At 68.5% G+C, this 56,214-nt stretch carries 49 protein-coding genes and 2 pseudogenes (1 of these 51 only partly in view); 18 read left to right on the top strand and 33 right to left on the bottom strand.

Annotated features, from left to right (window positions below):
• The 3 genes in view from FHP25_RS32555 to FHP25_RS32545 are tightly spaced (at most 29 nt apart) and all read left to right on the top strand, a layout consistent with a single transcriptional unit that may run on beyond the window.
• Positions 1-1,333, top strand: partial view of an ABC transporter permease gene (locus FHP25_RS32555; protein WP_147851165.1) — the 3' portion only. Its footprint begins 365 nt before the window's first position; the window shows 1,333 of its 1,698 coding nt (coding positions 366-1,698); its start codon lies beyond the left edge, outside the window; it ends in the stop codon at positions 1,331-1,333.
• Positions 1,330-2,424, top strand: a complete 1,095-nt coding sequence (locus FHP25_RS32550; protein WP_178133955.1) for an ABC transporter ATP-binding protein — start codon at positions 1,330-1,332, stop codon at positions 2,422-2,424. The genes FHP25_RS32555 and FHP25_RS32550 overlap by 4 nt, the downstream gene beginning before the upstream one ends.
• A 29-nt stretch (positions 2,425-2,453) precedes the next feature.
• Positions 2,454-3,524: an amidohydrolase family protein gene (locus FHP25_RS32545; protein ID WP_147851163.1), complete on the top strand. Its 1,071-nt coding sequence runs from the start codon at positions 2,454-2,456 to the stop codon at positions 3,522-3,524.
• A 60-nt stretch (positions 3,525-3,584) separates the two neighbouring features.
• Here the strand turns inward: FHP25_RS32545 and FHP25_RS32540 are convergent, their stop codons facing one another.
• The 4 genes from FHP25_RS32540 to FHP25_RS32525 all read right to left on the bottom strand — a co-directional run bounded on the left by FHP25_RS32540 (position 3,585) and on the right by FHP25_RS32525 (position 7,162).
• Entirely contained in the window at positions 3,585-3,806 is a 222-nt protein-coding gene (locus tag FHP25_RS32540; RefSeq protein ID WP_147851162.1) for a hypothetical protein, read from the bottom strand.
• Between the two features lie 91 nt (positions 3,807-3,897).
• Positions 3,898-5,436 carry an MFS transporter gene (locus tag FHP25_RS32535; protein ID WP_147851161.1) on the bottom strand — a complete coding sequence of 513 codons (1,539 nt, stop codon included), beginning with the start codon at positions 5,434-5,436 and terminating at the stop codon, positions 3,898-3,900.
• Positions 5,436-6,374 carry an alpha/beta fold hydrolase gene (locus FHP25_RS32530; RefSeq protein ID WP_218578760.1) on the bottom strand — a complete coding sequence of 313 codons (939 nt, stop codon included), beginning with the start codon at positions 6,372-6,374 and terminating at the stop codon, positions 5,436-5,438. Before FHP25_RS32530 ends, FHP25_RS32535 begins: the two co-directional genes overlap by 1 nt.
• A gap of 77 nt (positions 6,375-6,451) precedes the next feature.
• Positions 6,452-7,162: a TetR/AcrR family transcriptional regulator gene (locus FHP25_RS32525; RefSeq protein WP_147851160.1), complete on the bottom strand. Its 711-nt coding sequence runs from the start codon at positions 7,160-7,162 to the stop codon at positions 6,452-6,454.
• Between the two features lie 122 nt (positions 7,163-7,284).
• On the opposite strand from FHP25_RS32525, the gene FHP25_RS42750 reads away from it, so the two are divergent.
• Complete coding sequence (locus FHP25_RS42750) at positions 7,285-7,530, top strand: fumarylacetoacetate hydrolase family protein (protein ID WP_408068561.1); 246 nt, start codon at positions 7,285-7,287, stop codon at positions 7,528-7,530.
• Positions 7,531-7,646: 116 nt separating this feature from the next.
• Here the strand turns inward: FHP25_RS42750 and FHP25_RS41055 are convergent, their stop codons facing one another.
• The 3 genes and pseudogenes from FHP25_RS41055 to FHP25_RS42050 form a co-directional block, all read right to left on the bottom strand.
• Positions 7,647-8,483, bottom strand: coding sequence for a hypothetical protein (locus FHP25_RS41055; protein WP_178133954.1), 837 nt, complete (start codon positions 8,481-8,483; stop codon positions 7,647-7,649).
• Positions 8,484-8,888: 405 nt separating this feature from the next.
• Complete coding sequence (locus FHP25_RS32510) at positions 8,889-9,155, bottom strand: conjugal transfer protein TraD (protein WP_147851158.1); 267 nt, start codon at positions 9,153-9,155, stop codon at positions 8,889-8,891.
• 1 nt (position 9,156) lies between these two features.
• Positions 9,157-9,336, bottom strand: a pseudogene (locus tag FHP25_RS42050) (conjugal transfer protein TraD); the annotation flags it as partial.
• Between FHP25_RS42050 and FHP25_RS41050 the strand changes: the two are divergent.
• Positions 9,262-9,897, top strand: coding sequence for a hypothetical protein (locus FHP25_RS41050; RefSeq protein WP_178133953.1), 636 nt, complete (start codon positions 9,262-9,264; stop codon positions 9,895-9,897). The pseudogene FHP25_RS42050 and the gene FHP25_RS41050 overlap by 75 nt on opposite strands.
• Here the strand turns inward: FHP25_RS41050 and FHP25_RS32495 are convergent.
• The 3 genes and pseudogenes from FHP25_RS32495 to FHP25_RS32485 all read right to left on the bottom strand — a co-directional run.
• Positions 9,894-10,051 (bottom strand): annotated as a pseudogene (locus tag FHP25_RS32495) (transposase); the annotation flags it as partial. The gene FHP25_RS41050 and the pseudogene FHP25_RS32495 overlap by 4 nt on opposite strands.
• A 70-nt stretch (positions 10,052-10,121) precedes the next feature.
• A complete protein-coding gene (gene argC / locus FHP25_RS32490) occupies positions 10,122-11,099 on the bottom strand; it encodes an N-acetyl-gamma-glutamyl-phosphate reductase (RefSeq protein ID WP_147851156.1) in 978 nt (325 codons plus the stop codon).
• 337 nt (positions 11,100-11,436) lie between these two features.
• Positions 11,437-12,414, bottom strand: coding sequence for an AraC family transcriptional regulator (locus FHP25_RS32485; protein WP_147851155.1), 978 nt, complete (start codon positions 12,412-12,414; stop codon positions 11,437-11,439).
• A gap of 362 nt (positions 12,415-12,776) precedes the next feature.
• Between FHP25_RS32485 and FHP25_RS32480 the strand changes: the two genes are divergently transcribed.
• Positions 12,777-13,865, top strand: coding sequence for a hypothetical protein (locus tag FHP25_RS32480; protein ID WP_147851154.1), 1,089 nt, complete (start codon positions 12,777-12,779; stop codon positions 13,863-13,865).
• Positions 13,866-14,116: 251 nt separating this feature from the next.
• On the opposite strand, the gene FHP25_RS32475 is transcribed toward FHP25_RS32480, so the two are convergent.
• The 9 genes from FHP25_RS32475 to FHP25_RS32435 form a co-directional block, all read right to left on the bottom strand.
• Positions 14,117-15,238 (bottom strand): CaiB/BaiF CoA transferase family protein, encoded by a 1,122-nt coding sequence (locus tag FHP25_RS32475; protein ID WP_147851153.1) that lies wholly within the window; start codon positions 15,236-15,238, stop codon positions 14,117-14,119.
• A 357-nt stretch (positions 15,239-15,595) separates the two neighbouring features.
• Entirely contained in the window at positions 15,596-16,762 is a 1,167-nt protein-coding gene (locus tag FHP25_RS32470; RefSeq protein WP_147851152.1) for an acyl-CoA dehydrogenase family protein, read from the bottom strand.
• Positions 16,763-16,777: 15 nt separating this feature from the next.
• A complete protein-coding gene (locus FHP25_RS32465) occupies positions 16,778-17,113 on the bottom strand; it encodes a DUF7508 domain-containing protein (protein ID WP_147851151.1) in 336 nt (111 codons plus the stop codon).
• A 156-nt stretch (positions 17,114-17,269) separates the two neighbouring features.
• Entirely contained in the window at positions 17,270-18,034 is a 765-nt protein-coding gene (locus FHP25_RS32460; RefSeq protein ID WP_178133952.1) for an enoyl-CoA hydratase/isomerase family protein, read from the bottom strand.
• 644 nt (positions 18,035-18,678) lie between these two features.
• On the bottom strand, positions 18,679-19,650 hold the full coding sequence (locus tag FHP25_RS32455; RefSeq protein ID WP_147851149.1) for a Bug family tripartite tricarboxylate transporter substrate binding protein: 972 nt from the start codon (positions 19,648-19,650) through the stop codon (positions 18,679-18,681).
• Between the two features lie 204 nt (positions 19,651-19,854).
• Complete coding sequence (gene msrP / locus FHP25_RS32450; protein ID WP_147851148.1) at positions 19,855-20,817, bottom strand: protein-methionine-sulfoxide reductase catalytic subunit MsrP; 963 nt, start codon at positions 20,815-20,817, stop codon at positions 19,855-19,857.
• A 72-nt stretch (positions 20,818-20,889) separates the two neighbouring features.
• Positions 20,890-21,396, bottom strand: a complete 507-nt coding sequence (locus FHP25_RS32445; RefSeq protein WP_147851147.1) for an Mpo1 family 2-hydroxy fatty acid dioxygenase — start codon at positions 21,394-21,396, stop codon at positions 20,890-20,892.
• A gap of 178 nt (positions 21,397-21,574) precedes the next feature.
• Complete coding sequence (locus FHP25_RS32440) at positions 21,575-21,808, bottom strand: hypothetical protein (RefSeq protein ID WP_147851146.1); 234 nt, start codon at positions 21,806-21,808, stop codon at positions 21,575-21,577.
• A 561-nt stretch (positions 21,809-22,369) separates the two neighbouring features.
• Positions 22,370-24,448, bottom strand: a complete 2,079-nt coding sequence (locus FHP25_RS32435) for an elongation factor G (RefSeq protein ID WP_147851145.1) — start codon at positions 24,446-24,448, stop codon at positions 22,370-22,372.
• Positions 24,449-24,705: 257 nt separating this feature from the next.
• On the opposite strand from FHP25_RS32435, the gene FHP25_RS32430 reads away from it, so the two are divergent.
• Positions 24,706-25,641 (top strand): formylglycine-generating enzyme family protein, encoded by a 936-nt coding sequence (locus FHP25_RS32430; protein ID WP_147851144.1) that lies wholly within the window; start codon positions 24,706-24,708, stop codon positions 25,639-25,641.
• A gap of 160 nt (positions 25,642-25,801) precedes the next feature.
• Here the strand turns inward: FHP25_RS32430 and FHP25_RS32425 are convergent, their stop codons facing one another.
• Positions 25,802-27,004 (bottom strand): pyridoxal phosphate-dependent aminotransferase, encoded by a 1,203-nt coding sequence (locus FHP25_RS32425; protein WP_147851171.1) that lies wholly within the window; start codon positions 27,002-27,004, stop codon positions 25,802-25,804.
• A gap of 220 nt (positions 27,005-27,224) precedes the next feature.
• Here FHP25_RS32425 and FHP25_RS32420 point away from each other — a divergent pair, with 220 nt between their 5' ends.
• Positions 27,225-27,635, top strand: coding sequence for a hypothetical protein (locus FHP25_RS32420; protein ID WP_147851143.1), 411 nt, complete (start codon positions 27,225-27,227; stop codon positions 27,633-27,635).
• A 20-nt stretch (positions 27,636-27,655) separates the two neighbouring features.
• On the opposite strand, the gene FHP25_RS32415 is transcribed toward FHP25_RS32420, so the two are convergent.
• The 3 genes from FHP25_RS32415 to FHP25_RS32405 are packed head-to-tail and all read right to left on the bottom strand — an operon-like array spanning position 27,656 to position 30,903.
• Positions 27,656-28,474, bottom strand: a complete 819-nt coding sequence (locus FHP25_RS32415; protein ID WP_147851142.1) for a transglutaminase family protein — start codon at positions 28,472-28,474, stop codon at positions 27,656-27,658.
• Between the two features lie 17 nt (positions 28,475-28,491).
• Positions 28,492-29,421, bottom strand: a complete 930-nt coding sequence (locus FHP25_RS32410; RefSeq protein WP_147851141.1) for an alpha-E domain-containing protein — start codon at positions 29,419-29,421, stop codon at positions 28,492-28,494.
• Between the two features lie 21 nt (positions 29,422-29,442).
• Positions 29,443-30,903, bottom strand: coding sequence for a circularly permuted type 2 ATP-grasp protein (locus tag FHP25_RS32405; RefSeq protein ID WP_408068560.1), 1,461 nt, complete (start codon positions 30,901-30,903; stop codon positions 29,443-29,445).
• Positions 30,904-31,144: 241 nt separating this feature from the next.
• On the opposite strand from FHP25_RS32405, the gene FHP25_RS32400 reads away from it, so the two are divergent.
• Positions 31,145-32,140, top strand: coding sequence for a Bug family tripartite tricarboxylate transporter substrate binding protein (locus tag FHP25_RS32400; RefSeq protein ID WP_147851140.1), 996 nt, complete (start codon positions 31,145-31,147; stop codon positions 32,138-32,140).
• A 107-nt stretch (positions 32,141-32,247) separates the two neighbouring features.
• Here FHP25_RS32400 and FHP25_RS32395 read toward each other — a convergent pair whose 3' ends face one another.
• On the bottom strand, positions 32,248-33,096 hold the full coding sequence (locus FHP25_RS32395; RefSeq protein ID WP_178133951.1) for a metallophosphoesterase family protein: 849 nt from the start codon (positions 33,094-33,096) through the stop codon (positions 32,248-32,250).
• Positions 33,097-33,318: 222 nt separating this feature from the next.
• On the opposite strand from FHP25_RS32395, the gene FHP25_RS32390 reads away from it, so the two are divergent.
• The 7 genes from FHP25_RS32390 to FHP25_RS32360 all read left to right on the top strand — a co-directional run bounded on the left by FHP25_RS32390 (position 33,319) and on the right by FHP25_RS32360 (position 41,541).
• Positions 33,319-34,308: a zinc-dependent alcohol dehydrogenase family protein gene (locus FHP25_RS32390; RefSeq protein ID WP_147851138.1), complete on the top strand. Its 990-nt coding sequence runs from the start codon at positions 33,319-33,321 to the stop codon at positions 34,306-34,308.
• A 200-nt stretch (positions 34,309-34,508) separates the two neighbouring features.
• Positions 34,509-35,894, top strand: coding sequence for an extracellular solute-binding protein (locus tag FHP25_RS32385; protein ID WP_178133950.1), 1,386 nt, complete (start codon positions 34,509-34,511; stop codon positions 35,892-35,894).
• Positions 35,891-36,799: a carbohydrate ABC transporter permease gene (locus FHP25_RS32380; RefSeq protein ID WP_147851136.1), complete on the top strand. Its 909-nt coding sequence runs from the start codon at positions 35,891-35,893 to the stop codon at positions 36,797-36,799. Before FHP25_RS32385 ends, FHP25_RS32380 begins: the two co-directional genes overlap by 4 nt.
• Positions 36,796-37,641 (top strand): carbohydrate ABC transporter permease, encoded by an 846-nt coding sequence (locus tag FHP25_RS32375; protein WP_147851135.1) that lies wholly within the window; start codon positions 36,796-36,798, stop codon positions 37,639-37,641. Before FHP25_RS32380 ends, FHP25_RS32375 begins: the two co-directional genes overlap by 4 nt.
• A gap of 27 nt (positions 37,642-37,668) precedes the next feature.
• On the top strand, positions 37,669-38,748 hold the full coding sequence (locus FHP25_RS32370) for a Gfo/Idh/MocA family protein (RefSeq protein WP_147851134.1): 1,080 nt from the start codon (positions 37,669-37,671) through the stop codon (positions 38,746-38,748).
• A gap of 4 nt (positions 38,749-38,752) precedes the next feature.
• The gene (locus FHP25_RS32365) at positions 38,753-40,642 is read left to right on the top strand and encodes a thiamine pyrophosphate-dependent enzyme (protein ID WP_147851133.1); all 1,890 of its coding nucleotides are present in this window, start codon (positions 38,753-38,755) and stop codon (positions 40,640-40,642) included.
• A 2-nt stretch (positions 40,643-40,644) separates the two neighbouring features.
• A complete protein-coding gene (locus FHP25_RS32360) occupies positions 40,645-41,541 on the top strand; it encodes an IclR family transcriptional regulator (RefSeq protein ID WP_147851132.1) in 897 nt (298 codons plus the stop codon).
• 32 nt (positions 41,542-41,573) lie between these two features.
• Here FHP25_RS32360 and FHP25_RS32355 read toward each other — a convergent pair whose 3' ends face one another.
• The 5 genes from FHP25_RS32355 to FHP25_RS32335 all read right to left on the bottom strand — a co-directional run bounded on the left by FHP25_RS32355 (position 41,574) and on the right by FHP25_RS32335 (position 49,381).
• Positions 41,574-42,176 carry a uracil-DNA glycosylase family protein gene (locus FHP25_RS32355; RefSeq protein WP_231712563.1) on the bottom strand — a complete coding sequence of 201 codons (603 nt, stop codon included), beginning with the start codon at positions 42,174-42,176 and terminating at the stop codon, positions 41,574-41,576.
• The gene (locus FHP25_RS32350; protein WP_147851131.1) at positions 42,173-42,559 is read right to left on the bottom strand and encodes a DUF488 domain-containing protein; all 387 of its coding nucleotides are present in this window, start codon (positions 42,557-42,559) and stop codon (positions 42,173-42,175) included. The genes FHP25_RS32355 and FHP25_RS32350 overlap by 4 nt, the downstream gene beginning before the upstream one ends.
• A gap of 13 nt (positions 42,560-42,572) precedes the next feature.
• On the bottom strand, positions 42,573-43,448 hold the full coding sequence (locus FHP25_RS32345) for a transglutaminase family protein (RefSeq protein ID WP_147851130.1): 876 nt from the start codon (positions 43,446-43,448) through the stop codon (positions 42,573-42,575).
• A gap of 7 nt (positions 43,449-43,455) precedes the next feature.
• Positions 43,456-45,960 carry a circularly permuted type 2 ATP-grasp protein gene (locus FHP25_RS32340; protein WP_147851129.1) on the bottom strand — a complete coding sequence of 835 codons (2,505 nt, stop codon included), beginning with the start codon at positions 45,958-45,960 and terminating at the stop codon, positions 43,456-43,458.
• A 97-nt stretch (positions 45,961-46,057) separates the two neighbouring features.
• The gene (locus FHP25_RS32335) at positions 46,058-49,381 is read right to left on the bottom strand and encodes a transglutaminase family protein (protein ID WP_147851128.1); all 3,324 of its coding nucleotides are present in this window, start codon (positions 49,379-49,381) and stop codon (positions 46,058-46,060) included.
• 109 nt (positions 49,382-49,490) lie between these two features.
• Between FHP25_RS32335 and FHP25_RS32330 the strand changes: the two genes are divergently transcribed.
• Positions 49,491-49,865: a nuclear transport factor 2 family protein gene (locus FHP25_RS32330; protein ID WP_147851127.1), complete on the top strand. Its 375-nt coding sequence runs from the start codon at positions 49,491-49,493 to the stop codon at positions 49,863-49,865.
• A gap of 8 nt (positions 49,866-49,873) precedes the next feature.
• On the opposite strand, the gene FHP25_RS32325 is transcribed toward FHP25_RS32330, so the two are convergent.
• The 3 genes from FHP25_RS32325 to FHP25_RS32315 form a co-directional block, all read right to left on the bottom strand.
• The gene (locus tag FHP25_RS32325; protein ID WP_178133949.1) at positions 49,874-50,293 is read right to left on the bottom strand and encodes a DUF3429 domain-containing protein; all 420 of its coding nucleotides are present in this window, start codon (positions 50,291-50,293) and stop codon (positions 49,874-49,876) included.
• Between the two features lie 37 nt (positions 50,294-50,330).
• Positions 50,331-50,795 (bottom strand): peptidylprolyl isomerase, encoded by a 465-nt coding sequence (locus FHP25_RS32320; RefSeq protein ID WP_218578761.1) that lies wholly within the window; start codon positions 50,793-50,795, stop codon positions 50,331-50,333.
• A gap of 212 nt (positions 50,796-51,007) precedes the next feature.
• On the bottom strand, positions 51,008-51,895 hold the full coding sequence (locus FHP25_RS32315; RefSeq protein ID WP_147851124.1) for an energy transducer TonB: 888 nt from the start codon (positions 51,893-51,895) through the stop codon (positions 51,008-51,010).
• Between the two features lie 327 nt (positions 51,896-52,222).
• Between FHP25_RS32315 and FHP25_RS32310 the strand changes: the two genes are divergently transcribed.
• On the top strand, positions 52,223-54,064 hold the full coding sequence (locus tag FHP25_RS32310) for a CpaF family protein (RefSeq protein WP_147851123.1): 1,842 nt from the start codon (positions 52,223-52,225) through the stop codon (positions 54,062-54,064).
• A 10-nt stretch (positions 54,065-54,074) separates the two neighbouring features.
• On the opposite strand, the gene FHP25_RS32305 is transcribed toward FHP25_RS32310, so the two are convergent.
• Positions 54,075-55,682, bottom strand: coding sequence for a M23 family metallopeptidase (locus FHP25_RS32305; RefSeq protein ID WP_147851122.1), 1,608 nt, complete (start codon positions 55,680-55,682; stop codon positions 54,075-54,077).
• Positions 55,683-56,214: the final 532 nt, after the last annotated feature.

Genomic DNA, 56,214 nt, shown 5'->3' with positions numbered 1-56,214 from the left:
GGCGTGGAGCGTGCTGGCCGGCCCCAAGAGCGGCTTCTTCAATCAGCTCTGGCAATGGGCAGGCGGGCGCGGCGATCCGTTCAACATCTACTCGATGTTCGGCATCGCCTGGGTGATGGCGCTGTTCGAGGGCACGGTGGCGTTCGTGATGATCGCCGCTTCGATGAAGTCGATGGATCCGGCGCTCGAGGAGTCGGCACGCGTGATCGGTGCCAGCAAGCTGCGCACGACACTGACGGTGACGTTGCCCCTGGTCCTGCCGGGCGTGCTCGGCGCGACGCTGTTCGTGTTCGCCGAGATGCTGGGATCCTTCGCCGCCGCCCTGGTGATCGGCATCCCCGGCCGCATCTACGTGATCACCACCTCGATCTGGGAGGCCACGCTCAGCTATCCGCCGGACTATGGCCGGGCGGCGGCCATGGGCCTGTCGCTGTTCGCCGTCATGTTCGCCATGGTGAGTGTCTATCGCTGGATCGTGCAACGCGGCAGCTACGCCACGATCACGGGCAAGGCGTACCGGCCGCGGCCGATGGACATGGGGCGGCTGGCATGGCTGCTGTTCGGCGTCTGCGCCACCTACATCTTCCTGGCCGTCGTGCTGCCGCTGGCGGCCCTGATCCTGACCTCCCTGCAGCGCTTCGCCACCGTGCTGCTGGACCAGGCGCAGTTCACCCTGGCCAACTACGCCACCGCACTGTCGCTGGGGCCGGTGCGCACGGCGCTGTTCAACAGCCTGCTGCTGGGCCTGGGCGTGGCCTCGGTGGGCGTGCTGGTGATGGCCGTGCTGGTCTGGATCATCTACCGCTCGCAGCTCGTCGGGCGCGGCGCCGTCGAATACCTGGTGATGTTCCCGCAGGCGGTGCCGCGCATGGTGTTCGGACTCGCGCTGTTGTGGGCGTGGCTGAACATGCCGGTGCCGCTCTATGGCACGCTATGGCTGCTGGCGCTGGCCTACTTCACGGTGATGCTGCCGCTGGGCGTGCGCTCGCTCGCCGGTGTCGTGCTGCAGATCGACAAGAGCCTGGAGGAATGCGCCCGGGTCTGCGGCGCCGGCTGGGGCTATCAGATGCGCACGGTGACGCTGCCGCTGCTGAAGCCCGGCATCCTTGCCGCGTGGCTGCTGATCTTCATGGCCTGCGTGCGCGAGCTGGGCGCGTCGGTGTTCCTCATGGGACCGAACGCCAAGGTGATCGCGCCGTCGATCGTCAGCGCCTGGGCCAGCAGCGGCACGGAGCTCACGGCCGCGATGGCCCTGATCCAGACTTTCACGGTGGTCGTGGCGCTGGTCATCCTGTTCCGGCTCACGCGCGGCGTAACCCGGGAGCTGACGTGAACGCGAGCAGGAGCGACGCGCGCATCGAGGTGAGCGACCTCGTGGTGAGCTACGGCGAGGCGGTGGCGGTCAACGGCGTGAGCTTCACCGTCGGCCGCGGCGAGCACGTGACCTTGCTGGGACCGTCGGGCTGCGGCAAGACCACGACCCTGCGCGCCATCGCCGGGCTGGAGCAGCCCATGGCCGGCAGCATCCGCATCGATGGCCAGGCCATGTATGCGGCCGGCGAGCGGCGCAACGTGCCGACCGAGCAGCGCGGCGTCTCCATGGTGTTCCAGTCGTACGCCGTGTGGCCGCACATGAGCGTGTTCGACAACGTCGCCTACGGGCTGCGGGTGCGCAAGCAGAGCCGCGAGGAGATCGCGCGCGCGGTGGAGCGCGCGCTCGATCTGGTGCAGATGCGCCATCTCGGCGGGCGGCCGGCCTCGAAGCTTTCAGGCGGCCAGCAGCAGCGTGTGGCGCTGGCGCGCGCCATCGCCTTCTCGCCGACCGTGGTGCTGTTCGACGAGCCGCTATCCAATCTCGACGCCAAGCTGCGGGCCGAGATGCGGGTCGAGCTGCGCGAGCTGCAGCGGCGGCTGGACATCACGTCGGTCTACGTCACCCATGATCAGGAGGAGGCGCTGGCGATCTCCGACAGGGTGATCGTGATGAACCAGGGCGTGATCGAGCAGATCGGCTCGCCGGAGCAGATCTACAACAGCCCGCGCAGCCGCTTCGTGGCCGACTTCGTGGGCTCGGCCAACATCATCAAGGGCCGCCTGGATCCGGCGTCGTCGGACGGCGGCCTGCTTGCCTTCGAGGTCGAGGGCGGCCTCACGCTGCGCGTGAGCGCGCCGCATGCTGTGCGCGGCGACGAAACCGAGGTGGCGGTGCGCACCGCCTATATCGACATGCAGGCCCGCCCCGGCGACAATCATGTCAGGGGTACGGTGCGCCAGCGGATGTTCCACGGCGATTTCGTGCAGTACATTGTCGATTGTCCCTGCGGCAGCCTGATCGTGCGGCGGCCGCCCACCAATCTGCTGGATGAGGGGGCCGAGGCCACGTTGTCGTTCTCGCCCGAGCATTGCGTGCTGCTGGCCGCCTGAGCGCGGCGCGGCCGTCATGGGAGATCGCCATGCATGTCGGCACAGAGGCTGGCGGCGGCCAACCCGCCGGGATCGCGTTTGTCGGATGCAGCTTGCAGGCCGATGTCCCCGCGGCGCCGGCCGGGCGGCCATCGGCGCGCCGCCGGGCGGTGGTGGTCGGCGGCCGGCGGGTGAGGACGGTGGACATACATGCCCATTGCGCCGTGCCCGAGGCGATGGCGCTGATGGGCCTGCAGGTCGCGCCCCGGGCGCTGCTGATGTCCGACACCGCCAGCCGCCTGCAGGCGATGGACGAGCAGGGCATCGATGTCGAGGCGCTGAGCATCAATCCCTACTGGTACGGGGTCGATCACGACGTCGCCGCCCGCATCATCGCCATCCAGAACGAGAAGCTGGCCGAGATCTGCGCCGCCGAGCCCGACCGGTTCGTCGCCTTCGCCAGCGTGGCGCTGCAGCATCCGGCGCTTGCCGTCGAGCAGCTCGAAGCCGCCGTCAGGAAGCTGGGCCTGCGTGGCGTGGCGATCGGCGGCAGCGTCAACGGCGAAGAGCTGGCGGCGGAGAGGTTCCATCCCTTCTGGGCCAAGGCGGAGGCGCTGGGCGCGCTGGTCTTCATCCATCCGCAGGGCACCAGGGAGCTCGAGCCCAGCGGCCGGCTGAGGGGCAGCGGCCTGCTGGAGAACACCATCGGCAATCCGCTCGAGACCACCATCGCCCTGTCGCATCTGATCTTCGAGGGCACGCTGGACCGTTTTCCCGGCCTCAAGATCTGCGCCGCCCATGGCGGCGGCTACCTGCCGTCCTACGCCGCGCGCTCCGATGCGGTCTGCCGGACATTCCCCGACCGCTGCGGGCCGTTGCCCCGCAAGGCGCCCACTGAGTACCTGAAGCAGCTCTACTTCGATTCCATCGTCTTCACGCCCGAGGCCTTGCGGCACCTCATCGCCGAGACCGGGCCGGGGCAGGTGGTGATGGGCACCGACTACCCCTATCCCTGGACCAGCACGTCGGTGGACCACATCCTGGCGACGCCGGGGTTGAGCGACGCCGAACGCGCCGCGATCCTGGGTGGCACGGCGGCACGCCTGCTGGGGATAGCCTGAAAGAAGAAGGGCGCCGAAGCGCCCGTGGAGTTTTGCCGGAAATGATGGCTGCTGTGCGTCTCAGGCCGCCGCGTGCATGAGGTTGGCGCGCAAGCCGCGCGGCGGTGATGTTGCGTCAAGCTGCATGTAGGTGTAGCTGCCGATGCAGGCGCCACGCCGGCCATTGGCCGCCGCGAAAACCTCGACGCCCTCGCCGTCCTCCAGGATCACCAGAATGCCGGGACCGTACCACACGCCACGGTGTCGGGCCTCGTGGCCCGCCTCCACGTAAAAGGTCTTCAATCCATCCTCCGCCACACGTCAGAGTAGCGCGATCGGGGCAAACTGTACGGCTTTGCCTGGAACGTCAAAGGTCCAAGTACCCGTTTTGGGCTCAAAGCCCTTGACCGGGCACGGCGGATGGGCGGGGGTGCAGCGCCAGCATGGCGACGACCGCCGTTGCGATCATCACGGCGGCGCTGATGAGCGATGCCGTCTGCAGCGCGTGCGTGAAAGCGTCGCGCGCCGTTGCCAGCAGGTCGGCGCCGGCGGGGAGCGGCAGGCGGCTCGCCGCGGCGAGAGCGCCACCGAGCGTGGCGCGTGCGGTCTCCGTCACCTCTGGCGGGATGCCGCCGGTCGCGACGGCCTGGCTCATTGCGCTGCGATAGGCTGCGGTCGCGATGCTGCCGAGCAGAGCGATGCCCAGCGCACCACCCAGCTCCGTGCCGGTTTCGGAGATTGCCGACGCCGCGCCGGCCCGCTCCGCCGGCGCGGTGGCCACGATCATGTCGGTCGTCAGGATGTAGACCGGTGCCAGCCCGACGGCGAAGACGACCGACCCGGCCACGACCAGCGCCAGCCCCGGGCTGTGGCCGAGCCCGGCCAGCGCGCCGAAGCCGACAGCGGCGACCAGCAGGCCGCCGCCGACCACGGTGGCGGCGCTGAACCGGCGGGCCAGCCAGGGCGTCAGCATGGAGCCCAGGGTGTATCCGACCGACGAAGGCACCGACCACAAGCCGGCCTGGAGTGGCGTCAGGCCGATGACAAGCTGCAGGTATTGCGCCAGGAGGAAGGAGATTCCGAACATTGCGAGGAAGCCGGCCATGTTCGTCCCCAGCGCTGCGCTGAAGGCCGGTATCCGGAACAGGCGAAGGTCGATCAGCGGCTCGGGCAGGCGCGCCTGCCGGCGCACGAAGAGGATGCCGATCGATGCGCCGACGGCGATCGACAGGGCCGCGATCCAGTCGGGACCGTCTTCGGCGATGCGCTTGATCCCGTAGACCACGGCCAGCACGGCGGCCAGCGACAGCAGGGCGCTCGCGATGTCGTAGCGATGGTGGCCGGGATCGCTGAATTCCGGCAGCAGCCATGGCCCCAGCGCCAGCAGCAGCACCATCGGCGGCACGGCCACCAGAAGCACGGAGCCCCACCAGAAATGCTCCAGCAGCATGCCGCCGATCAGGGGGCCGAGCGCGCCTCCGACCGAGAAGCTGGTGGTCCAGATCCCGATCGCCAGTGTGCGCTGCGCCGGGTCATGGAACATGTTGCGGATCAGCGACAGGGTCGACGGCATCAGCGTCGCGCCGGCGATCCCGAGCACGGCGCGCGTGACGACCAGCATGTCGGCGCTGGTCGAGAAAGCCGCCAGCACCGAGGCCGCCCCGAACGCAGCCGCGCCGACCAGCAGCAGGCGGCGCCGGCCGATACGGTCGCCCAGCGTGCCCATGGTGATGAGGCACCCGGCGATCAGGAAGCCGTAGATGTCGACGATCCACAGCAGCTGGGCACTGCTGGGCTTGAGGTCGGCGCTGAGGTGCGGCACCGCGAGGTTCAGCACCGTGAGGTCCATGGAGACGAGCAGGCAGGGCAGCATCAGCACCGCAAGCCCGACCCAGTCCCGGCGCGATGCGCGTGCGGCTGTCGTCTGCGCCATCACTTCGCCGGCAGGGGAGAATCGAGGAACGGCGAGACGGTGGCCGCCAGCAGGGGCGACATGAAGACGTTGTAGTGCGTCTGCCCGGGCAGGATGGCGAGCCGTGCCTTCGACATCCCGGCGCCGTCCCAGCCGGCGTCCTTCTTGCCGCCGCCCAGCAGCTCGAAGAACGCCACGGCATGGCTGGAGAAGACGGCGTCGGCATCGCCATAGGCCAGCAGCGTCGGCGCCTTGATCGCCGTGACGTCCCTGGACCAGTCGTAATCCTGTCGCGCCATGTCGCCGATCTTGTCGAGCAGCATGCCGAAGCGTTCCGGCCGTGGCGCGACGGCGGCGTAGGCCTGGTACATCGGCGTCGGCTTCAACTGCTCGGCCGCGGCGCTGCTCAGCTGCTGCATGCTGGCCACGATCTCCGGGTACCAGCCGTCGCGCCGGAATGGTGCCGAGACGACCACCAGCCGGCGTATGATGTCGGGGTGCTGGATCGCCGTCCGCAGGGCCACGCCGCCGCCCATCGAATAGCCCATGATGTCGACCGCCGCGAAGCCCAGCTCCTTGACCAGGGCGGCGATGTCGTCGGCCATCAGCTCGTAGCGCAGCGGCCGGTCGATGTCGGCCGTGCGGCCATGGCCCTGCAGGTCCACGACGATCACCTGTCGCGTCCTGGCCAGCGCCGGCAGCAGCTCGCCGAACATGCTGCCCAGCCCCAGCCCGCCATGCAGCAGCACGAGCGGCTCGCCGGCGCCGTGGATCTCATAGTAGAGCTTGAGCTTGTTGACCTGAGCGTAGCCCGCTTTGCTGACGCTCGTCATGGCGCGCGCCTTCCAGCTCGGCGCTGCGCCGTCGGTGCCGGACTGCGCCAGGGACGGCAGCGCCAGGCTCGATGCAAGGGCGAGCCCGACCGCCACGGCGCGCGCCATTGCAAACCTTCTCGACATGTCGGATCTCCTGCGTTCGTCAGAAGGACGAACGGGGCGGCCAAGGTCCGACATAGGTTGGCGATTTTTCCGAAAGTTCAAGCCGGGATCGTGATGCTGCCGCGGCGCGCCGTGCCGTTGCCCGCGGCGGCCGCACGCGCGGCGGTGGTCGCCTTGCCTGTGGCCTCGCGCAGGGCGGCGTCGATCAGCGCGTCGAGCATCCAGCGTGCGATGTCCTCGACCTCGCGGTCGCCGGCGCCCCAGATGTCCTTGAGCACGACATAGGGCTCGATGCCGTAGACGATCGACAATGCCTTCACCAGCTGGTCGAAGCGACGCCGGCCCAGCAGCGGGCGCAGCGGCGCTGCCGCGCGGCGCAGCAGGTCCCGCCGGAAGCCGCGGCGGTAGCGCGGCTCCTCCAGCAGGCCCACGCGCTCCAGCGACTCGTGCTCAAGCGACAGCTGCAGGGCGGCGCGCATGTGCGGCTCGAATTCCTTGAAGCGCGGGAACGTCTGCCGGAACAGCTCGCGCAGGCGCTGCCGTCCGTCGCTGGCGCGCGGCTCGTAGCTGCGCACCGGCCCGAGGCTTTCGGCGACCACCGCGGCGATGACCGTGCTGCGGTTGGGAAAGTAGCGATAAGCGGTGGCGCGCGACACGCCGGCGCTGAGCGCGACCTCGGCCACGGACGGCGTGCGGCCGCGCCGGACCAGCTGCATCGCCGCCGCCAGCAGCCGGCGATGCGTGCGCGCGCGCGGGCCGTCATCGCCGGCGGGTGGCAACGTGAGCGTGCGGCGCGAGCGTGTCGGCATGGCGTTCCTTGACAGGGTCGGCACCGGGCCCTTGCTTTCCGGCAATCCGTGAGACGCGTGTCTCACCAAATAACAGCATGACGCGACCTTGGCCATCGCCAAGGCCTGGCACGGGTGGAAACGTGAAGATCGCCACCTACTGGTGGGCGGGGCGGCGGCACGTCGGGCAGCTGAGCGCCGATGGACGCAACGTGATTCCGCTTGCGCTTGGTGAGAGCGCCCACGCCGTGGGCGCGCTGGCGCTTGTCGAGGCGATGGCGCCGTCGGGTGTCGGCATCGGCTTCGATCCGCCGCGGTTCCTGCACCGCGGCGATCGCGTGCGCATCGAGATCGACGGCATCGGCACCCTCGTCAACCCGGTCCAGTAGGTGCAGGCATGGCCAACGTCCTGTTCACCAACGTCCGCATCCTCGACGGCTCGGGCAGCATGCCCTATGCCGGCGAGGTCCTGGTGCAAGGCAACCGCATCGCGCGGCTGGCGGGCTCATCGGCGCCCCGAGAAGCGGACCTTCGCGGCGACCAGCAGCGTGCCGAGGGTCGTCATGATGCCGGTGATCCCGAGCCAGGCCGGAAGTTCGCCAGGATAGTCGTTCACCTCAAGTGTGACGCCTGTAATGGCCGCAACGACCGCAGGGATCAGGATCGCCCAGAATAGGATTCGAGTCCGGCGGGGATAGGCGCGCGCGAGATCGCCGATGTCGCGCACACTGTCCACCGCCGCGGCATAATGGCGGATTGCCTTGTTTGCTTCGTTCCGCGCCCCGGGCGGGATCGGCAGGAGCAGCAGCCAGCGCGTCGTCCGCGGTGATCCATGGGCGCCGGCGAGCAGGCCGATAATGATCGCCACGCAGGGCGGATCAGTCAGCACCATCCCCGCCTGCTCCATCCCCACCCCGCGTCCGGGCGCGAGCGAGAAATAACGACCGTCGATCAGCGCACCCCGCGCCCCACAGATGATCTCGACCGTCTCGCCCTCGGCGACGGCGCGTGGAGCGAACAAAAGGCCCTTGAGCATCGGCACCCTGACTCCGGTCCCTTCGAGTCGGATGTTGCGAAAGCGTTGCCAGATCGCGGTCGGCACCCGCCAGCTTGCGATCACGTCGGTTCCGGCCTCAAGCTGCGCGGCCGCGCGCGCGGTCATTCCTCCGGTGACCACGAAATAGCCGGCGACGCCGAGGATCAGCAGGCCGACCACGCTGGCCACCATCGCGGGCGTGCCGTCATCCGGGCCGAGCACGCCCGAAAACGTTGCCCAGAGGAGGAAGATCGCGAGGCCGAACCCAACGACGGCAAGCACAAGTTTGCGTCGCGGATGGCGCATGCTCTCGTCTTCCCCTCTGGCGTCCGCACGATGTTGCACCGCGTCCCCAGCGAGGCACATCGACCTTTGTCGCGATTGCAGGAGTCGACAATGCAGGAAATACCGACCATCGACAAGCCGATCGGCGAGTTGCTGATGGCGATGCGAACACGCCCTCCAACGTTGCGTCCAAGTTGCTTTCGTGATCGGTGGGCAGGCTTTGATGGTCAACCTCGCCGACGGAGATGCCGCCGCATTCTGGCGGCGACGCGGCTTTGAGCCGCTCTGGGATGCCCCCTTGAACCTGCTTAGCGCTACTTTGACAGAATTGATTTTGGGTTGATTTGGAACCTGATTCGGCAATGGGGAACTGTAGCTGGCGGGCAGCGTTGCAATAGCTGAAATCTCCGCGCCGCCCGCTATCGGTCACGCCTGATCCTGCGGCGCCTGCGCGGTGTTGCCGATTTTTCGGGTGCGATCCGCTTCGAATGCTATCTGCCCGAGCTTTGTCCAGACGTCACGTGCGTGTTCGCGACCCTCGCTCTTAAGCTTTTCGGCTATCCAGATCATCGCGCCGTACATCATCGTCCGATCATCGCCGGTCAGGTCCACGACGCCCGCCTTGACGACGAGGCCGCCGAGCTCGATGAGGTGGCGGGTGCGGTTGCGGCGCTCGACCTGCCACGAGCGCATGTCATGCCGCGCCCGTGCCGCCTGATGCCGGTTGCGCGCCGCCCGGTTGCGTTTGAGCGCTGCCAGTGTCGCGTTCAGGCGCTGATGCAGATCGCCGCGACCGACCTTGAAAGAACGCGGCCCCGCGCTTGGCCCATGCCTCCCTCTTTCCGGCATCGGTCGTTTCCGCCAGCACGACAACCCCGAGCGCCGGCAGAGCGAGGACGCCACGCGCCGCGAGCTTGCCGACACGGCCAAAGCTATTGCCGAGATCGTGCGCGTCAGGGCGGCCATCACCCGCGCCCTGTCCACGCGCCTGACCGAATTGGAGACGAAACAGGACGGCCTCACCGCCCGCCTGTCGGACGTGCCGGACGACACGCCGGATATTCATCCGAACATCGCGGAAACCTATCGTCGCAGGATCGAGCGCCTGACCGCCGCGCTCGACCATCCCGACGACGCCATTGAAGCCGCCGACTCGCTGCGCGAGGTCATTGACCGCGTTGTCGTCACGCCCGGCAAGAGCCGGGGCGACTACACCATCACCCTGCAAGGCGAACTCGGCACTGTCCTCGACTGGATCGACCGAACCGGAAAACCCGGCTACAAGCCCAATCCCGACCTGCCAACGTCCCGTTTGTCGGTCTCGGTTAAAACTCGGCAGGTCCCGGCCGCGTCGCGGGCGCTGCTCGATATGATCCGCAGCAGCGGATCGCCGCCAGCGAGGCGGTCACTGCAGAGACCCTTTGCTGGGAACTAGGTCGTAGACTCGTAATTGCGGAGCCACAGACGCATTGAGGCGAGTTGGACCATAGCCAGGAAGTTGGCGGCGAGCTTGTCGTAGCGCGTGGCAACGCGATGGAAGTGCTTCAGCTGGAGAAGAAGCGCTCAATCAGATTGCGCTCGCGGTAGAGCCGCTTACGGCTCCCGACCCTTCGCGGTCCTACGAAGCGGATTGATTAGCTGCCTGGAAGCCCGCCTTCATCATGGCCAGACAGGTACGCCGTCGAGCCCCGCGGTTTCTGGCAGGCCGCAGATCAGGTTCGCATTCTGCACCGCCTGGCCGGCGGCGCCCTTGCCGAGATTGTCGACGACGCCCATCGCGATCACCACGTTGCGTTCCGGATCGGCCGCATAGCTGACAAACGCGAGGTTCGAGCCGGTCGCCCACTTGGTCTGCGGCGGCTTGTCGGTCACGCGGACGAACGCCCGTCCGGCGTAGAAGCGCCGGGCCGCTTCCAGGCACTGCTCCGTGGTGGCGCGGCCGCGGCAGTACATGGTGGCGAGCACGCCGCGGGTCATCGGCACCAAGTGTGGCGTGAACACCAGCCCGGCCGCGCTGCCGCCGCTCAGCCGCTCGATTGTCTTGGCCATCTCGGGCATGTGGACGTGTTTGAGCAGACCGTAGGGCACCAGGTTCTCGTTGCTCTCGGCGTAGCCGAACTTGCTATCGGCGCCGCCCCGGCCGGCACCGGAGATGCCGGTCTTGGCGTCGATCACGATGTTGCCAGGCTCGATCAGCTTGTTGGCCAGCAGCGGTGCCAGCGCGTTCAGCGTCGCCGCGGGGAAGCAGCCGGGGTTGGCAACGCGGATCTGACCCTCGATCTGGTCTGGCCAGACGTCGGCCAGGCCGTACGCCCAACCCTCGACGTAGCGGTGGTCGCCGCCGATGTCGACGATCTTCACGTTCTTGGGGATGCGCGCCAGCGCCTCGGCCGAGGCGCCCGTGGGCAGCGACGCGAACAGCACGTCGAGCTTGGGCAGGGTCGCAGGGTCCCACTTCTCGATCACCAGTTCGGCCAGCTTGGCCGGCACACCGGGGAAGCGGTCCACCAAACGGCTGCCGGCGCTGCCCTCGCCTGCGGCGTAGATGAGCTCGAAAGAAGGGTGGCTCGCGACCAGGCGCATCGCCTCGCCGCCGCCAAAGCCGCTGATCCCGACAATGCCGACACGAATGCTCATGGTGGTGTCCTTCTGGGTTCGGGCAAAAAGAAAAACCCCCGGAGCCGAGGGCTGCGGGGGTTCAGGAACGCGGGCCGGGGCCGTTCCGGCGGGTGGGACCTACGGTGAGGCAGTCACCACCCGGACGGACGCTGATCGACGCGCAGCCCGAAGAGCCGCCGCTTGGGTGCAGCGGCGTCGGCGTCGATCACAAAGGTTCTGGTTCCTGAGCATGTCCTTCGACACTGTCGCTACCCACATTGATCGTCAAGGGGGAATGTCTGCTGACCGCCCATCGCGGACGTTTCCGGTTTATGGGTTCACGACCTCGATGAGGCGCGCCGCGGCCCGGGATCTCTTACCGCCGCCGCAGTGTTTGCGATGGGCGCTCGCCGAACAGCGCGCGGTAGCCTGAAGCGAAGCGGCCCATGTGCTCGAAGCCCCAGCGGGCCGCGATGACGGTGAGGTGCTCGTCTGTGCCGGCGAGCAGCTCCCGGCGCACCCGTTCGTAGCGCGCCTTGCGCACATAGGCGAGCGGCGCCAGCCCGGTCGCCTGCCGGAAGTGGGCATAGAGCGTGCGTCCCGGCACGGCGGCGGCCGCCGCGAGCTGCTCGGCCGTGATCGGCAAATGCAGGTTGGCGTGAATATAGTCGATGGCGCGCCGCACGCTGCGCGGCGATATCGCGATGCGCCGGTGCAGCTGGTCGCTGTAGTTGTGCGACTGGCCGCAGACCAGCCCGGTCAGCAGCAGCTGCTCGAGCTGTGTCACCGCCAGCGGATTGGCCAGCAGGGCGTTGCTGTCATCGAGCTCCTCGACGGCGAGCATCACCCAGCGCTGCAGGCTGCGCCCGGCGCCGCGGGTGAGATCCAATGCCGGATCGAACCGCACCTTCTCGACAATCGCCTCATCCATCATCGCGTTGAGATGCCGGATGAGCGCGTCGCCGGCGAAGTACATCATCAGGCGCCGTGAGTTGGCCGCCGAACGGATCGTCTGGTCGCAAACCGGCGAGCCGATGACGCCTTGCATGTCGGCGCAGACGACCTCGGTCCGGCCCATCACCGAGACCGACCGGCCCGCCAGGGGGAACTGGACGCGGTAGTCGGTGCGCGCCGGCGTTGTCGTGGCGATCGCTTCGGTGCCATAGCTGACGTAGCAAAGGTGGATGCTGGGCAGGTCGGTCGCATTGATCTGCATGCCGCCATCGCCTTCACGGCGGCGCGGCAAGGTCAGGTTGAAGCCCTTGCTGGCCAGCAGATCGGCGACACCAGCGGCATCGCTGCAGCACAACTCTGGATGACGGTGCAGCGGGCTGCGGTCGACAGGCGCGTGCATCGGTTGCTCCGGCCTGGAATGCGGCAATTGCCGGCGAGCAGTGGATCAGCCGGATGCCCGCCCAATGTTCCGGCATCCGGACACCACGGCGTCACAGTACCAGAAAAATGTGAGTGATCCTATCAGAAAGCTGCGGACGGCGGATAGAGCCTGCCGGCATCGGATAGACGCTGGGATCACCACGTGTAGCCTCTGCGGTGCGCCCCGCACGCAGAGCGTGCCCGACCAATGTCGACGCGCCCGGCACCTGTCGTTTCTGCTTGCGCGCGGAAGGCGTGCTTCTGACGCGGAAAGCCACGGTGGTTCTCCTGTGAGCTCATCCCGCGATCGACCCTGCGGGTCACGCCTCTGGAGAGGGGGCCATGGCAACGATTGCACATTCGGTAGGCAAATGGGGCAAGAACCACCACGCCGACGTCATGCTCGTGCAGACGCTGCTCAACCTTCACATCGGAGGTGACATTCGGCTCCACAAATGGCTCAAGCCCTTCTCCTTCAGCGGGAGGATCAACGGCTCGAGCGACGCGGATCCGACGGTGACGGCCATCATCATCATTCAGCGCGAGATTCTGGGGATCACGAAGCCTGATGGGCGGGTCGATCCAGGTGGCAGGACACTCAAGTACCTTGAAGGCACGAGCGGCGCGTGGGGCCCGGGACGTCCCACACCGACGGCGAGCGCGCCTGTGATTGATCCGGCGCAACAGATCGTCAACGACTTTGCCGTCAAGACCGACGCCGGCGCATTCAAATGGCTGGACCGATCCACCATCGCGAGCGGGCTCCGGGCCCGGCTCAACAATCCCTATCTCATCAATCAAGGACAGTCAGGCTTGTGTCCCAGCGCCGCAGTGGTCTTTCAGATCGCGCGCACCAAGCCGGAGGCGTACGCCCAGGCCGTCACGGATCTCTTCGACACCGGCAAGGCGAAGATCGGGAAGTGGAGCCTGGCCCCTTGCCAGGACCTGAAGGACCACCGCGTTCCGGCCAGCATAGCGGAGGCTGACTGGATCATCATGGCGAGCATCCGGGACTCTGAAAACTGGTTCATCGACTACGAGAGCGAGACCGACCGCGGCGGCGCCTGGGGAAACGAGGTCGCTGCATGGATGAAGAAGGCCGGCTTCACGGACATCAAGGAGGATTGGAACTACTTCTTCAGCAAGGATGTGGGCAACCTCGTCATGGCCAGGCACTGGTGCGCGGCCAACTATCAGGTCGCCTTGCTGATCGATGCCGACATGATCGACGGAAAGCTGAAGACCCTCATAAGCAAGCCCAATCATTGGGTTGTCCTGGACTCGAAGAGCTTTGTGATCTTGAGCAAGCAAGATCCAGTTTCATTTCCAGTTTTCACTTGGGGGAAAAGGATCACGATTCCTCGAAATGGAACCCTGAATCTCGGTGATTTTCTGGATATGTACTACGGCTATATCGCATGCAAGTACTGAAGCGTGTCTCGGCGGGGAGCATCGGTGCTATCTCCTCGCCCCGCGGCAGCGGGGAGAGGAAGGGGCCCATGCCGAAAGCATGGGAAGGTGAGGGGTAGGAACGATCAAGCCATGCGGCAAAAATAGGGACTGACCGCTCGTACCCCTCACCTTCCCATCGCTTCGCGATGGGCCCCTCCCTCTCCCCGCTGCCGCAGGGCGAGGGGGAACGGTGTCATATGCGATCGCCCTGCGCCGGGACGCAGGCGGGATCACGCAGCGCCGTCGTGCTCGCCGATCCTGGGCGCGCGTGAATCGTCACCGGCGCGCTGGCCGTCGAACGAGACGGGCAGGCCGTGGAACAGGGCCGGCGAGTCGGCGAAGGGCTTGCTGAACATCGCCAGCGCCGCCACCTGCGCCAGCGCCATCACGTCTGGCACTGAATTGAGCGGGCCGTTGGGCACGCCGAGCTTGTCCAGCCGCGCGCTCCACGCGGCTCGCGCCTCGCGTTTCATGATGTCGCCGATCATGCCCAGCAGCGTCTCGCGGTGCTGCATGCGCACCGGGTTGGTGAGGAACCGCGGATCGTCGGGCCACTCGGGATGGCCCAGCGCCTCGGCGAACTTGCGCCACAGCCGGTCGTTGCCGGGGCACACCATCAGCGGCCCGTCGCTGCACTCGAACGCCTGGTAGGGCGTCAGCGACGGATGGCCGGTGCCCTGGCGCGGCGCCACCTTGCCGGTCGTGGTGTAGCCGGCGATGTGGTTGGAGGCCCACATCAGCCCGGTCTCGAACAGCGAGGTGTTGACGACGCAGCCCTGTCCGGTCTGCGCCTTGCGCCACAGCGCCGCCAGGATGCCGATCGCCGTCCACATGCCGGTGCTGAGGTCGATGATCGACACGCCGACGCGCGCCGGCGGCCCGCCGGGATCGCCGTTCAGCGAGATCAGGCCGGCGACGGCCTGGATGATCGGCTCGTAGCCCGGCCGCTGCGCCCACGGCCCGGCATGGCCGAAGGCGCCGAGATCGGCGTAGATCAGGTGCGGGAAGCGCTGCGCCAGCGTCGCGCCGTCGATGCCGAACTTGGCCGGCACGTCGGCCCGCAGATTGTGCACGAAGACGTCGGCCTGCCCGATGCGCTCGACCAGCGCCTTGCGCTGTGCCGGATCGGCGAGATCGACGGTGATGGACCGCTTGGCGCGGTTCAGCGCGATGAAGCCGGTGGAGTCGCCTTCGATGAACGGCGGTCCCCATTTGCGTGCGTCATCGCCTTCGGGCCGCTCGACCTTCACCACGTCGGCGCCCAGGAAGGCCAGGATCTGCCCGCAATAGGGCCCGGCCAGGTTCTGCCCGAACTCGACCGCCTTCACGCCGCTCAGAATGCCGGGGATCATGGTCACTTTTCCTTTGGTGCTTGGGGCGACAGGAAGACTTCACCACAGAGGCACAGAGAGCACAGAGGTCACAGAGAGGAAAGTGTCGCGCGCCGTCGGCGCGCAAAATCATTCTCTGTGATCCTCTGTGTTCTCTGTGCCTCTGTGGTGAACTCTTCCTGCGATGCGGTGGTCAGTTACGATTGAATAGATTCCCCCACAGTTGGGGGAGCGAGAAGGTCAATTCCTCCCCAACGAAGTTGGGGAGGTGCCCCGAAGGGGCGGAGGGGAGCCGACGTGGTCTCAGTAACGAACACCCCGTGGGCTCCCCCTCCGGCCTTCGGCCACCTCCCCCAACTGCGTTGGGGGAGAGAAAAGCTACCGCACGCTCGTGCCCAGGACCTCGCGCGCGATCAGCATGCGCTGCACCTCGCTGGGGCCTTCGCCGACGCGGCGGATGCGCATCTCGCGGTACCAGCGCTCCAGCGGCAGGTCCTTGGTCATGCCCATGCCGCCGTGGATCTGCATCGAGCGGTCGACCACGCGCCAGCCGCCTTCCGACGCGGTGAGCTTGGCGATCGCCGCCTCGGTGCGGAAGGGAACGCCGCGGCGCGCCTTCTCGGCGGCCTGCAGGGTGAACAGGCGCGCCGTGCGGATGTCGAGCTCGTTGTCGACCAGCATCCACTGGATCGCCTGGCGGTCCGACAGCCGGGCGCCGAAGGTCTCGCGCATCTTGGACCATTCGATCGCCATCTCGTGCGCGGCGATGGCGACGCCGATGCAGCCGGCGGCGTAGGGGATACGCTGGCGCGTGAGGCGGTCGTTGGCCACCGCGAAGCCCTTGTTGACCTCGCCCAGCACCTGATGGTCCGACACCCAGCAGTCCTTGAACTCCAGCTCCGTGGCGTAGCTCGACGAGCGCAGGGTGTGCACCACGCGCCGCACATGGAAGCCGGGCGTGTCGTGATCGACGATGAAGCAGGTGATGCCGCCGCGGCCCTTGCTGGCGTCGGTGCGCGCGAACACGATGCCGTATTGCGCCCGGTCGGCGCCGGAGATGAAGATCTTGCTGCCGTTGATCACCCAGCCATTGTCCTTGCGCTCGGCCCGGGTGCGGATGGCGCGCGCCGGGTCGCTGCCGCCGGACGGCTCGGTGAGCCCGAAGAACGCCTTCTTCTCGCCGCGCAGGGTGGGGAAGAGGTAGCGTTCCTTCTGGTCCTCGTTGGCCTCGAACAGCTGCGCCAGGCCGGCGCCGCCGAACGTGCCGTAGCAGGGCGCGTAGAGGCCGGCGCGGTGCTGCGCCATCTCGATCGCCAGCAAGGTGCGGGTCACGATGTCGATGTCGGGGCCGCCGAACTCGTGCGGGATGTCGATGCCGTAGAGCCCCATCGCCTTGGTCTTCTCGACCAGGCGCGCGTGGTCCTTGGGATCGAGCTCGGAGGCGTCGGGATCGAGCTTGGCCTCCAGCGGCAGGATCTCCTCGCGCACGAAGCGGCGCACATTGTCGATCAGCATCTGCTGTTCGTCGGAGGGGTCGAAATCCATGGTGTCCTCCGATCTTCAGCGCGGGCTCAGGCGGCCCAGCCGCGGCGGCGGGTTGGCGGCGTTGTCGCGCGGCAGGCTGCCGGTGTCGGCCTGGTGCAGCATCAGCAGCTCCTGGTAGCGGGTCATGTACTGCATGTTGATCTCGACCCGGAACCTGTGTCCGGCCGGTCGTGCCGCGAGCTCGTCCTCGAGCGCGCTGCGCAGCCCGAACCGCGAGCGGCCGCCGGCGTAGTTGATATGCACGACAGCGCCGTCGGCGTCGGCGATCTGGTAGACGCCGAGCTGCCCCGGCAGGCGCGCCACGGCCTCGGCCGTCAACGGGGTCCACGGTTTGTCAGGACGCAGCTGCATGGGGTTTCCTGTGGGATAAAACCCTCCCCCAGCTTCGCTGGGGGAGGTGGCCGAAGGCCGGAGGGGGAGCCCACGTGGTTTTCGTTACTGAGACCACGTCGCCTCCCCTCCGGCCCTTCGGGCCACCTCCCCACTGCGTGGGGAGGAGACAATGGTTCACCGCCCCTTGAACGCGGCGGTGCGCTTCTCCAGGCGGGCCTTCATGCCCTCCTGCGCGTCCTGGCTCTGCATCGCGGCGCGCACCAGCGCGTCGACGTCGTCATGCCCGATGCCGTCGCGGAACTGCAGCTGGCGCACGGTCAGCCCCTTCATGGCACGCAGCGACAGCGGCGCGTTGGCAGCCAGCCGGTCGACGACCTTCTGCGCCGCCGCCTCGAGCTCGGCGGCCGGCACGCAGCGCGCGATCAGCCCCAGCGCGTGCAGGCGGGGCGCCGGCAGCGGATCGCCCAGCAGCAGCATCTCGCGCGTCGTCACGGGACCCAGCACTTCCATCAGCTTCTTGGCCAGGAACCAGTTGGGCGCCAGCCCGACCTGGGCCAGGGACATGCCGAAGCGCGCCTCTGCGCTGGCGACCACCAGGTCACAGTGCAGCGCCAGCTCGTTGCCGCCGGCGATGGCGTCGCCCTGCACGACGGCAACCACCGGCAGCGGGTTGGTCTCGATCGCATGCAGCATGGCCTCGATGCCGCTGGCCTCGCCGCTGCCGATGGTCTCGCGGCGCTCGGACATGTCGAGGCCGGCGCAGAACACGCGGCCCTTGGCGCGGATGACGATGACGCGGTCGTCGGCGGCGACCGGTGCCGTGAACGCCGCCTTCAGGTCGCCCAGCAGCTCGCTGTCGAGCGCGTTGCGCTTGTCCGGCCGGTTCAGCCACACGGTCGTGACCGGGCCGCTCTTCTCGATGATGACCTTGCCGCTCACCGGCGTCCTCCGAGCTTCATGGTGAGCCTGTCGAACCATGAAGCTTGACGCACCGCGGATCGTGCGGAGCCTTCATGGTTCGACAGGCTCACCATGAAGGCACACCCCATACCAAGCGTCGAGCCGGCTTCGCGCAACGCCGACATGAAGAGACGCGGCTGCTTGCGCTCGTCTGGTTTCGTACCGGTTGAAGGATGATCGCCGCGGACATATATTGGTTGAGATCAGTAGGCATACCCGCCGCCGGGGTTGACGGGCGCTACGCTGCCCAGCAGTCAAAGGGCAAGCCGCCGCCGGGCTTCATACGGGCGCGTGCCGCCATCGCTTCGACGGTGACGGCAGGAACGCCGGTCGCTGACGTCAAGCGACGCCCCATCCACCACCATCGCGTGGCGCCCATGAGAATGCGTGATGTCACGAGCCTGACCCGTGTCCCCGCCGCGAGGCCTTTGTGCTGCCGCGGCGAGCCGTGCGCATCCCGGCGCTTGCCGCGGATTCAGGGTGTTTCTGGCACTTTCGAATTAACCGCGCCGCCACGCCAAGGCATTGAAACGGCGAGCAAAAGGAGATGTTGGTATTTTTGGCGCACAACATCGAACCGATTGTTGACAATCGGTTCGGCGTTGCGCCGCAGCTGTCCGCCGCTACTCCGGCTGAATGCCGGCGGCCTGGACCATCTTGCGCCAGTGCTCGAGCTCGCGCTGGGTGAAGGCGGCGAATTCTTCGGGCGACATCAGCACCACGTCGGCGGCCCCGGCCGTCATCAGGTCGCGTGTCGCGGCGTCGGCGGCGATCTCGCGCAGCTTGGCGTTGATCGCGGCGATCACCGGCGCGGGCGTCTTGGCCGGCGCATAGATCGCCTGCCACCAGGTGAGCTCGTAGTCGGCCACGCCGGCCTCGATCATGGTCGGCAGGTCGGGCGCGGCCTTGCTGCGCTGGCGGCTGGTCACCGCCAGTGGCCGCACCTTGCCGGCCCGCATCTGCGGCAGCGCATTCTGCGGGTCGGAGAACATCAGCTGCACGCGCCCGCCGATCAGGTCCTGCATGGCGGGCGGGCTGCTCTTGTAGGGCACATGCACGATGTCGACGCCGGTCAGCTGCCTGTAGAGCTCGGCCGACATGCGCTGCGAGGAGCTGCCCTCGCCGAAGTTCAGCTTGCCCGGATTGGCCTTGGCGTAGGCCGTCAGCTCCGCGATCGACTTCACCGGCAGGTCGGGATGCACCAGCACGATGTTGGGCCCGACCACCACGGTGGTGACCGGCGCGAAATCCTTGACCGGGTCGTAGCTGAGATTCTTGATCAGCCACGGGTTGGCGGCGTGCGTGGTGTTGGTGGCCACCAGCAGGGTGTGGCCGTCGGGCGCGGCGCGGGCGGCGTCGCCGGCCGCCAGCATGCCGCCGGCGCCGGGCTTGTTGTCGACCATCACCGGCTGGTTCCACGCTTCCTGCAGCTTGGCGGCAAGCGCACGGGCCAGGATGTCAGTGGCGCTGCCGGCCGCGAACGGCACCACCAGGCGCATCGGCTTGCTCGGCGCCCACGCCGCCTGCGCGCGCAGCGATGTGGGCAGGGCAGGCACGGCAAGGCTGCCGAGCAAAGCGGCGCGGCGTGTGATCATGATGCAACGTCTCCCCTTCGTTCATTTCCTCTCCCGCGAGCGGGAGAGGAAGGGGCCCGTTGCGCGAAGCGCAATGGGAAGGTGAGGGCCCAAGGACGTGGTCCTGCACGTGAAGCCCTGACCTCGGCATATCGGCCGATGGCCGATATGCCTGTCCGCGCGCGGCGCGCGCGTCGACCTCTCCCGCATGCGGGAGAGGTGATACTACATGAACAGCTTCTCGCCTTTCATGTCCTTGTAGAGGTCGGCGACGAATTCGCCGTAGCCGTTGTAGAGCAGGGTGGGGATGCGCTCGTCGGAGCCCAGCAGCTTTTCCGTCGCCTGGCTCCAGCGCGGATGCGGCACCTGCGGGTTGATGTTGGCCCAGAAACCGTATTCGTCGGCGATCAGCTTCTCCCAGAACGAGACCGGCCGCTTGTCGGAGAAGGTGAAGCTCACGATCGACTTCACGTGCTTGAAGCCGTACTTCCACGGCGCCGCCAGCCGCAGCGGCGCGCCGTTCTGGGGCACGATCGGCTTGCCGTACAGCCCGGTGGCGATGAACGCCAGCTCGTTGGTCGCCTCGGCCATGGTGAGGCCGTCGGTGTAGGGCCAGGGATAGTAGAACTCGCGCTGCCCGGGGAACACCGACGGGTTCGACAGGGTCTGCATCACCAGGTACTTGGCGCCCGCCTTGGGCTGCGCCAGGTCGACCAGCGCCTTGAGCGGGAAGCCGCTGTAGGGCACCGCCATCGACCAGGCCTCGACGCAGCGGTGGCGGTAGAGCCGTTCCTCGAGCGGCATCTTGGCCAGCAGGTCGTCGAAGCCGAGCTCCATCGGCTTGTCGACCAGCCCGTCGATCTTCACCATCCAGGGCCGCAGCTTCATGCGCTTCTGGGCGTCGCGCCAGATCGTCTTGTGCGAGCCGAACTCGTAGAAATTGTTGTAGGTGGTGGCCAGCTTCTCCGCCGTCACGGGCCGGTCGAGCGTGTATTTCGGGCTCCGGGCCACGGGGTACAGCTTGGCCGACGGGTCGGCTTCCTGGCCGAACGCGGCTGCCAGCGGCAATGCGGCGCCGATGGCGCCAAGGCCCATGCCCTGCAGCACGGTGCGACGGTTCATGTAAAGCGCTTCCGGCGTCGCGGCGCTCTCCGGCAGCTCCCAGCCGCGTTTGCGCTTGATCAGCATGGCCCAAAACCTCGTCTTGCCTGGCGGCGTTCCCGCTGCTCCTACCTGCGGGGGAAACGTGCTCTCTTCAACTCACCTCGGCGTGACGGCCGTGTGCGTCATGGCGGCCTGCAGGTCGCGGCGCCAGCCCAGCACGACCATGGCCTCGGCGACCAGGAACATCGGTCCTATGAAGGCCTGGAACAGGTTGTCGAGCAGCGCCGGGCGGCGCCCCTCGTAGTGGTGGCCGAGGAATTGCAGTATCCAGCCGCCGACGAACAGCGCCCCGGAGGCGATCCACGTCCCGGCCGGCCCCAGCGCCGCCGCCAGTCCTTCCGCCGCCAGCCACAATACCGCCATGACGATGGCCATGGCCAGGCCGACACCAAGGTCGAGCGCCATCCAGCCCAGCACCGCCAGCGCACCCACCAGGAGCGCGCCGGTAATCACCATGCCGCCGGCCGGGATGTGCCACAGCGCCAGCACCAGCAGCAGGGAGAACACGATGGTGGGGATGCCGATGAAATGCGTCAGCTTGTTGCGCGGGTCGCGATGGACCGCGGCATAGCTCGCCAGCTGGCGCACGAAGAACGAACCCATGCCCCACGGTAGCGCGTTCGGGGGGACCCCGCCATACCTCCCCTTCTTTCCTTCCCCACGCGTAGCGTGGGGAAGGTGGCCGAAGGCCGGATGGGGAGCCGACGTGGTCTTGTTGCGGAGACCACGATGGCTCCCCTCCGCCCCTTCGGGGCACCTCCCCAACTTCGTTGGGGAGGACTCATGCCGCCGTGCCGGTCAGTGTCTGGATCCGGGGCCAGACCTGCTCCTTCCAGCCGCTGTTGCCGGTGGCGGTGAGCAGGATCTTCTGGTCCTGGGCGATGATGAACCGCGGCGTGACATTGCCGCGCTGCGCCCCTTCATCACTCATCAGGAACTCGGTGAGGATCCACATCGCCTCCTGGGGCCAGGACTCCTCCTTGAGGATCAGCGACCCGTTGGCCGGGTGGACCACGACGTAGTCGAGCTTCTTGAACGCCTCAGAGGCCTTGAACGCCGGTTCGGACTGGGCACGCCAGATCTTGCAACCGCCTCAAAGCTCGTGGCCGACAAAGACGACGGTGATCCTGGATGCCTGGGCCCGGGCCAGGGCCGGCGCCATGGCCAACCCCAGGCCGCCGGCCATGAGCGAACGTCTGCGCAGCATGCGACCTCCTCACGCGATGCACGATCTCACCCCGCTGATGTCGCACAGGCAGCCGCGGATCAGAAGTCACGCGCGCGCGATTTTGCTGCACTATTTCCTCTTCGCGGACAGCCCTGCCGCGTGCGGGTAGGGCTATCGCACATGGGTCATCGCGTCGGCCTTTTGATTACCTTCCCCCGCTCGCGGGGGAAGGTGGCGCGAAGCGCCGGATGGGGGATGCTTCAACGCAAATGGTACATCCCATCGAGCCCCCGCGCCGTTGCGGCACCCCCCATCCGCCCTTCGGGCACCTTCCCCCGCAAGCGGGGGAAGGTAGTCGAAAGCCCAGATGCGATCGGCCTGCGCTCTCGCGGGGCGAGGGGTGAAGGGCTACCGTCCCGCGGCGGCGCGGCGCTTGCCTTCCTCGGCCACCTTCTCGGCGGCGCGGCCGGCCATCTCCTGCAGGTGGTCAAACTCGGCATTGTACGTGCCCACGCCCTGGGTCGCCGAGCGGATCTCGATGATCAGGTCGCCGATCTCCGATTCGGGCATCAGGGCCGTGACCTCGTCCCAGCCCGGCCAGCCCGGCCGCCCGTCGAAGCCCAGCAGCTGGCCGCGGCGGCCCGACACCAGGCGCTGGATGCGCGACGTGGCATCGCTGGGCGCCGCGATGGTCACCTTCAGGATCGGCTCCAGCAGCACCGGGTCGCATTTCGGCATGGCCTCGGTCATGGCCACGCGCGCCGCCTGCTTGAACGACATCTCCGAGCTGTCGACGGTGTGATACTGCCCGTCGAACAGCATGACCGAGATGTCGACCACCGGCTGGCCCAGCGGCCCCTGCTTGAGGTAGTCGACCACACCCATCTCGACAGCCGGGATGAAGTTGCGCGGCACCACGCCGCCCACGATCTTGTCGATGAACCTGAAGCCCTCACCGCGGCCCAGCGGCTGGATCTCGATCTTGACGTCGCCGAACTGGCCATGGCCGCCGGTCTGGCGCTTGTAGCGGCCATGCTGCTGCGTGCCCTTGCGGATGGTCTCCTTGTAGGCGACGCGCGGCGGGCTGCTGTCGACCGGCACGTTATAGCGCGACGCCAGCTTCTCGAGCGCCACGCGCAGGTGCATCTCGCCCTGGCCGCGGATCAGAAACTCGCCGGTATCGTCGCGATGCCCGGCCGACAGCGACGAATCCTCCTCGATGATCTTGTGCAGGGCCGAGGACAGTTTCACCTCGTCACTGCGGTTCTTGGGCATGATCGCCAGGCCATAGACCGGCGGCTCGGCAGCGGCATGGCCGGGCGCATCGGCGAGACCGTTGGCCGACAGGATCTGGCCGCTCGACAAGGCCTCGACCTTGGCCAGGGCCACCAGGTCGCCGGCCTTGGCTGCCACCTTGTCCAGCCGCTGGCCGAACAGGCGGAAGACGCCGCCGACCCGGGTCGATCCCAGCATCTGGCCTTCGGCGACGGCGCCTGCCCAGACCCGGCACAGCGACAGCTTGCCGGCATGCGCCTGGTGCGAGACCTTGAAGCATTCCGCCACCGTCGCGCCGTTGACCTCGACGCCGCGCCGCTTGGCGGTCTCGGGTGCGAAGGGCGCGTCATGGCGCAGCGCCTTGAGCAGGCGGCGCACGCCGCTCTCGTGCTCGCCGGCGCCCAGCAGCACCGGCGCGATCAGGTCGGCGCCGAACTCGTCATGCAGATCGCGGTAGATCAGGGATTTTTCGGGCGCCACGTCCTCGATCAGCTGCTCCAGCAGCGTGTCGTCGAACTCCGCCAGCGTCTCCAGCATCTCGCGCCGCGCATCGCTCTCGCGCGGCAGCAGCTCGGCCGGCATCTCGATCAGGTCCGAGGCGGCACCCTGCTTGTAGCGGTAGGCGCGCTCGCTCACCAGGTCGACATAGCCCTGGATCTCTTCGCTGCCGTCGGGGTTGACCTTGCGGATCGGCACCTGACGCAGCACCAGCTTGCGCTCCGACACCGACTGCAGGGCGGCCAGCAGGTCGCGCACGCGCGCATGCGCGGCGTCCATCTTGTTGACGAAGAACAGGTGCGGGATGCGCCGCGCCTCCAGCGCCCGCAGCAGCGGCGCCAGCACCGCGACGCGGTCCGGCACCGGCTCGCACACGATCACGGCGACGTCGCACACCGCCAGGGCGGCCTGCGTGTCGTGCTGGAACTCGATCGAGCCGGGGCAGTCGATGAAGGTCCAGGAATCGCCGAGATAGGTGCAGGATGCGACGTTGATCTCGGTGCCCATGCCGAGCTTGCGCGCCTCGGGCGCGCCGTCGCCGATGGACGAGCCGTCGCGCGGCCGGCCACGACGATTGATCGCGCCGGTAGCGTAGAGCAGCGTCTCCAGCAGCGTCGTCTTGCCCGAGAGATAAGGTCCGCACAGGGCGACGACGCGGTTGGCGCCGCCGCCCGCACGTTCCGAGCCCGTTGAGATGATGGTGTTTTCGGCCATGATAAATCCTTCCCGCGCGCCCGAACCCTTTTTTGGTCCGCGTGTCTCCCGGTCGTCGACCGGGCGGGAGCAGCCGTGGCACCCCCGCAACCGCGACGACAGGGCGACCAACGGGCCAAGCGTCCACCCGTCCACCCGGCCGAGTCAATGGCATCTGGGAAAAATGGCAGCGAAACGAGCGCCCGGGCGCGCCGCTGGAGCGGCCCGCCTGCGGCAGGTAGCATGCGTCATCGCGATGACCGTCCGGGGGAGGCGACATGATGGGGTTGCGTGTGCTGGTGTTCGTCCTGTCGCTGACCGCCGCGGCTGCGGCCTGGGCGCAACCACGCAGCTCATCGACCGTCCGCGACTGCCCGGACTGCCCCGAGATGGTGCTGATCCCCGGTGGGACCTTCGTCATGGGGGCGGCGCCGGGCGAGGAGGACCGCGAAGGCGTGCCGCCCCAGTCGCGCGGCCGGTCGCAGCCGCAGCATCAGGTCGTCGTGCGGCCCTTCCTGCTGGGCCGCTTCGAGGTGACCCGCGACGACTTCGCGCAATACATCAAGGCCACCCGCCATGTCATGGACGGCGCCTGCTGGACCGAGGGCAACGACGGCAAGCGCCGCGACTACAAGGGCTTCAGCTGGCAGCAGCCCGGCTTCCCGCAGACCGGACGCGACCCGGTGGTGTGTGTGAACTGGTTCGAGGCGCGGGGATACGCCGGCTGGCTATCGCAGCGCACCGGCAAGCGCTACCGCCTGCCCAGCGAGGCGGAGTGGGAGTATGCCGCGCGTGCCGGCAGCACCGGCCCGCGGCCGTTCACGGCCGACGCCGCAAGCTTCTGCAAGCACGCCAATGTCGGCGATCTGGCGCTGGCCGAGGCCTACAAGCACCGCAAGGACGCGGCGCGCTACGGCATATGCTCGGACGGCTATCCGTTCACGTCGCCGGTCGGCGCCTTCCCGCCCAACCCCTTCGGCCTCTACGACATGCTGGGCAACGCCTGGGAGTGGACCGAGGATTGCTGGAATCCGACCTATGACGGGGCGCCGCCGGACGACAAGCCGCGCTATTCGGGCGAGTGCGACAAGCGCGTCGTGCGCGGCGGCGGCTGGTTCAACGAGCCGTGGCGCGCCCGCTCGGCGTTCCGTTTCCGCGACTCCAACGGCCATAACGGCAACATGCTCGGCTTCCGCCTGGCCCGCGACCCGTAGGACAAGGCTCCTCTCCCGCCGTGCGGGAGAGGAAGGGGCCCATCGTGCGCAGCACGATGGGAAGGTGAGGGGATACGGACGAGGTGCCGAGCATGCAGGCCCTCACCCGTCGCGCTGCGCGCGCCGACCTCTCCCGCTTGCGGGAGAGGTGAAGACCCGCCTACGCCAGCGCGGCGCAGGCGCGCTGGATGCGCCGGCCTGCTTCCTCCAGCAGCTCCGTCGCCGTGGCGTAGGAGATGCGGAAGTTCGGGCCCATGCCGAACGCCGAGCCCTGCACTACCGACAGGCCCTCGCTCTCCAGCAGGTAGCCGGCGAAGTCGGTATCGGTGGCGATGATCTTGCCGGCCGGTGTCTTCTTGCCGATCACGCCGGCGCAGGACGGATAGACGTAGAACGCGCCTTCCGGGCGCGTGCACTTGATGCCGCGCGCCTGGTTCAGCATCGACACGATCAGGTCGCGCCGCTGCCTGAAGACGGCATTGTTCCTGGGGATGAAGTCGCTGGGCCCGTTGAGCGCCGCCGTGGCGGCCGCCTGGCTGATCGAGCTGGCGTTCGACGTGCTCTGCGACTGGATGGTCGACATGGCCGTGATCAGCTTCTGCGGCCCGGCGCCGTAGCCGATGCGCCAGCCGGTCATGCAATAGGCCTTGGACACGCCGTTCATGGTCAGCGTGCGCTCATAGAGCTTCGGCTCGACCTCGGCCGGGGTGTGGAACTCGAAGTCGTCGTAGACGAGCTTCTCGTACATGTCGTCGGTCAGCACCCAGACATGCGGGTGCTTCAGCAGCACGTCGCAGATCGCGCGCATCTCGGCGTAGCTGTAGGCGGCGCCGGTCGGGTTGCTGGGCGAGTTCAGGATCAGCCACTTGGTCTTGGGCGTGATCGCGCGGTCGAGGTCCTCGGGCTGCAGCTTGAAGCCCTTGGACTCCGGGCAGTCCACGATCACCGGCGTGCCGTCGGCCACCAGCACCATCTCCGGGTACGACACCCAGTACGGCGCCGGCACGATCACCTCGTCGCCGGCATCCAGCGTCGCCAGCATGGCGTTGAAGATCACCTGCTTGCCGCCGCTGCTGACGACCACCTGGTTGGGCGTGTACTCCAGCCCATGGTCGCGCTTGAGCTTGCCGCAGATCGCCTGCCGCAGCGCCGGGGTGCCGGCGATGGCGGTGTAGCGGGTGTCGTTCTCGCGGATCGCCTTGTAGGCGGCTTCCTTGATGTGATCGGGGGTCGGAAAATCCGGCTCGCCCGCCGCCAGGCCGATCACGTCCTTGCCCGCCGCTTTCATCTCCAGGAACTTGCCCTGCGCGGCGTTCGTGGGAGACGGCTTGATGCGGCTGAGGCGTTCGGCGATGAAGGCCATGGTCACGGAATCCGTAGGAAAGGCGTCCGGCAGCGCCCCGGACAGGGGGCCCAAAAAGGGCGGCGCAACCTAACGATGCCTCCGGCGCGATGCAAGGCAGCCTGCAGTGCAAAATTGTATGGGCACAATGCGCTTCGGCAGGCCGGTTGCGGCGTGGCTTGCATCGTCTCTGCGCTTATCCGAGCATGGCTGCCGGGTGGTCGACGAAGCGAGGGCAGCTATGCGTGGCGACGGGCGGATCGGCGGCTGGGCGCGGCGCTCGGCGCTCGTGCTGGTGGCGGCGACGGGCGCTTTGTGGCCACCGGCGGCGGCGCGGGCGCAGATGGGCGCCACGGTCTGGCTGGCGACCTCGACGGCGGCGCACGACGTGCTGGCCAATTGCCTGGCCAAGGCGATGTGGAACGAGTTCGTCACCGCGCCGGTGGTGTTCGCGCCGCCCCGGCGGGCCGCCTACGTCAATCTATGGCCGCGCGCCTCGCAGCCGGTCGATCCGGTGGCGACGTTCCAGATCGAGCCGCAGCAGGACGGCCTGATGCGCATCGGCTGGCACCGCCTGGCCAACGCCCCGGCCGGCGCCCGCTGGGATGCCAGCGCCAAGGCTGCCGCGAGCCGCTGCGCCGCCGGTCCGTAACGCGGTCCCTGCGCTGCCGGTCAATCGATCTGGCGCACCATGGCCTCGACGGTCATCTCGGCGTCGCCGCCGGGGCCGATGCGGCGGCCGGTCACCGGCGCGGCCTCGGTGTAGTCGAGCCCGACGGCCAGCTTCAGGTAGTCGTGTGTCGGCGAGGCGTTGTTGGCGGGATCGAAGCCGACCCAGCCCAGCCCCGGCACCAGCGCCTCGCCCCAGGCCGGGCAGGGCGACCCGATCTTGTGGCCGTTGTCGGTGCGCATGTAGCCGCTGACATAGCGCGCCGGCACCCCCAGGCGGCGGCAGCAGGCCACGAAGACCTGCGCCAGGTCCTGGCACACGCCCTCGCCGCGGTCGAAGGCATGCAGCGCATCGGTCTTCACGTCCGAGACGCCGACCCGATAGGTGATGCGCTCGTGCACCCGCTGCATCAGCTCATGCAGCAGCGGCACGTGATCGCGGCTGTCCGCGACACGCGGCGCCAGGCCGGCGATGAGCGGGTCGAGACGTGCATCGTGGCGCGCCAGCCCGTGGTTGCGCAGCCAGAACGTGGCCGGCAGCGGCTCGCGTTCGGCGTATTGCAGCCAGCTGTCGTCGCCAACCCACTCGTAGATGCCTTCGACCGCGATCTCGACATGGCTGTGGCGCTGCGCCACCGAGAATGTCGTGATCGAATTGCCGTGCCCGTCGCGCCACTCGGCGCGCCGGCCTGGCCCGCGCACCGACCACGAGACCAGCCGCTGCCCGGCCGCCGGCCGCGGCACCAGCCGCGCATCGTGGATCGAATGGCTGGCCGGCTCGGCGAACCGGAAGCGTGTGACATGGTTGACCGCGACGCGCATGCGCAGGCTCCGTCACCTCACTCGAAGAGGAACTGGCGGCCGATCTCGTCGCTGAGCTGCGCCATGCGCAGGCCGAGATCTTCCAGGTACGGACGCAGGCCGGCCTCGAAGACGTCCTCGATGCGGGCGTAGCGGACATGGGCATGCAGGGCGCCGGCCTGGCGGTCGGCTTCGCCGCGGGTGCCGTAGGTCTCGGCCAGCTCGCGCATGCTGAGATCGACCTGCCACAGGCAATGATGCACCGAGCGCGGCAGGTCGCGGCGCAGCACCATCAGCTCGGCGACCCGCGTCGGCTCGATCCGGCTGCGATAGATGCGCCGATAGGTGCGCACCGCGCCGACGCAGGCCAGGATCTCCGACCATTCATAGTAGTCGGCGCTGCCATGCTGCGGGTCGCCATCCGGGCACAGGCGGTGGAACTTCACGTCGAGCACGCGGGTGGTGTTGTCGGCGCGTTCCAGGTAGCTGCCGATCTGCAGGAAGCAGTAGGCGTCGTCACGCAGCAGGGTCGACTGGGTGGCCCCGGCGATCATCGTGGTCTGCTTCGTGACCATCTCCAGCAGCGCGCCGCGGTCGACGGCGGCACGCGGCAGGCGGGTCTGCGTGGCCACGTCCAGCCACAGCGCGTTGAGGCTCTCCCAGACATCGACCGTGAGGTTGTTGCGCTCGGCGCGGGCGTTGTTGCGCGCCGCGCGCACGGTGCTGACCAGGCTCGACGGGTTGGTGTCGTCGAGCGTCATGAAATCGACCAGGTCGTCGAGCGTGCCCTGCGGATGGCGGGCGAAGAACTCGGTGCGCAGCGCGTAGATGTCGGCGACCGTGCCGGCTTCCGATGCGCCGGACTGCAGCGCCATGCGCTGCGTCGACTCCAGCACCCGCGCCGTGTTCTTGGCCCGGTGCAGATAGCGGCCCATCCAGTAGAGGTTCTTGGCCGTGCTGCTGAGCATGGCTGGCTTATCCCGCCCCCTTCATTGTGTGTCGCCGCCGCGGCCGCCCAGCACCCAGGTGTCCTTGGTGCCGCCGCCCTGGCTCGAGTTCACGACCAGCGAGCCTTCCTTGAGGGCCACGCGCGTGAGGCCACCCGGCGTGATGAACACCTCGCCGGTGCGGCGCGACAAAATGAACGGGCGCAGGTCGACATGGCGTGGCGCCACGCCGGCGTCGACGAAAGTGGGGCAGGTGCTGAGCGCCAGGGTCGGCTGCGCGATATAGGCATCGGGCCGCGCCTTGAGCAGGCCGCGGAACTCCTCGATCTCGGCCTTGGTCGAGGTCGGGCCGACCAGCATGCCCTTGCCGCCCGATCCGTGCACTTCCTTGACGACGATCTCGGGCAGGTGCTCGAGCATGTACTTGAAGTCGTCGGCCCTGTCGCCGCGCCAGGTCGGCACGTTGCTGAGGATCGGCTCCTCGCCGAGGTAGAAGCGGATCATGTCGGGCACGTAGAGATACGTCGACTTGTCATCGGCCACGCCGTTGCCGATGGCGTTCACGACATTGACCCGGCCCATGCGCAGCGCGCCGATCAGGCCCGGCACGCCGAGATAGGAGTCGGGCCGGAAGGCCAGCGGATCGAGGAACGAATCGTCGATGCGCCGGTAGATCACGTCGACGCGCTGCGGTCCGCGCGGCGTGCGCATGTAGACGCGGCCTTCGTCGACGAACAGATCGGTGCCCTCGACCAGCTCGATGCCCATCTCGTCGGCCAGGAACGCATGCTCGAAATAGGCGCTGTTGTAGTGCCCCGGCGTCAGCAGCACGACATTGGGCTCGCCGTCGTCGCTGAACGACACCGAGCGCAGGGTGTTCAGCAGCTCCTCGGTGTAGCTGGCGACCGGCCGCACCGCCATGCGCGCGAACAGCTCCGGCGCCAGCCGCATCATCACCTCGCGGTTCTCCAGCACGTAGGAGATGCCCGACGGCGTGCGGACATTGTCCTCCAGGACATAGAATTCCTTCTCGCCGACCCGCACCAGGTCGATGCCGGCGATATGCACATGGATGTCGCCGGGCAGCTTCAGGTCCTGGGCCAGCGGCGCGAACTCGCCGTTGAGCAGCAGCTGCGCCTCCGGGATGATGCCGGCGCGGCAGATCTCGCGCTGGCCGTAGGCATCGGCGAGGAAAGCATTGAGCGCCCGCACGCGCTGCGACAGGCCGCGCTCGAGGAAGGCCCATTCGTCGGCCGCGATCACCCGCGGGATGATGTCGAACGGGATCGTGGTCTCGTGGCCGTCGACGGCGCCGTAGGCGCCGAAGGTGATGCCGGCCCGGCGATAGAAAGCGTCGACCTCTCGCCGCTTGGCTTCGATCGCCGTCATGGGGGTGTGCTGCAGCCAGCCGGCGATGGCCCGGTACGGCGCGCGCACCCCATCGGGCGCGCTGCGCATCTCGTCGAACGCCGCTGTTCCCCCCATGCCGGACCCGACCTCCATGCGTTCGCTCGGTCCACCTACCCAGCTTACAAGCAAATTCCTTGCCGACGGAAGGCGCTATCGTCGTGCTGCAAAGCTTCCGCTGCTTCGGCGCCGGCTTGCCGGGTGGGCGGCCATGGGCGACTGTATGGTTCCGGGCCTCCGGCCGGCCGTTGCGCCGATGCCTTCGGTGCGCCGCCTGTGGTCGAGGCCCTCAAGGCGCCGGCGATAGACCGGACGCCGCTTGCGAGGGGGGTAAGAGATGCGCCGGATTCGTCGCCGTTCCTTGGTCCAGGGTGCGTCGCTGCTGGCGGGTGCCGGCCTTCTTTCGATGCCCGCGGCTGTCCGCGCGCAGGCCGCGTGGCCGACCAGGACGATCACGATCATCGTGAACTTCGCGCCCGGCGGCCTGACCGACGGTATTGCCCGCGTCTTTGGCGAATATGCTTCGAAGAAGCTGGGCCAGCAGATCGTGATCGACAACAAGCCCGGTGCCGGCGGCAATATCGGCGCCGCCCTGGTGGCGCGCGCCGCGCCCGACGGCTACACGTTCCTGCATACCGTCTCCGGCACGATGGTGCAGAACCGCGTTCTCTACAGCACGCTGGGCTTCGATCCCGACAAGGATTTCGTGCCGGTCTCGGCAACCTCGTCGGGCGAGCTGCCGGTGGCGGTGCACAAGTCGGTGCCGGTCAGCAGCATTGCCGAGCTGATCGACTACGCGCGCAGGAACAAGGTCAGCTTCGGGTCCTGGGCGCCCGGATCGGCCGCCCATATCGTCTGCGCCAAGCTCAACGAGCTCTATGGGCTGCAGATGGAGGTCGTGCACTACCGCGGCGAGGGCCCGATGTGGCAGGACATGGGGTCGGGCTCGCTGCAGGCCGCGATGGGCAGCTACCAGGCCCTGCGGCCGCTGCTCGTGAACGGCACCATCCGGCTGATCGCGCTGCCGGCGCGGCGGCGCAATGCCAAATTCGCGGACCTGCCGACCATGACCGAGCAGGGCTATACGCATGCTGCATTCAGCCAGTTCGGGTGGCTCGGCCTGTTTGCGCCGGCCGGCACGCCGCCCGATGTCGTCAGGCGCATGTCGGCGCTGTGGGTCGAGGCCGCCGACTCCGAGGGCGGCCGCAAGATGTACGATACCTTCGGCCTGCACGAGAAGCCGCTGACCCACGAGGAGATGGCGGCCGACTACGAGCGGCTCAAGGCCCGCATGCTTCCCCTGGTGCGCGAGCTGGGCGTGAAGCTGGAGTGAGCAAGGTCACGGCTGTCATCCCGAGCGCAGCGAGGGATCTCCCGCGGCAAGGCGCACCGTGCGCTATTCGCAGGAGATCCCTCGCTACGCTCGGGATGACAGGTTCGCTAAGCCGCCTGCGGCGGGCAGGGCGGCATGTCGCGCAGGAATTTGTAGCGCCCGTGGCCCTTGATCGTGGCGAGGTCCAGCTCGGCCATGCCGGTGGGACGCAGCAGCTCGATCACCGGCGTGGTGCCGGCGAAATCGATGGCGAGCATCCCCGGACGCGGGTCGCCGCCCAGCGACTGGCTCGGCATGAAGGCTGTCGAGGGGGCCCAGACGTGGCGCAGGCCCTGGACCGTGCGGTCGCGGTATTGATGCAGATGGCCGCTGACGACCAGCGCGCCCCCGGCGTCGCGCAGCGTCGCCAGCAGCGTCTGGCGCGGCGCCAGGTTGAGGCTGCTGGTGGTCGCTTCCGGCTCACCGGCCGCCTCGAGGAACAGGGGCTTGTGAAGAAAAAGCGCGATCTGCCGTCCGGCCGCCGCCGCCAGCGCCGTGTCCAGCCACGCCTGCTGTGTCTCTTCCGCCGGCAGGCTCGAGCCGAAGAGCTGCGCATTCACGCCGATCAGCCGCCAGCCGGCCAGGTCGAAGGACCAGCGATCCGCGCCGAAAGCAGTGTTCCAGCGCGACAGCCGGCCGTCATCCACGAGCTGCTCGGCATCCTGGCCGGGCGGCTCGTCGCCCACGTCGTGGTTGCCCGGCAGGGCCAGCACGCGCGGCGCCAGCCGACGCAGCGCCGCGGCGGCGAACGCGACCTCGGCGTCGCTGTCCGGCCCGTTGATGCAGAGATCGCCGGTGACGATCACGGCGGCCGGCGCCATCGCGTTGGCCGCGTCCCGCGCCAGGGTCCAGTTGTTCCAGAAGAAGCCATGGGTTGGCGACAGGTGCAGATCCGACAGAACCAGGACTCGGGTCATGTGCGTATCCCTTGGGGCAATCCCGTCTCGATGCCGCTGGCCGGCCGGCCGATCGCGATGACTCGGTGCATGGGCCGCCGCAGCTTCCGACGTGGGTAGGATGCATGCATGTCTATGGACCGGGCATGACAATCGAATAACCTGTCCGTGACATTTCGACGATGCGTGCGGCCCAAGGAGCATCCACGGGCCGCATTCGAGGTGGACGAGGGAGATGACGTCATGAAGCAGGTGTTGCTCGACAGCTACGGCGTGCCGCAGGGCGTGGCGCGCTGCGCCGAAGTGCCGGATGTGGGGGCGCCGGGTCCGGGCGAGGTGGTGTTCGACGTGCTGCTGTTTCCGATCAACCCGGCCGACGTCTGGTTCTGCCGGGGCAGCTACCGGCTCAAGCCGCCGCTGCCGTCGACGCCGGGCGCCGAATGCATCGGCCGGGTGACGGCGGTCGGCTCAGGCGTGTCGCATGTCAAGGCAGGCGACCTGGTGATCAACCTGCAGCGTGAGAACTGGGCCCAGAAGCGCCGCGTGAAAGGTGACGATGTCATCGCCGTGCCGCCCGGGCTCGACCTGAAGCAGGCGGCGATGCTGCGCATCAACCCGCCGACGGCGCTGCTGATGCTGACTGACATGACGGACCTGAAGCCCGGCGACTGGGTGGTCCAGAACGTCGCCAACTCGGCGGTGGGGCGCCTGGTCATTCCGCTGGCCAAGGCGCGTGGCCTGAAGACGGTGAACGTGGTGCGCCGCGCTTCGCTGTTCGCCGACCTCAAGGCGCTGGGCGCCGATGCCTGCGTGGTCGACGGGCCGGATCTGGCCGATCGGGTGGCGGCTGCCACCGGCGGCGCGCCGGTCCGGCTCGGGCTCGACGCGGTCTCGGGCGCCGCAACAGCGCGGCTCGCGGCCTGTGTCGCCGATGGTGGCGTGGTCTGCAACTACGGCGCCATGAGCGGCGAGGATCCGACAGTCAGCCGCAGCGACCTGATCTATCGCGGGCTCAATCTCACCGGCTTCATGCTCGGCCGGTTCATGGCCAGGCGCAGCCTGGCGCAGATCCGCGACATCTACGCCGATCTCGGGCGGCAGCTCCTGGATGGCCGGCTGTCGGCGCCGGTCGAGAAGATCTACGCCATCGACGACATCAAGGAGGCGCTCGTGCGGGCGCAGGAAGGCGAGCGCTCCGGCAAGATCCTGGTGGCGCCCAACGGCATGATCTGAAGCCAGCTTGGCGGCACCTCACCCGATCGGGTGAGGTCAGGTCGCGCCTTCGGGACCATCGCGAGCGCAAACCCTCCATCCTCTCCGGCGGCACGTTGACAACCGCAGGGCGCCACGTTACGCCTATTTCTAACAAAACAATGACTGTTGTCGACAATGAAACAACATCATCACGCCCAAGAACGAGAGGAGACGAGGAGATGTCCCACCACCCTGGACTGACCCGGCGGGCCGCGGTCGCCATGCTCGGCCTGCCGGCCCTGTGGCCGGCCGCCGCCGCGGCGCAGGGCTTCATCCCCGGCACGTTGCCGCCTCTGAAGGCGGGCAAGCCCTATGCCGGCACCACCATCAAGGTGCCGACGCAGAAGGGCTGGGCGAGCTTCGCGCCGGCCGTCGAGCTGACGAAGAATTTCGAGGACCTGACGGGGATCAAGGTCCAGTACGACATGATCCCGGGCAGCGAGATCGGCCCGAAGCAATTGCTCGCCGTGTCGCAGAGCAGCGGCACCTACGACGTCGTGACCCAGCACGCTGCGACCTTCGGCAGCTTCTTCCGCTTCCTGCAGCCGGTCGATGACCGCATCGCGGCGACCTGGGGCAGCGTCGAGAAGTTCGAGAGCTGGTTCTTCCCGGCGCAGAAGGGCGTCAAGGGGCGCGACGGCAAGCACTACTTCGTGCCGTTCCACGCCAACGCGCAGATCGGCTACTACCGCAAGGCGCTGTTCGAGGATGCGCAGGAGCGGGCGGCCTTCAAGGCGAAATACGGCTACGACCTTGCGCCGCCGACCACGATCGAGCAGGTCCGCGACATCGCCACGTTCTTCACCCGTCCCGACAAGAACCTTTATGGCCTTACCGCCAACTGGGGTGCCGGCCAGGGCTACGTCGCCTTCATCGGCTACTACAGCGACACTGGGCGCGACCTGCTGGACGCAAACTTCCAGCCGACAATGAAGACACCGGAGGGGCGCGCCAAGGCGATCGAGATCCTGCGCTTCATGCAGGACAGCATCCACAAGGCGAAGATCGTCAACCCTGATTCGGCGAACTTCCAGACCGGTCAGGTGTCCGACTTCTTCCTCTCCGGCGCCTCGGCCATGGCCTATGGCTGGCTGTCCGACTACTGGACCTTCATGCAGAAGCCGGAGAACACCAGGCAGGTGGGCCCGGTCGGCGCCTTCCGCTTCCCGTCATTCGGCGGCAAGCCGGCGGGTGGCTTCAGCTCGTGGTGGGTCATGGGCATCCCGAAGGACTCCAAGCACCCCGATGCCGCCTGGGAATACATCAAATGGCTGCTCAACGAGAGCCCGCAGATCGAGATGGCCGCCGGCCAGCTGCCGCCGATCAAGACGCTGGCCTACCGCACCGCGGTCGAGCCGGGCGGCGTCAATCCGCGGGCGCTCTATGACGCCTTCGTCGAGGCGCGCATCGCCATCCAGGTGCCGGAGATGTCGCAGCAGCCGAACCGCAAGGGCATCGAGCTCTACACCCAGCTGATCGCCAACAAGATCACACCGGAGAAGTTCGTCGACGACTACGTCGCCGAGGTGGAGAAGACCCTCAAGGCAGCCGGGTACATCAAGTGAGCAGCCGGGCGGCCAGCATTGCCCGTCCCGACCGGTCCGGCCGCTACCTGCTGGGGGCGCTGCTGGCGCTCCCGTTCATCTATGTCGCGGTCTTCTACGCCTATCCGATCTACAAGGTGGTGGCGCTCAGCCTGCGCGACTATCAGATCGCCTACGGCATCGACGACTGGGTCGGCCTCGACAACTACGCCACGCTGCTGTCCGACGCCGAGACCTGGCTCACCATCGCCAGGACGCTGCTCTACACGGCGATCTGCGTGTCGGTGTCCTTCGGCCTCGGGCTGGGGATGGCGCTATTGACCGTGGCCCTGGCCGATGCGTTCGCGGAACGCTACGGCCGGATCTTCCGGCACATCGTCATCGCGCCGATGATCTTCGTGCCTGCCGCCGCCGGCGTCATGTGGGCCTTCGCCTACACCGAGCACTACGGCTGGGTGAACCACATCCTGTTGGCGCTGGGCCTGCCTGCCTATCCCTGGCTGGTGTCGGACGCGGCATTCTTTCTGGTCATGGTGACCGACATCTGGGGCTGGACGCCTTTCATCTACCTGATCCTGCTCGCCGCCTTGCAATCGCTGCCCCAGGAGCCGATCGAGGCGGCGCGCGTCGACGGCGCCAACGCCTGGCAAGTGTTCCGCTACGTGACGCTGCCGCTTCTGAAGCCGGTCATCGTCATCGCGCTCACCATCAAGACCCTCGATACCTATCGCGCGTTCGACTACCTCTGGATCATGACCAAGGGCGGTCCGGGCACGTCGTCGACCACGCTGAACCTCGCCACGTACAAAACGGCATTCCAGAGCCTCACTTTCGGCAACGCCAGCGCGCTGGCCGTGATCACGATGATCTTCCCGCTGGCGGTGATGATCCTTCTTCTCGTGCTGCGCCGGCGGCAGACGCCATGAACCGCTCGTTCGCGTACCGCGCCAGCCTCGTGCTCATGGCGATCCTGGCCGCGCTGTGGACGCTGTTTCCTTTCGCCTGGTATTTCCTGGTCTCTCTGACGACGCCGGGGCACATCCCCCGGCGGTTCAGCTTTCCCGACGTCATCACATTCCAGTCTTATGTCGCAGCGCTGCTGGGCGGCGGCACCGAAGGGACGACGGCCAACGTCTCGATCCTGCCGAACCTCATCAATTCGTTCATCGTCGCCGGCCTCACGGTCGCCGGCTGCACGGTGCTGGGATTCGGCGCCGCCTATGTCTTCTCGCGTGGCCGCTCGACAGTGCTGAGCGTCCTGTTCAACGGCCTGCTGGTCATCCGCATGACGCCGGCGGTGTCGCTGGCGGTGCCGATATACCTGATGATCAACAGCTACGGCCTGGCCGACACGCATCTGGGCCTGTCCCTCGTGCACACGATGCTGTCGCTGCCGCTGGCGATCTGGCTGCTCAAGGGCTTCATCGACGGCATCCCGACCGAGATCGAGGAGGCAGCGCTGATCGACGGCGCCAGCGTGCCGCAGACGCTGCGCTACATCATCATCCCGCTGGCGGCGCCGGGCATCGCCGTGTCGGCATGCTTCGTGTTCCTGGCGAGCTATGTCGAGTTCATGTTCGCCTCGATCCTGTCGCGCGGCACCGCCGACACCCTGCCCATCGCCATCGCCGGCTACAACTCGGAACACCAGACCTTCTACAACGAGATGGCGGCGGCCTCGTTCATGTCGATGATCCCGCTGTTCGCCTTCTTCTACGTCGCCGGCCGATACATGGTCAGGGGCCTGACCATGGGCGCCGTGAAGTGACGTGAGCCACCAACCCGGAACCCGTCCATGAGCAAGCCATTACGTGTGGGCATTGTCGGCCTCGGCCGCATCTTCGACCTCAACGGCCTGGGCTACATCGGCCATCCCGAAGTCGAGGTTGTCGGCCTGTGCGATGTGCGCGAGGACACTGTCGCCAGCCGCCAAGCCTTGTTCCCAGGTGCGAGAGGCGTGACCCGCTACGAGGATCTGCTGGGTCTCGATCTCGACCTTGTCGATATCCTGTCGCCACATCCCTTGCACGAGCAGATGGCCGTCGCTGCCCTCGAGGCAGGCGCTCATGTCAGCGTCCAGAAGCCGATGGCGATGACCACCGGCGAATGCGATGCCATGATCGCGGCCGCGACGCGGACGGGAAAGCGGCTGAAGGTATTCGAGAACTTCGTCTTCTATCCGCCGCTGGTGAAGGCGCGGGAGCTGCTGCTGTCCGGCGCCATCGGTGCGCCCAGGCACTTTCGCATGAAGGTCGTGATCGGCGACCGATCGGGAGCATGGCACGTGCCGCCCGAGACCAACGCCTGGCGTCACGACATCGCCGCCAAGGGGCGCGGCGGCCCCCTGGTGTTCGACCATGGTCATCACATGATGGCCGTGGCGCTGTGGCTGTTCGGCGATGTCCGCGACTGCTTTGCCCAGATCGAGGAGACGCCGATGCCGGCCGGCTACGCCACGGACGCGCCCTCCACCCTGGTCTGGCGGCACCGCGAGCCGGCCATCCACGGGATGTGGGACGTCAGCCTGGCGCTGCAGATGAAGGTGCGCACCGACTACTATGCCAGCCACGAGCAGTTCGAGATCCAGGGCGAGCGCGGGCTGATCACCGTCAACCGCTGCTCGGACCGCCTGCTCGACGAGCCCGTGCTGACGCTGTACTGCGACGGCGAGGTGCGTGCCTGGCACAATATCGAGGACGACTGGGGCGAGAGCTTCCGGCGCTCGACGCTGCACTTCATCGACGTGCTGAAGGGCCGCGCCGACCAGCAGATCCTGACCGGGGAGGAGGGCCGGCGCGTCGTCGAGCTGTTCGACATGTTCGACCGCTCGTCGCGCGAGGCACGTCGCGTGACGCATCCGGATCTGGAGCGTTGACGACATGGACGTTCCCTCGGTTCCCGCGCACCGCGACGCTGCGGCACGCCGGGCGCGCGCGATCGCGCAGGCGGGTGGCGTCGCCGCGGCGATAGAGGCGGGTCTGCTGGCCGACACCGTGGACTGCACCGTCTCCGAGGCCCTGGTCATCGGCCTTCTGAAGCAGGGCGTGCGCAAGTACCTCGCGATTTTTGGTCACGGCTCGACCGATCTCGCCGAGGTGCTGCGCCTCTACGCGGCGGCCGGCGTCGTACGCGTCCACGCCTTCCGCAACGAGGTGGCGATGGCGCATGCGGCGACCGCGCTGCGCTGGCAGTATGGCGAGCAGGCCGCGGTCGTGACGTCGATCGGGCCGGGGGCGCTGCAGGCCATGGCCGCGTCGCTCGCCGCGGCGTCGAACGGTGTCGGAGTCTGGCACATCTACGGCGACGAGACGACCCACGACGAAGGCTTCAACATGCAGCAGATCCCCAAGCACCAGCAGGGGCTCTACGGGCAGCTCACGGCCGTGATGGGCGAGAGCTATGTGCTGCATACGCCGCAGGCCCTGCGCGCCGCCCTGCGGCGCGGCAGCATCCGGGTCAACCACCCCTATGGCGCCGGGCCGTTCTATCTGCTGCTGCCGATCAACGTTCAGCCGCAGGGCGTGCAGGGGCTGCGCCTGGCGAGCCTGCCCGATACGTTTGCGGCACCGCCGACCGTCGTCGCCGGCGATGCGCCGCTCGCCGCCGCGGTCGACCTGGTCCATCGGCACCGGCGCATCGTGATCAAGGCCGGCGGCGGCACCCGGCGCTTCGCCAAGCAGATCCGCGCCCTGGCCGGGGCCGTGGACGGTGTGGTCGTGCTGTCGCCGGGATCGCTCGGGGTGCTGGCGGACGATGATCCACGCAACATGCATGTTGGTGGCAGCAAGGGATCGTTGTCGGGCAACGCCGCGATGGCGGAGGCCGATCTGCTGATCGCCGTGGGCACGCGCGCCGTGTGCCAGTCGGACTGCTCCGGCGTCGGCTATCCCGCGGCGCAGGCCGTCATCAACATCAACGGCGATCTCGCCGATGCCGCGCACTACAACCGCACGGTCATGCTGCCCGGCGATATCGGCGAGGTCGTGGGCCGGCTCGTCGCGGCGCTCTCGGCGCGGCCGCCTTCGGCGGCCGATGCGTGGCGCGCGGCGTGCGCCGAGCGCAAGCGGCGCTGGCAGGAGATCTGCGTGCAGGCCGCCACCTGTCCGCCGTTGCTTGACGACGTCTGGCAGCGGCCCGTGCTCACCCAGCCGGCGGCGATCGGCGTGGTGCAGGCGATGGCGCGTGCGGCGGGCGCAACCTGCCTCTTCGACGCCGGCGACGTGCAGGCCAACGGATTCCAGCTTGCCCGGGACACTGCGCCGCTTCAGACCATCACCGAGGCCGGCGCCTCGTACATGGGCTTCGCCGCCAGCGCGCTGGTCGCGTCGGGCATGGCCGACCGGCCGCAGCGTGTCGTGGCGGTCACGGGCGACGGCTCGTTCATGATGAATCCGCAGGTGTTGATCGACGGTGTCGAGCACGGCGTTCGCGGCACGGTCGTGATGCTCGACAACCGGCGCATGGCCGCGATCTCGGCGCTGCAGGTCGCGCAGTATGGAGCCGCCTTCGCGACAAGCGACGGGGTGGAGGTCGACTACGTCGCGCTCGCCGGCGCGGTCAAGGCGGTGCGGGCGCTGCACGGGGGCCATACGGAAGCGGCGCTGCGTGCGGCCCTGGCCGAGGCCTTCGCCTATGACGGCCTGTCCTTCGTGCATGTCCCGGTGTATTTCGGTCCCGACCCGCGTGCCGGGCTGGGCACTTACGGGCGCTGGAACGTCGGCAACTGGGTGGACGAGGTCCAGGACATGTATCGCGTGCAGAACCTCTGAGCATGACCTCTTCTGTGGAGGGCAAGACCGCCGAAGCGGAATTGGGATCCGCTGCCGGGACCGTGCAGTCCCTGCAGCGCGGCCTGCAGATACTGGACATGGTCGTGCAGGCGCAGGAGCCGTTGCGGCTGGCCGATATCGCGCGGGCGCTGGAGATGGACCGCGCCTCGGCGTTCCGCCTGCTGCAGACGCTCGAGCGCAACGGGCTTGTCGCCAAGGATCCACTGCGGAAGAATTACACGGTCGGGGGGCGGCTGCTGCAGTGGGCATCGACGATCGGTCACGACGTCAGCCTGGTGGCGACCGCGCGTCCCTATCTCGAGCAGCTCGTGTCGCGCACCAACGAGAGCGGCCATTTCGGCATCCTGAGCCAGGACCGGGCGCTGCTTCTGGACTACATCGGCTCCAGCGGCATGATCGTCGTGCAGAATCGGGTTGGCGTGTTCGAGCCGCTGTATTGCACTGCGCTGGGCAAGGCGCTGCTGGCCTTCCAGCCCGAGGCACGCCGCGAGCGCCTGCTCGCGGACATGCGCTTCGAGCGCTACACCGACGCCACCCTCGCGGATCGTGCCGCGCTCGAGAAGTCGCTGGACCGCGTTCGTCTGGACGGCGTGGCGTATGACAATGGCGAATACAACGGCGTGCTCTACTGCGTGGCGTCGCCCGTCATCGGCCGCGACGGCGATGCGATCGGGGCGATTGGCGTTTCCATGGTCAAGCCCATCGCCATCGAGGCGCCCCAGCACATCGCCAAGGTGGCCATGGATGTCCGCGCCGCCGCGCGCGCCATGACCGCGGCGCTGGGCGGCGAAGACGTCGCCCGTACCATCTTCGGCACCGTGAGCCCGGCTGGCAAGCCGCCGGCAGTGTCGGCGCGGCGCCAGGCCCGCAGGCCATAGCGACCGTCATCGTCGCTCGCGAAAGCGGCTTTTCACGCAAGGGCGTTGCGGACGGCCTCGCGGCAGGCGGGCAGCACCAGGTCCGCAAACCATGGATTCCTGCGCGACCAGATCTGGCTGCGCCAGCTCGGGTGCGGCAGGGGAAAATACTGCGGTCCGTATTCGGCGAAGGCCCTCACCGTCTCCGTCAGGTTGCGCTTTCGCCTCGGCCCCAGATAGAAGCGCTGGGCGTATTGGCCGACCAGCAGGGTCAGCCGCCGCTCGGGAAGCCGGGCAAGCAGACGTTCGTGCCAGAGCGTCGCGCATTCGGGTGGCGGCGGATTGTCCCCGCCGGCCTCGGCAACGCCGGGGTAGCAGAAGCCCATCGGAACGATGGCGACCTTTGACTCGTCATAGAAATCGGCTGGCTCCAGCAGCGTCCAGGCGCGAAGGCGGCTGCCGCTGTCATCGTTCCAGGGGACTCCCGTTTCGTGCACCTTGCGACCGGGCGCCTGTCCGACGATCAGCAATCGCGCGGTCGTCGCGATCTGAACGACGGGACGCGGCGGAAAGGGCAGCATGGCGACGCAGTGCCGGCACGCGCGCAGCTTGGCGAGCTCGCGGGACAACGCCGTCCGGTCGTCCCGGCGGGTCACGTGGCGCGCCGGCCGGGGTGGACCTGCTCGCGCATGTGCTCGGCAAGCGCGACGGCCTGGTTGTGCTGGGCGTCATGTGCGCCGTAGACCAGGGTCACCCGTCCCGCCTTCAGGAGGTCGCCGAGACGGGCGACCGCGTCCTGGTTGTCCATGAGCTCGGCGCTATAGCGGCGGCGGAACTCCATCCAGCGCGCGGGGTCATGACCGAACCATTGCCGCAGGGCAGTGCTGGGGGCGATCTCCTTGAGCCACAGCGTCAGCGCCGCGTGCTCCTTGCTGAGGCCGCGCGGCCAGAGCCGATCCACCAGCACACGCGCACCGTCCTCCGTATCCGGCGGATCATAAGCCCGCTTGATCCGCAAATCGGGCTGGCGCTTGGTCATGCCATTCCCTCTTCTACTCCACAGGCCGCAATTCGACGCTGACGCCGTAGTGGTGTGCGCCGCCGCCGAGAATCATGCCACGCACCGGGCTCACGTCCGAGAAGTCTCGCCCCCAGGCCACGATCACGTGCTCATCACGCGCGATCAGGTCGTTTGTCGGGTCGAGATGGACCCAGCCCGCCTCCGGCCCGCACCACACGGCGATCCAGGCATGGCTCGCGTCGGCACCGCGCAGCTCGGCGCCGCCGGGACGAGGATAGGTGCGGATATACCCGGAGACGTAGCCGGCGGCGAGTCCCAGGGCGCGCAGCACGGCGATGCCGACATGCGCGAAGTCCTGGCAGACCCCCAGCCGGCGCGCGAAGACCTCGTCGAGCGGCGTCGATATGTCGGTCGCGCCGGGCGTGTAGGTGAAGTCGGCGCGGATGCGGCGGATCAGGTCGAGCGCGCCGGCCAGCACCGGCCGGCCGGCCGGGAACGAGGGCAGGGCATAGGCGGCGGCCTCGGGGCCGATCGCGACCAGCGGCGAAGCATAGGTGAACTCGGCGGCGGCGGGCACGGCGGGAAAGGCGGCGGCCAGCGAGGCGCTCACGCTTTCCCAGGGCGGCGTCAGCGCCGGGTCTGTCGGAACCGGCAGCAGCACCTCCACCTCCGAACGCATCTCGATGATGAGTTCGGTGTGCGCCTGCTCGACCCGGAAGGAGTCGACCTGGTTGCCGAAATGGTCGACATGCAGCGTCGCGACCTGCGGCGCTGGGTCGACCAGCAGCCGGCAATCGGCGACCGACTGTCCCGGAAAGCGACGTGGCCGCAGATGGGCGATATGCTGCGCCAGGTCGACCGTCGCGGCATAGCGGTACGAGGTGCGGTGGGAGAGGGCGTAGCGCATTGCGTTCTCACGCCGTGGGCTGGCCAAGCGCGTGCGCCGCCGGCACCAGCGAGAAGTAGTGGCGCGTGAGCTCGTCGGAGAGCTGGCCCAGGCCGTTCTCCAGGCGGTCCAGCGCATGGCGCAGCTGCGCCAGCGCCAGGCCCTCGTGCCGCCAGGCACGCTCGTCGCGCGCAAAGAGCATCACCGCATCGTGCAGCGCGCCGACATGCTGCGTGGCGGGAAAGGCGACCGCGCTGCCCGTGGCCCGGCCCAGCTCGTCGAGATGATGATGGATGGCGTGGAGCTGGAACGCGACCGCACGCGGGTTGCTGTCGTCGAGCAGCACCAGATCGAGCGTGGGCGCCGGCTCGAGCGCGCCCAGATAGCGCGTGCGGTAGGTGATGGTGCTGTCGCACAGCTCGAGCGCCAGCCGCATCGCCGATTCCCAGACCATCGGGGTCTGGGTGAAGGGCGACAGCACGCCGCGGCAGGTGAAGTAGGCGCGCTCCAGGCGGCGGCCGATATCGAGGAAGCGCCAGCCGCTGCCGCGCGTGACGTTCTCCTGCGACAGGCCGGCGAAGGTGGCGACGAAGCGGATCAGGTCGCCGAGCGCGGCCAGCAGCCGGTCGACGTCGCCGCGCGCCTGGGCCAGGCGCCGCGTGACGGCGCCCAGCAGCGCATCGAGGGTGGCGATCATGTCGGCCGACAGCCGATCGCGGGTCGACGCCGCCAGGCGCTTGATGGCGCGCAGGATCTCGGCGATCGGCCGCCCATCGCCGGTGAATCGCGTCAGGGTCTGGATCAGCAGCACGCTGTCGGGCGGCGCCATCGCCTCGGACGCGCTGATCAGGCCCATGTCGGCGAGCGCGCGCGTGAGCTGGCGCAGCTCAGCCTGGTCGCGCGGCCCCATCGGCCCCAGCGCGAGGCGCGACAGCGCCGCCCGGATGAGCCGTGCGGTGTTATCGAGGCGCTCGGTGTAGCGGCCGAGCCAGAACAGGTTGTCGGCGATGCGGCTCTGCAGGTCGACACCGCGCTGGATGGCCAGCCGCTGGAAGCGTGCCGTCGAGGGGATCACCACATCGGCATCGTCTTCCGCCAGCACCCAGATGTCGCGCAGCTGGCCGTCAAGCCGTCCGGGCTGGGTCAGCGGATCGGCGGCCGGCGTGCGCGCGACGCCGCCGGGCATGACCATGTAGCCGTCGTCCCGCGCGATGGCGAAGAGGCGCAGCACCAGCGGCTCCGGCCGCAGGCCATCGGCCGTCCAGGCTGGCGCCATCGACGGCGCCAGCCGATGTTGCGCCACCCAATCCGCTGGCCGGGCGCGCACGCGGTCGTAGAGGGCGCGCGGGTCGCTGCCGCCGGCGGCGGGGACTGCGTGCGTCTTGTGTGCGGTATCGAAGGCCGGCCGGAAGATCAGCGAATCGAACTGCGCCAGTGCATGATCCAGCGCCGGCTTCTCGCCGAGCCACCAGACGTCGACCGCCGGCAACTGCAGCTCCTCGCCCAGCAGCCTTCGCGCCAGGCCGGGCAGGAACGGCGCCAGCGCCGGCGTCTCGATGGCGCCGCTGCCCAGGGCGTTGGCCACGCTCACGCTGCCGCAGCGCGCCGCGCCCAGCAGTCCGGTGACACCCAGGCTCGAGTCGGCGCGCAGCTCCAGCGGGTCACAATAGGCGCTGTCGAGCCGGCGCAGCAGCACGTCGACATGCTTCAATCCTTCGAGGGTCTTCAGCGCAACCCCCTCGGTCCGCACCGTGAGATCAGCGCCTTCGACCAGCGTCATGCCCAGCGCGCGGGCGAGGAACACCTGCTCGACATAGGTCTGCGCATAGGGGCCCGCCGTGAGCAGCGCCACCAGCGGATTGCCGCCGCCGGCGGGAGCCAGCTCGGCCAGCGTCTCCCGCCACTGCTCGTAGAAGGGACCGATCTCGCGCACCGCGACGGCGCGGAACGCTTCCGGCAGCGCCCGCGCCAGCGTGCGGCGGATATGCAGGGCGTAGCCGGCGCCGGCCGGCGCCTGGGTGTAGTCGGCCAGCACCGCCCACGACCCGTCGGGCATGTGCACGACGTCGGCGGCGTAGGTCACCAGGTGCCGCTTGGGTGGCGGGGTGCCGGGGCTGTGGCAGGGCCGCAGGAAGTGCGGGTTGGCCTGCAGCAGCGCCGGCGGCAGCACGCGTTCGGCCAGCAGGCGCTGCGGTCCGTAGACATCGGCAAGCAGCGCGTCCAGCAGGCGCGCGCGCTGCGCCAGCCCGTCCTCGAGCACCCGCCAGTCCGACGGCGACACGATCAGGGGCAGGCCTTCCAGCGCCCAGGCCTCGACCGGCGCGGCGCCGTCCGGCGTGGCGGCACCCGTGGCGCCGCCTTCGATGAGCTGCTGGCGGGCGCGCTCGACACGTCCGGCGAAGCCGCCGTCGGGCAACGACCGCACGACACTCAGCAGGCCTTGCCAGTGATAGCGGATCGTCCCCTGGCCGGTGACCAGCTCGTCATAGGCGGCCTTGCCGGGGGACGCCTCGGGAATGCGCAGGGCCTTCATATTGCCGGGACGGTCGTGGACGGAGGTCCAGAATCGCACAGCCCGGCGGTGGGGTCCACCTCATGCTCCTCTCCCGCTTGCGCGAGAGGTGAAACCTTCAGGCGCGCCGCAGGTCGAGCGTCAACGGGTGGTCAGGGTTGTCGAGCGGCCGGGGCGCCGCCATCGGCCCCTGGGTGTGGCCGATCGGCGCGAAGCGTACCCGGCGCCGTGCTTCGGCCTCGTTGGCGTTCACCGGGAACCGGTCGTAGTTGCGGCCGCCGGGGTGCGCCACGTGGTAGGTGCAGCCGCCGATCGACCGGCCGGTCCAGGAATCGTAGAGGTCGAAGATGAGGGGTGCATGGACGCCGATCGTGGGATGCAGCGCGCTGGGCGGCTGCCATGCCCGATAGCGCACGCCTGCGACGTATTCGCCCGGCACCCCGGTGGCGCGCAGCGGCACGGCATAGCCGCCGCACGCCACGGCGTGGCGCGTGTCGTTGAGGCCGCGGACCTTCACCTGCAGGCGCTCCAGCGAGGAATCGACGAAGCGTGCCGTGCCGCCGGTGGCGGCCTCCTCGCCCAGCACATGCCAGGGCTCCAGCGCGTGGCGCAGCTCGAGCTCGATGCCGCGCTGGGCGATGACGCCGATCTCGGGGAAGCGGAACTCGAGATGCGGCAGGAACCAGCCCGCCTCCACGTCGTAGCCGGCGCGGCGGAGGTCGTCGATGACCTCGTTGAAATCCTGCCAGACGAAGTGCGGCAGCATGAAATCGTCATGCAGGCGCGTGCCCCATCGTGTGAGCTTCCTGTCGTAGGGCTGGCGCCAGAAGCTGGCCAGCAGGCCGCGCAGCAGCAGAAGCTGTGCCACGCTCATACGCGGATGCGGCGGCATCTCGAAGGCGCGAAGCTCGAGCAGGCCGCGCCGGCCGGCGGCGCTGTCCGGCGTGTAGAGCTTGTCGATGCAGAACTCGGCCCGATGCGTGTTGCCGGTGACGTCCACCAGCAGATTGCGGAACAGGCGGTCGACCAGCCAGGGTGGCGCGTCCTTGCCGCTCTCGATCTGGCGAAAGGCGATCTCGAGCTCGAACAGCGCGTCGTTGCGGGCCTCATCGACCCGCGGGTGCTGGCTGGTCGGCCCGATGAACAGGCCCGAGAACAGGTAGCTGAGCGATGGATGGTTGTGCCAGTAGCCGAGCAGGCTCTTCAGCACGTCGGGCCGGCGCAGCAGTGGCGAGCCTGCCGGCGTGGCGCCGCCCAGGGTCACGTGATTGCCGCCGCCGGTGCCGGTGTGGCGGCCGTCGAGCATGAATTTCTGCGCCCCCAGCCGCACCTGGCGCGCTTCGTCGTAGACGACCTCGGTCTTGTCCACGACCTCGCGCCATGACGCCGAGGGATGGATGTTGACCTCGATCACGCCCGGATCGGGTGTCACCGAGAACTGCGACAGGCGTGGATCGAACGGCGGCTCGTAGCCTTCGACGAAGACCGGACAGCCGAGCTCTTCCGCCGTGTCCTCCACGGCGGTGATCAGATGCAGATAATCCTCGGCATCTTCGGTCGGCGGCATGAACACGTGCAGGTGGCCCTGCCGCGGCTCGAACACCATGGCCGTGCGTGCGATCCAGGCTGCCGACTGTCCCTTGGCAGGCATGCCGTTGACGGGTGCCGCATCGCGGCCGCGGGCCTCGCCCGGCTCGGCGGCCGGTGACTGCAGCCGCGTGACCGCGGCCTGCCGCAGCGTATCCAGCGGCGGCAACGGCACGCGCGCCATCAAGGGGTCGGGATCGTAGAAATAGGCTTGGTCCTCCGGCGCGGCCCAGGGCAGCGAGTCGAGCGGCAGGCGATAGCCGACCGGCGAGTCACCGGGGATGAGATAAAGCCGCTGCGGCCGCACGAACCACGGCCCGCTGCGCCAGCGCCGCCCGCGGCCGTGGTCGCGCTGGATCGGCAGCACATGGCCAACGACGCTTTCCAGGCCCTGCTCGAAGACGCGCGCCAGCCGCGCCCGCTCGAGCGGATCCTTGAGGTTCGACTCGGCGGGATCGACGTTCACCGGCAGGCGCCGCTCGCGCCAGAGATAGTACCAGGTGTCCTCGAACGCCGGCAGCGCGAAGCCCGGATCGATCTGCAGGCGTTCGGCCAGCACCTGCGCGAAGCGGCCCGCCAGCTCGGGCGTGGCGCCGTTGGGCTTCTCCTCGTGCGCGATCAGGCGCGGGTTGCGCCAGATCGCCTCGCCGTCCTTGCGCCAGAGGCAGGTCAGCGCCCAGCGCGGCAGCTGCTCGCCCGGGTACCATTTGCCCTGGCCGTAGTGCAGCAGCGATCCGTTGCCGAACCGTCGAGCCAGCGCGCGGAACAGGTTGCCGGCGATGCGCCGCTTGTTGGCGCCCAGCGCCTCGGTGTTCCACTCGGGGCCATCCATGTCGTCGACCGACACGAAGGTCGGCTCGCCGCCCATGGTCAGGTCCATGCGGTCGCTGGCCAGGTCGCGGTCGATCGTGTCGCCCAGTGCGACGATGCGCTGCCAGGTCTCATCGGCATACGGCTTGGTGGTGCGCGGTGTCTCGCGGATCCGCGCCACCGACATGGCGAACGAGAAATCGACCTTGGCCGTGCCAACCAGGCCTTCAACCGGCGCGGCGCCTTGCGGTTCCGCTGTCGCCGCCAGCGGGATGTGGCCTTCGCCGGCCATCAGGCCCGAGGTCGGGTCCAGCCCGATCCAGCCGGCGCCCGGCAGGTACACCTCGCACCAGGCGTGCAGGTCGGTGAAGTCCTGCGCCGGCCCCTCGGGCCCGTCGAGCGGCTTCTCGTCCGCCTTGAGCTGGACCAGGTAGCCGGACACGAAGCGGGTGGCGAAGCCGAGATGCCGCAGGATGTTGACCAGCAGCCAGCCGGTGTCGCGGCACGATCCTTTGCGCCGCGCCAGAGTCTCCTCGAAGCTCTGCACGCCCGGCTCCATGCGGATCACATAGCCGATGTCCTGCTGCAGGCGGCGGTTCAGATCGACGAGGAAATCGACGGTGCGCCGCGGCGTCCGGCGCTCGATGCGCCGCAGCCATCCGGCGAGCAGGGGACCGGGCGCGGTCGTCTTGCGGAACGGCGCCAGGTCTTCCGACAGCGCCGGATCGTACTGGAACGGAAACGACTCCGCTTCGGGGTCGAGGAAGAAGTCGAACGGATTGATCACCGCCATGTCGGCGACCAGGTCGACCGTCACCTCGAAGCGCTGCGCCGGCTCGGGGAACACCAGCCGCGCCAGGTAGTTGCCCTGGGGGTCCTGCTGCCAGTTGATGAAATGGCCGGCGGGCTCGACGTTGAGCGCATAGGACAGCACCGGCGTGCGGCAGTGCGGTGCCGGACGCAGCCGCACGATCTGCGGCCCCAGCGTCACCAGCCTGTCATAGGCATAGGTGGTGCGGTGATGAAGCGCGACGTGGATGCTCATGACCTGCCGGAACCCTCCTCACCCGTTGCGTCCTGGTACGCCCTGTCGCGCTTCTTGCAGCAAGTTTCAGGCCACCGCTATTGTCCGCGGGCATCGACTGGAGGGAACCATGCAATCGGAAATCGCTGAAGTCGAAAAGACTCTACGTACGTATTTCGATGGCCTGTACGAAGGTGACGCCAAGAAGCTGGGCGAGGCGTTCCACCCGCTGTCGCATCTGTACAGCGTTGGCGCCGATGGCACCGCCGCCGACCTGCCGCGGGCCGACTGGCTGAAGGCGGTGGAAAGCCGGCCCTCGGCCAGGTCGAAGGGTGACGAGCGGCGTGACCGGATCGTATCGATCGACTTCAGCGGGCCGACCACGGCCTTCGCCAAGGTCGAATGCCAGCTCCCGCCGCGCTACTTCACGGATTATCTCACGCTGCTGAAGATCGACGGCCGCTGGCAGGTGATCGCCAAGGCGTTCCATACGGTGACGAAGTAGCGCGATCGTCAGACCGGTCCCAGCTGGCGCACCGCCAGCAGGCAAACGAGCGTCACACCCGTGAGCGGCCAGCGCAGGCGTGGGTACCATGCCGGCAGCCAGCCGCGGCGGGTGGCGACGATGTCGTAGGCCAGCACGGCAAGAAAGCCTGCGGCCATCAGGAGCAGGCCGTTGCCCTCGCCCAGGGCCAGCGCCAGCCAGGCCAGCAGCGGCGCGGCGGCGGCAGTGGCCAGCCGTGCCGCCGGGACCGGCGTTTCGCGCAGCGCCGCGCCGGCGTGCACGGCGCCCAGGAACGAAAGCACGCAGGCGCCATAGCTGATCAGCGCCACATAGCCGTAGAGGCGCAGCGCCGGGCTATGGCCGAACAGCGCGCCGGCCGTCGCCGCGGCGAACGGGATCGCGCTTGCGATCCCGAGGATCAGTGCCATTGCCGGCATGCGCTGGTCGGCCAATGGCGCCGTGCGATCAGTCCTTCACGTCGGCTGCGACCCGCACCTTCAGCATCTTGTCTGGATTCTGCGGCGGCTCGCCCTTCTTGATCTTGTCGACGAATTCCATGCCCGACACGACCTTGCCCCAGACGGTATACTGGCCGTCGAGGAAATCAGCCTTCTCGAAGCAGATGAAGAACTGGCTGCGGGCGCTGTTGGGATCGCTGGTGCGCGCCATCGACACGGTGCCGCGCACATGCGGCTCCTTGGAGAATTCAGCCGGCAGGCGATCACCCATGCCGCCGCGGCCGGTGCCCTCCGGATCGCCCGTCTGCGCCATGAAGCCGGCGATGACGCGGTGGAACACGACGCCGTCATACTTTCCCTCGCGCGCCAGCTTCTTGATCTGGGCGACGTGCTTGGGCGCCAGGTCGGGCCGCAACTGGATGACGACTCGGCCGTCCTTGAGATCGATATAGAGCGTGTTTTCCTTGTCCATCGGGGCCACCGTCTTGCTTTGGGCGAATCCGTTCGCGCTCACGGCGAGGAGCGCCACGAGGGCCGTCAGCATTGTGGTCCAGCGCATGCGTTTTCCCCAGGCAATGATCGAACGCGGCGGACCATGGCGGAAGCGGCCTGACGGTGCAAGGGTGCAGGCACTTCGCCGCGACATATCGCGCCGCCGTCTCACTGCAGGCGCGCGCCGCCGTCTCACTGCAGGCGATAGCTGAACGGGATCTCGACCAGGATGGCATTGCGCAGCACCACGCCTGGCGGCGGGCGCGGCGGACGGAAACGCAAGGCACGCGCCGAGTGCAGTGCCGCCGTGTCGAGGCGGGCGTGGCCGCTCGACGTCTTGACGCGGGCATCGCGCAACGCGCCGGTGGGATCCAGCACGACCTCGACCAGCACATCGCCCTGCTCACCCTTGGAGCGCGCATCGGCGGGATAGGACGGCAGTCGCGGGTCGCGCCGCGGGTCGGCGGTGATCACCAGGGGCGCCAGCCGCGCCGCCGGTTCGGGTGTGGCCTCCGCCTGCGGTGCTGGGGGCGGCGCTGGCCGCAGCGGATCCGCCAGCGGTGGTGTCGGAGGCGAGGGCATGGCGGGCGGCTCGGTGGAGGCCATCGGCCCGGGCGGGATGGCGAACCCCCCGTCATGGAAGGGCAGCGGCGGCGCCGGGGATGCGGCGTCGGCTGCCTCGGGCTGGGGAGGGGGCTCGGCTTGCGGCGGCGGTGGCGCCGGGTCTGTCTGAGGCTGCTGTTGTGGCACCGGCTCCGGCTGTGCCGGTGGTGGCGCCGGCATCACCGGCCGCAGGTCGGCCGGCTTGTCGGGTGGCGGAGGTAGGTCTGCCGCTGGTGGTGGATCCGCCGCCGGTGCGGCCGGCGGCGGTTCGACGACCTCGACCTCGATGACATTGGGCGGCGGCTGCGGTGTCGGCCGGACCACCGCCAGCAGCGCCACGACGGCCAGGGCATGAATCGCCAGGGCGGCCACCAGGCTGCTGCCCCAGCGCAACCGCTCCTGCAGGGTCGGGCTCGATTTGCCGACAAAACCGAAGACTGGTTGGCGCAATTGCTGCGGCTCGGCGTGCGCGACCATCCCCCGGACCCTCAGTCGGACCGAGGCTCAATACGCTGGCGCAACCATCTGTGGAATGGCGCGTTCATGAGATTCGCGATAATTTAACGTTTCACCTCAACGAGCGGGCCTAACCGACTCCATGCGCGCCACTTTTGCCAGAAATTCACTAAGCTACAGTAATGGCTTATCTTTTTCGTGTCAATTGTGGCGAATACAAGATATCCTCCGGCCAAAATCAGTCTGATGCTGTCCCAATAGTCGTCGCCGGAATTCACGATGCGTCCTCACCGAGTTTCGGAACTTCGGGCGATCCTCGATCGCCCGGTCGCTGCCCCTGTGGACGGCATGTGGGGTAGCGCCTACAGCGCCGTCTTCCCTGAGCCGGCCGGCGCCGAGGGGCGCGGCCGGCAGCTCGAGGACACCTGGACCTCCCTGGTCTCGCAACTGCGCGAGCCTGTCGATACCACCCTGCGCGGCGGCATGTCGGCGGGCGATATCGCTTATCGGCTGGGCGAATTGGTCCACAACTACTTCCGTTCCCGCGGCGCGACGTTGACCAGCTTCGAGTTGCGTCGCATCGTGGTGGCCCTGCTTGACAACTATCGGCGGGGCTGGCCGTCACTTGCCGACCCATCGACGGATATGGCGGCCGTCTTTGCCGGTGATGCCCCAGCCGCGCGACAAACGGACACGCTGGTGGTTTTCGACGAGCGCAACGGATCGCGGCGGTACCCGCCCGCCGAAGGATGGGGCGGGGAAGCTCCGCCTGCGGCAGCACCGTCTGTCGTCACCCCCGATCTGCCTTCATCGCTGGTATCGCTGGCGCCACGCGCCGAGGCGACGCTGCCGCCGGTGGGGCCGCCTGTCCCGATGGCGGCGCGGGCCGCGTCCGCCGTGCTGGAAGCGTCGCCGGCGCCTGTCCCGCCGCCGGCCGGGCCGGTATCCGATGCGCCGGCGCCCCCGGTCGTATCGACGCCCGTGGTCAGCGTCGATGCCGCGCTCGCGGCCATCATGCCAATCCTGCTGCAGCAGCGCAGCAGCGCGCCGGCCTCGCGCCGCGAGCGGCAGGACCGGGTGCGCGGCGCCGTTGCCGCCGCGCTGGTGACGGCCGCGATCACCGTCTCCGAAGCCGAGCGCGACCTTCTGGAACGACAGGCATACGACGAGCTGTTCGGCCTGGGCCCGCTGGACGCGGTGATGCGCGACGACACCGTGCGCGCCGTGCTCGTCAACGGGCCGGGCGCCGTCTTCGTCGATCGCCGCGGCCGGCTCGAGCCGGTGCGTGTGGCGTTCCGCGACGCAGGCCAGCTCGAGCGTGTGGCCGAGCGGCTGACGCAGCGCGTCGGCGGCGCGGTCGACGCCGAGCGCGGGCCCGTGGTCGACCGGCGCCTGGATGACGGCACGCGCGTGACCGTCGTGACCCCGCCGCTGGCGTCGGGGGGACCCTACCTGGTGATTAGACGGCCGGTGACGCGCGCAGTGACACTCGATTCGATGGTCGCCGAGGGCGTGCTATCGCCGCAGATGGCAGGCTTCCTGCGCGTGGCGGTGCGCAGCCGGCTCAACCTGCTGATCTGTGGCGGCCCCGATTGCGGCAAGACGGCATTGCTGGCGGCCCTGGCGCGGGCGGCAGGCACCGAGGACCGGGTCATCACGATCGAGCGCAGCGCCGAGCTGCGGCCGGATGTGGTGCACCACGTGCCGCTGATCGTGCCCGGCGACATCCGCGTCGCGCCGACCGAGGTGCTGACCGCGGCGCTGGCGCTGCGTCCCGACCGTCTGCTGATCGACGATGTCACGGAAGCGGTGACGTCGGGGATCGTCGGCGCCGTCGCCGCCGGCACCGACGGCATCATGGCCAGCGTCGGGGCTGTGACGCCGCAGGACGCGCTTGACCGGCTGTATGCGCTGCTGCGTGCGGCGGATGCGGGAACACCGCCGCCGGAGGCGCGCCGGCGCCTGGCGCGCGCCTTCGAGGTGGTGGTGTATCTCGAGCGGCAGCGCGACGGCATGCGGCGGGTGGCGCATCTGGCTGACGTGACGGTCGCGGACGACGCCGTGGCGAGCCGCGATCTGTTCACCTTCGACAAGGACGCCGGCCGCTTCGTCGCCACCGGCGTGCAGCCCGGCTTCCTGCCGCGCGTCGGGCGCGCCGGGCTCGAGAAGGCGCTGCGCGACGTCCTCTGATCGGCCGACGCTATCGCGTCGCGATCAGCTCGGCGCCATCGCGGGCGCGGTCGGTCCTGGCCACGAGAGCACGAAAGCGCTCGAGATTCTTGCCGGCGAGGCCGGTGCGCTGCGAGGCGCGCGCCGTGAGCGGGTTCACCGGCCGGCCCTTCTGGTGCAGCTCGTAGTGCAGATGCGGCCCGGTCGACATGCCGGTGCTGCCCACGAAGCCGACCACCTGTCCCTGGTGGACGCGCGCGCCGGGGCGGATGCCGGGCGCGTAGCGGGCCATGTGCCCATAAGCGGTGGCGATGCCGCCGCCGTGGTCGATCTTCACGTAGTTGCCGTAGCCGGCATAGGGGCCGGCCTGGGCCACCGTGCCGGCGCCGGCGGCGAGGATCGGCGTGCCGTAGGGGGCGGCGAAGTCGACGCCGGAATGCATGGCGGTGAAGCCGAGGATGGGATGGCTGCGCATGCCGAAGCCGGAGGACAGGCGGTTCAGGCCCATCGGGGTGCGCAGCAGCGACTTCACCACGCTCTGACCGTTGCCGTAGTAGAAGAACTCGGCGCCACGCCCGGGCTTGAAGCGGTAGATATTGAACGTGTTCTTGCCGCCGCCGGTTGTGATCTGGGCCCACAGGACGCGGCCGGGGCCCACCAGCCGGCCGTCGGTTGTGTACGACTGCTCGATCAGCACCGCGAAGCGGTCGCCGCCCTTGACGTCGTACTGGAAGTTCACGTCCCACGAAAAGGCGCGCAGCATCTCGGCCCGCACCGACGGTGGAATGCGGGCGGCGTCGGCGCTGCCGCGCAGCGAGCCCTTCACCACGCCCGTGGCGCGCACCAGCTTGGCCACGACCTCGAAGGTGCGCTGCGTGGCGCTGTAGGCGCCGTCCGCATCGCGCTCGAGCGTGATCTCGCGGCGCGCCTCGGGCCGGATGACGAGCGCCTGCAGCGTCGGCTTGCCGTCGTTGTCCTGCGGCGCCTGCACCTGCAGCGTGAGCGTCTCGCCGACGGGCAGGCGCGCGCCCTTCAGCACCGGCTTGAGCGCCGCCACCGCCTTGCGGATCTCCTCGGGCGCGAAGTCCATGTCGCGCAGGATGCTCTCCAGCGTGTCGCCCTTTTCGACGCGGACGGTTGCCTCGTAGCGGTCCATGGGCTCGGGCTTGTCGCCGTCGTCATCGCGTGGCGGCGCCGCATCGGCGGCCTGCGGCGTGCCCGCGGAGGGGGCGGCATCGGCGTGGACGATGGGCGGCAAATCAACAGTTTCCGGTTGTGGCATGCCGGCGATGTCGGGAGCTTCGGTCGGTGCCGGGGCCCGTGGCGTGGCGGCCTGCGTGCCGGCCGCCTGCGTGGGTGGCGCGTCGTCGGGCGACCGGGTGGGCGCTGCCGGGTCTTGCCCGACGATGATCCAGCCGATGGCGGCCAGCAATCCGGCGCCCGCCAGGCCGGCACCCAGCTTCATCCAGGCCGGAATGGCGCGTGCTGGCGGCGCGATGGGCACCAATGTCGGCGGTGGCGCCGTTTCCGCCGGGGCGGCGGCGGCAGCCGCGTCGGGTGCCGCCGCAGAAGCAGCGTCAGGGGCAGATGATATGGGGGGAATCGAGGGGTTTTCGGAACGGTCCGGCTGATCGAGCATCCACGCATCCCTGGGGGGCAGGAGGGGACAAGGTGGCGGTTCTTATCCTGTCGCGGGCCTATGGCGCCGCCGGGCAATGGTTCACCCGACGGGTTCAGAGGGCGGGTGCGAGCAGTCGCCGTGGGGTCGGTTGGCGTCGCAGGCAGCTGTCATGCACCGAAAGCCCACAAACCTGCCGACCTCTATCTATTGTTACGAAAATCATCGAATCTCGCAATAACAACAATAGGTTCGATCCGTTTCGCCGGTTGTCGACGGCCCGGTCAACAATTTGTCAAAAAGGCCGTTGACAGATCCCGGGGGGGCGCGTACAAGCCCGCCTCCCGCAAACGACGGGGCGTTCTTCAAACCGCTGAGTAGCGCGGTGACGCGAAGTGCGCTCTGGCCGGTGGCGGTTCGGGCTTCAGCCCGCGCTTTATGGACAGGTCTGAAGGAAGGGAAACGCTGGCGGCGGTGTAAGCTGCCGGGTGTTGGGCAGAGATGCCTGGTGCTTGGTGGTGGATGCTGTCGCGAGCGAGGACGCAGGTGAATT

Source organism: Vineibacter terrae, from assembly GCF_008039615.1.
Taxonomy (GTDB): domain Bacteria; phylum Pseudomonadota; class Alphaproteobacteria; order Reyranellales; family Reyranellaceae; genus Vineibacter; species Vineibacter terrae.
The sequence above is the reverse complement of the archived record's forward strand: the minus strand, read 5'-3'. Positions and strand labels throughout refer to the sequence as shown.

What these genes read in the sequence shown, in the direction of transcription:
- FHP25_RS32545 (WP_147851163.1), top strand. Translation starts at nt 2,454, where the DNA reads ATGCATGTCGGCACAGAGGCTGGCGGCGGCCAACCCGCCGGGATCGCG.
- FHP25_RS32535 (WP_147851161.1), bottom strand. Translation starts at nt 5,436, where the DNA reads ATGGCGCAGACGACAGCCGCACGCGCATCGCGCCGGGACTGGGTCGGG.
- FHP25_RS32530 (WP_218578760.1), bottom strand. Translation starts at nt 6,374, where the DNA reads ATGTCGAGAAGGTTTGCAATGGCGCGCGCCGTGGCGGTCGGGCTCGCC.
- FHP25_RS32525 (WP_147851160.1), bottom strand. Translation starts at nt 7,162, where the DNA reads ATGCCGACACGCTCGCGCCGCACGCTCACGTTGCCACCCGCCGGCGAT.
- FHP25_RS41055 (WP_178133954.1), bottom strand. Translation starts at nt 8,483, where the DNA reads ATGCGCCATCCGCGACGCAAACTTGTGCTTGCCGTCGTTGGGTTCGGC.
- FHP25_RS32510 (WP_147851158.1), bottom strand. Translation starts at nt 9,155, where the DNA reads ATGCGCTCGTGGCAGGTCGAGCGCCGCAACCGCACCCGCCACCTCATC.
- argC (WP_147851156.1), bottom strand. Translation starts at nt 11,099, where the DNA reads ATGAGCATTCGTGTCGGCATTGTCGGGATCAGCGGCTTTGGCGGCGGC.
- FHP25_RS32485 (WP_147851155.1), bottom strand. Translation starts at nt 12,414, where the DNA reads ATGCACGCGCCTGTCGACCGCAGCCCGCTGCACCGTCATCCAGAGTTG.
- FHP25_RS32480 (WP_147851154.1), top strand. Translation starts at nt 12,777, where the DNA reads ATGGCAACGATTGCACATTCGGTAGGCAAATGGGGCAAGAACCACCAC.
- FHP25_RS32475 (WP_147851153.1), bottom strand. Translation starts at nt 15,238, where the DNA reads ATGATCCCCGGCATTCTGAGCGGCGTGAAGGCGGTCGAGTTCGGGCAG.
- FHP25_RS32470 (WP_147851152.1), bottom strand. Translation starts at nt 16,762, where the DNA reads ATGGATTTCGACCCCTCCGACGAACAGCAGATGCTGATCGACAATGTG.
- FHP25_RS32465 (WP_147851151.1), bottom strand. Translation starts at nt 17,113, where the DNA reads ATGCAGCTGCGTCCTGACAAACCGTGGACCCCGTTGACGGCCGAGGCC.
- FHP25_RS32455 (WP_147851149.1), bottom strand. Translation starts at nt 19,650, where the DNA reads ATGATCACACGCCGCGCCGCTTTGCTCGGCAGCCTTGCCGTGCCTGCC.
- msrP (WP_147851148.1), bottom strand. Translation starts at nt 20,817, where the DNA reads ATGCTGATCAAGCGCAAACGCGGCTGGGAGCTGCCGGAGAGCGCCGCG.
- FHP25_RS32445 (WP_147851147.1), bottom strand. Translation starts at nt 21,396, where the DNA reads ATGGGTTCGTTCTTCGTGCGCCAGCTGGCGAGCTATGCCGCGGTCCAT.
- FHP25_RS32435 (WP_147851145.1), bottom strand. Translation starts at nt 24,448, where the DNA reads ATGGCCGAAAACACCATCATCTCAACGGGCTCGGAACGTGCGGGCGGC.
- FHP25_RS32430 (WP_147851144.1), top strand. Translation starts at nt 24,706, where the DNA reads ATGATGGGGTTGCGTGTGCTGGTGTTCGTCCTGTCGCTGACCGCCGCG.
- FHP25_RS32425 (WP_147851171.1), bottom strand. Translation starts at nt 27,004, where the DNA reads ATGGCCTTCATCGCCGAACGCCTCAGCCGCATCAAGCCGTCTCCCACG.
- FHP25_RS32420 (WP_147851143.1), top strand. Translation starts at nt 27,225, where the DNA reads ATGCGTGGCGACGGGCGGATCGGCGGCTGGGCGCGGCGCTCGGCGCTC.
- FHP25_RS32415 (WP_147851142.1), bottom strand. Translation starts at nt 28,474, where the DNA reads ATGCGCGTCGCGGTCAACCATGTCACACGCTTCCGGTTCGCCGAGCCG.
- FHP25_RS32410 (WP_147851141.1), bottom strand. Translation starts at nt 29,421, where the DNA reads ATGCTCAGCAGCACGGCCAAGAACCTCTACTGGATGGGCCGCTATCTG.
- FHP25_RS32405 (WP_408068560.1), bottom strand. Translation starts at nt 30,903, where the DNA reads ATGGAGGTCGGGTCCGGCATGGGGGGAACAGCGGCGTTCGACGAGATG.
- FHP25_RS32400 (WP_147851140.1), top strand. Translation starts at nt 31,145, where the DNA reads ATGCGCCGGATTCGTCGCCGTTCCTTGGTCCAGGGTGCGTCGCTGCTG.
- FHP25_RS32395 (WP_178133951.1), bottom strand. Translation starts at nt 33,096, where the DNA reads ATGACCCGAGTCCTGGTTCTGTCGGATCTGCACCTGTCGCCAACCCAT.
- FHP25_RS32390 (WP_147851138.1), top strand. Translation starts at nt 33,319, where the DNA reads ATGAAGCAGGTGTTGCTCGACAGCTACGGCGTGCCGCAGGGCGTGGCG.
- FHP25_RS32385 (WP_178133950.1), top strand. Translation starts at nt 34,509, where the DNA reads ATGTCCCACCACCCTGGACTGACCCGGCGGGCCGCGGTCGCCATGCTC.
- FHP25_RS32375 (WP_147851135.1), top strand. Translation starts at nt 36,796, where the DNA reads ATGAACCGCTCGTTCGCGTACCGCGCCAGCCTCGTGCTCATGGCGATC.
- FHP25_RS32370 (WP_147851134.1), top strand. Translation starts at nt 37,669, where the DNA reads ATGAGCAAGCCATTACGTGTGGGCATTGTCGGCCTCGGCCGCATCTTC.
- FHP25_RS32365 (WP_147851133.1), top strand. Translation starts at nt 38,753, where the DNA reads ATGGACGTTCCCTCGGTTCCCGCGCACCGCGACGCTGCGGCACGCCGG.
- FHP25_RS32360 (WP_147851132.1), top strand. Translation starts at nt 40,645, where the DNA reads ATGACCTCTTCTGTGGAGGGCAAGACCGCCGAAGCGGAATTGGGATCC.
- FHP25_RS32350 (WP_147851131.1), bottom strand. Translation starts at nt 42,559, where the DNA reads ATGACCAAGCGCCAGCCCGATTTGCGGATCAAGCGGGCTTATGATCCG.
- FHP25_RS32345 (WP_147851130.1), bottom strand. Translation starts at nt 43,448, where the DNA reads ATGCGCTACGCCCTCTCCCACCGCACCTCGTACCGCTATGCCGCGACG.
- FHP25_RS32340 (WP_147851129.1), bottom strand. Translation starts at nt 45,960, where the DNA reads ATGAAGGCCCTGCGCATTCCCGAGGCGTCCCCCGGCAAGGCCGCCTAT.
- FHP25_RS32335 (WP_147851128.1), bottom strand. Translation starts at nt 49,381, where the DNA reads ATGAGCATCCACGTCGCGCTTCATCACCGCACCACCTATGCCTATGAC.
- FHP25_RS32330 (WP_147851127.1), top strand. Translation starts at nt 49,491, where the DNA reads ATGCAATCGGAAATCGCTGAAGTCGAAAAGACTCTACGTACGTATTTC.
- FHP25_RS32325 (WP_178133949.1), bottom strand. Translation starts at nt 50,293, where the DNA reads ATGGCACTGATCCTCGGGATCGCAAGCGCGATCCCGTTCGCCGCGGCG.
- FHP25_RS32320 (WP_218578761.1), bottom strand. Translation starts at nt 50,795, where the DNA reads ATGGACAAGGAAAACACGCTCTATATCGATCTCAAGGACGGCCGAGTC.
- FHP25_RS32315 (WP_147851124.1), bottom strand. Translation starts at nt 51,895, where the DNA reads ATGGTCGCGCACGCCGAGCCGCAGCAATTGCGCCAACCAGTCTTCGGT.
- FHP25_RS32310 (WP_147851123.1), top strand. Translation starts at nt 52,223, where the DNA reads ATGTGGGGTAGCGCCTACAGCGCCGTCTTCCCTGAGCCGGCCGGCGCC.
- FHP25_RS32305 (WP_147851122.1), bottom strand. Translation starts at nt 55,682, where the DNA reads ATGCTCGATCAGCCGGACCGTTCCGAAAACCCCTCGATTCCCCCCATA.